The sequence below is a fragment of the Rubrivivax rivuli genome (assembly GCF_004016505.1).
In the GTDB taxonomy this organism is placed as follows: Bacteria; Pseudomonadota; Gammaproteobacteria; order Burkholderiales; family Burkholderiaceae_C; genus Rubrivivax; species Rubrivivax rivuli.
In genome coordinates, this window is record NZ_SACR01000008.1 from 1 (window position 1) to 56,691 (window position 56,691).

Below are 56,691 nucleotides of genomic sequence, written 5' to 3' on the forward strand. Positions count from 1 at the left end.
GCAGGTTCACACCTGCATGTTCATGATGTCGTGCCTCACCCGGCAGCGACGCTCATGCCCCTGCAGGTTCACACCTGCATGTTCATGATGTCGCTGTAGGCCTGTGCCAGCCGGTTGCGCACCTGCAGCGTGGCCTGGAAGCCGATCTGCGCTTTCTGCATCGCCATCACGGTGTCTTCCAGGCTCACCGTGGGGTTGCCCAGGGTCAGCTCGCGCTGCAGGCGCTGGGCCTCGAACTGCGAGGCGCTCACTTCCTGGAGCGCCGTGTTCATCGCGGCCTTGAAGCCGCCCGGCGCGGCACCGGTGGCGTCGGTGCGCGGGGTGCCGTCCGGGCGCAGGCCGGCCTTGGCCACGGCGGCGGCGAAGTCGAAGGGCTTGATGCGCAGGTCGGACATGGCAGGGGGCGGTTGCGAGGAAGGGCCGAGAGCCCATTTCACACCTGCACTGTAGGCGCGGCGGCCCCGTTGCCAAGGCGCGATCAGGCGCGTCTTCCCGCCTCTTCTCACGCTTAAGCGGCGGCACCCCCCGGCGAACAATGACGCTGCAACGGCCCCTTCCGGGCCCGCCTACGCACCGCCCGCCGCATCCATGGACAACGCTGTCGCCACCGCCAACCCAACCCCGCTGATCCCGGCCGCCCCGGGCCTCGCCGGCCGTTGGCAGGCCCTGCCCATCCGCACCCAGCTCAGCGCCATGTTCGGCGTGGCCGCGCTGCTGGCCGTGCTGGCCGTGATGGCCTTCACCGCCAGCGGCAGCGACTACCGGCCCCTGTACGCCGAGATCAGCGAGAAGGAAGGCGGCGAGATCATCCAGCGCCTGACGCAGATGAACGTGCCCTACAAGGTGGCCGAAGGCGGCACCGTGGTGATGGTGCCCAGCGGCCAGGTGGCGGCGCTGCGCATGAAGCTCTCGGCCGCGGGCCTGAACGTGGGCCGCAACGCCAGCGCCGGCTACGAGCTGCTGGACAAGGACAGCTTCGGCCAGACCCAGGGCCAGGAGCGCATGAAGTTCAAGCGCGCCATCGAGGGCGAGCTCGTCACCAGCATCCAGAGCCTGGAATCGGTGAAGTCGGCCCGCGTGATGCTGGCCCTGCCGCAGCAGAACGGCTTCTTCCGCGAGCAGCAGAAGCCCAGCGCCAGCGTGACGCTCACCTTGCACCCGGGCCGCACGCTCGACCGCAACCAGGTGGCCGGCATCGTCAGCCTGGTCAGCAACAGCGTGCCCGAGCTCAACCCCAAGGCCGTGAGCGTGATCGACAGCGCCAGCGGCCTGCTCTCCGGTGCCCACGACGACGACAACGCCGCCGGGCTCGATTCGCAGCAGCTGCAATACCGCCGCGAGCTGGAGGCCGGACTCACCAAGCGCGTGATGGCGCTGCTGGAGCCGGTGGTGGGCGGCGACAACGTGCGCGTCAGCGTCACCGGCGACATCGACTTCAGCCAGGTCCTGCAGACCGCCGAGGCCTACCGCCCCAACCAGGGCGAAGGCGCCAACCCGGCCATCCGCGAGCAGCGCAGCGAAGAGAGCACGCAGCCCGGCTCGGCCACGCCCGCCGGCGTGCCCGGCGCGCAGACCAACCAGCCGCCGCCCCAGCCCGCGGCGCCCATCAACGGCCAGGCGCAAGCCATGCAGGGTGCGCAGGGCGCCGGCGCGGCCGGTGCCAGCACGCGCCGCGAAGCCGCCACGCGCTACGAGGTGGACAAGACCGTCACCGTCACGCGCAACGCCGTGGGCACGGTGCGCCGCCTCAGCGCCGCCGTGGTGGTGAACCACCGCAGCGGCACCGACCCCAAGGGCAAGCCCACCAGCACGCCCTTGAGCGACAAGGAGATCGAGCAGCTCACCGCACTGGTGCAGCAGGGCATCGGCTTCAATGCCGAGCGCGGCGACGTGGTGAAGGTCGTCAACGCGCCCTTCCGCACCGAGGTGCCGCCGCCGGTGGACGAGCTGCCGCTGTGGCAGCAGCCCTGGCTGCTCGACCTGCTGAAGACCGCCGCCGCGCCAGGCGCGCTGGCCCTCGTGGCGCTGTTGATCGTGACCATGCTGATCCGCCCGGCGCTCACCGCCATGCTGGCCCCGCCGCCGCCGCCCGAGAAGGGCAGCCAGCTCGACGAGGTGGTGGCCGAAGAGCCGCCGCCGGCCCCGCCACCCACGCCGCTGCTGCCCGTGACGCAGAGCGAGCGCGTCGAGCAGGCCCGTGCCCTGGCCAAGAGCAACCCGGCCGCCGTGGCCAACATCGTGCGCGGCTGGGTGAGCGGCGAAACCGCCTGACGCCGCCCCCCTGCCCCACCGCACCCACCCGCAACAGGACACCCCATGGCCGCCGCCTCGATGGACGACGAAGGGCTCGAAAAAGCCGCCATCCTGCTCATGACCCTGGGCGAGGAAGAGGCCGCCGAGGTCTTCCGCCACCTCGCGCCCAAGGAAGTGCAGCGCCTGGGCGAGACCATCGCGCGCATGAAGGCCGTCACCCGCGAACGTGTGGACGAGGTGATGGACAGCTTCACCCAGCTGGCGGCCAACGAGCACATGCTGGTGGCCGACAACAACGAGTACGTGAAGGCCGTGCTGCGCAAGGCGCTGGGGGAGGACAAGGCCAACCTGCTGATCGACCGCATCCTGCAGGGCAGCGACGTCACCGGCATCGAGAGCCTGAAGTGGATGGACCCCACCTCGGTGGCCGAGCTGCTGCGCAACGAGCACCCGCAGATCGTCGCGGCCATCCTCGTGCACCTGGAGTTCGACCAGGCCGCCGAGATCCTGAAGCTCTTCAGCGAGCGCCAGCGCAACGAGGTGATGGTGCGCATCGCCACGCTGGACGGCATCCAGCCCACTGCACTGCGCGACCTCAACGAGGTGATGAGCAAGGTGCTGGCCGGCGGTGACCGCAGCCGCAAGAGCAGCCTGGGCGGCGTGAAGACCGCCGCCGAGATCCTGAACATGCTGGGCACCGCGGTGGAGACCAGCGTGCTCGACTTCGTGCGCGAGGCCGACAACGACCTGGCGCAGAAGATCATGGACAACATGTTCACCTTCGACGACGTCGAGAAGATCGACGACAAGGGCATCCAGGCCCTGATGAAGGAAGTGCAGAGCGACAGCCTCGTGATCGCGCTGAAGGGCGCCACGCCGGCCCTGCGCGAGAAGATCTTCAAGAACATGAGCAGCCGCGCGGCCGAGACGCTGAAGGAAGACCTGGAGTCGCGCGGCCCTGTGCGGCTGTCGGAGGTGGAGGCCGAGCAGAAGGAAATGCTGAAGATCGTGCGCCGCCTGGTCGACGAGGGCCAGATCGTGCTGGCCGGTGGTGGCGACGAGCAGTTTGTCTAAATGAGCAACCAACCGAAGTTCGGCGGCTTCCCCAACGTGCCGCCCCCCCAGGGCAGCAAGGCCGGCACGGCCTACCAGCGCTTCATTCCGCGCGAGGAACTCGGCGACTTCGCGAGCTGGCGCCCGGGCACTTTCGGCGGCGGCCCCGCCGCAGCGCCGGCCGCCCCGCCCGAGCCCACCACGGCCGATTGGGAAGCGCGCATCGCCGCGGCCCGCCAGGCCGGCTACCAGGACGGCTACCGCGACGGCATGGCCGCGCTGGAGAACTTCAAGCAGAGCTTCGCGCAGCAGGCCACGGCGCAGATCGGTGCGCTGCTGCAGAGCTTCGACGAACAGCTCACGGCGCTGGACGGCGAAATCTCGCGCACGCTGGCGGCCACCGCCGTGCAGCTGGCGCGCCAGGTGCTGCGCACCGAACTGCAGCAGCGCCCCGAGGTCGTGGCCCAGGTGGCCGCCGAGGCCGTGGGCGCGGTGATGCTCAGCGCCCGCCACATCGCCGTGCACGTGCACCCGCACGACCTGCCGCTGGTGGCCGAAGGCGCCGCCGAGGCGCTGCAGGCCCGCGGCGCACGCCTGCACGCCGATGCCGGCGTGCCGCGTGGCGGCGTGATGGTGGAAAGCGATGTCGGCGCCGTGGACGCCCGCATCGCGCAGCGCTGGGCGCAGGCCGCTGCGGCGCTGGGCTCGACGCTGCCGCTCGACGACGAGAAAACCGCAGAGCCGGGAGACCGCGCATGAAATCGAGTCTCTACGAGCACGAAGAACTGGCCGCGGCCGAAACCGCACCCGGCACCCGGGCCGCCCTGCCCCCGCAGGCCCAGGCGGCGTTGCAGGCCCGCGCCCAGCGCTGGGGCCGCTACCTGCACGACCTGCAGGACTACGCCGCCGTGGCGCAGCCGCTGGAGACCGTGGGCACCCTGCTGCGCGTGACGGGCCTCGTGCTGGAAGCCGCTGGCGTGCGCGTGCCCGTGGGCAGCGTGTGCGAGGTGCAGTGCCCCGGCCAGCCGGCCGTGCTGGCCGAGGTGGTGGGCTTCAGCGGCGACCGCGCCTACCTTATGCCCATGGGCGAGCTGCACGGCCTGGCCAGCGGCGCGCGCGTGGTGCCGCGCCCGGCGCCGGTGAGCCCGCCGCGCTTCGGCGCCGAGAACCACCCCTGGCGCCGCAGCGAAGACCGCGGCCTGCACCTGCCCATGGGCGCCGGCCTGCTGGGCCGCGTGGTCGATTCGCATGGCCACCCCATCGACCGCCTGGGCCCGCTGCAGGACGTGCACACCGAGCCCCTGGTGCGCCGCCCCATCAACGCGATGGACCGCGACCCCGTGCGCAAGCCGCTGGACACCGGCGTGCGCGCCATCAACGCCCTGCTCACCGTGGGCCGCGGCCAGCGCATCGGTCTGTTCGCCGGCACCGGCGTGGGCAAGTCGGTGCTGCTGGGCATGATGGCGCGCTACACGCAGGCCGACGTCATCGTCGTGGGCCTGATCGGTGAACGCGGCCGCGAGGTGAAGGAGTTCATCGAAGACATCCTGGAAGAGGAAGGCCGCGCGCGCAGCGTGGTGGTGGCCGCCCCGGCCGATGCGCCGCCGCTGCTGCGCATGCAGGGCGCGGGCTACGCCACGGCCATTGCCGAGCACTTCAGAGACCAGGGCCTGCACGTGCTGCTGCTGATGGACAGCCTGACGCGCTACGCGATGGCGCAGCGCGAGATCGCGCTGGCCATCGGCGAGCCGCCGGCCACCAAGGGCTACCCCCCGAGCTGCTTCGCCAAGCTGCCGCAGCTGGTGGAACGCAGCGGCAACGGCCTGGCGGGCCAGGGCAGCATCACCGCCTTCTACACGGTGCTCAGCGAAGGCGACGACCAGCAAGACCCGATCGCTGACGCCGCGCGCGGCATCCTGGATGGCCACATCGTGCTGAGCCGCGAGCTGGCCGAGAGCGGCCACTTCCCGGCCATCGACGTGGAAAAGAGCATCTCGCGCGTGATGACGGCCGTGGCGCCGAAGGAGCACCTGCTCGCCGCCCGCCGCATGCGCCAGCTGATGGCCAAGGTGAACAAGGCGCGCGATCTCATCCAGCTGGGCGCCTACCAGCCCGGCCACGACGCCGAACTCGACACCGCCGTGAAGCTGCAGCCGCAGATGACCTCGCTGCTGCAGCAGGACATGCACGAACGCGCCGCGCTGGACATGAGCCGCGCGCAGCTGTGCCGCCTGATGCAGCACTGACAGCCCCGCCCTGCCCCCTGACCCCAACGAAAGACGCCCATGACCGCCGCCCTGCACACCCTGCTGGAACATGCCGAACGTGAGCGCGACGAGGCCGTCTCGGCCTTGCTGCAGGCCGAGGAGCACCACCGCCGCCTGCTGGCACAGCAGGAGCAGCTGCTCGCCTACCGCGAAGACTACCGCGCACGCCACCCCGCGCAAGGCGGGCGCAGCGCCAGCATCGAGCTCATCCGCTGCCACCAGGGCTTCATGCAGCGGCTCGACCAGGCGCTGCAGCAACAGCAGCACGCCTTGCTGCAGACCGAAGCGCGCGTGGGCGAGTTGCGCCAGGCGCTGGTGGCGCAAGAGACCCGCGTGGCCTCGGTGCGCAAGCTGCTCGAGCGCCGCGGCACCCAGGCGCGCCACCTGGCCGAAAGGCAGGACCAGCGCCGCAGCGACGAAACCGCGATGCACCAGCACCGCCGCCGCAACGAAGACGGCGGTGCCGGCGGCTGGCGCCTGGGTTTCGAAGCCGCCCCCCTGCCGCACTGAACGCCGCCCGACCGGAGACCACCGCCCATGCAGACCGCCGCCCTGTCGCCCGCCGCCAACCCGGCCTACCCGACCTCCATCACGCCCGGCCTCGCGCCCGCGGCCCTGGCCGGCGGCCTGCCCGGTGCCACGGCCGGCGGTGCCGACAGCTTCTCGCGCCTGCTCGAGGCCGCCGACGCGCGCCGCCAGAACGAACAGGCCGACAGCCCCACGCCGACCGCCACACCGGCCCCGCCCGCGCGGGCCGCCGCGCCAGCGCCGCAGCGCGCGACGGCCCAGCCCGCGCCGCCGGCCCGCCCCTCGCAACCCACCGAAGACGCTCCCGAGCAGGCCACCGCCGGCCAGGCCACCGCGGCCGCGCCGGAAGAAGCGGCCGCCGAAGCCGGCAGCGAGGCCACCGCCCCGGCCGATGCTGCTGCCCTGCTGGCCAGCCTGGGCTGGACGATGGGCCCCCAGGCCGCCCTGGCCACCGCCCGTGGCCGAGCGCCCGCCACCGGTGAGGCGCGCGAAGGCGGCCTCGGCCTGGCCGACGGCGGCGGCGACCTGCCGGCCACCGCCGGCCCCACCACCACCGGCCGACGCCTGGGCGGTGCACCCATCGCGCCGGGCGACGAGGGCCACCGCGCCGGGCCGGCCTTCGCCGGGCTGCTGGCGCAGGCCGCCAGCCCCGAAGCCGACACCGCCAAGGCGGCCTGGGCCGCCAGCCCCCAGGTGCTGGCCGCGCCCGCCACGCTCGGCGCCGACCTGCGCCCCGCCGACAACGGCGCGCTGCTCATGGCCGCCGCCAGCCCCATCGGCCCCACGGCGCTGCCGGGCAGCAGCCCGGCCAACCCGGCCGAGGCGCGCCTGAGCCACGCACCCGGCAACCCCGCCTTTGCCGAGGAACTGGGCACCCAGATCACCACCTTCGTGCGCGAGGGCGTGCAGCACGCCAAGCTGCAGCTGAACCCCCTGGAACTCGGCCCGGTGACGGTGCAGATCCAGCTGGATGGCGGCAGCGCGCACATGAGCTTCGCTGCGGAACACGCGGCCACGCGGCAGGCGCTGGAACAGGCCCTGCCCACGCTGGCGGGCAGCCTGCGTGAGGCCGGGCTCACGCTCAGCGGCGGCGGCGTCTTCGAGCAGCCGCGCCAGCAGGCCCAGGCCGAGCCTGGCAGCGGCGGCAACGGCCGCAGCGGCACCGGCGGAGGCACAGGCGAAAGCGGCAGCGACACCGCGCCCGGTGCCGCTGCCGCCACCGGCAACGGCATGGCGGGCGCCCGCCGCCGCGGCGTGGTCGACCTGGTGGCCTGAGCGGGCCTGACCCCGGTCACGGTGCCGGTCCCGGTCCCGGGCGCGGCCGCGGGCACAGGGCCCACGGGCCGGGGGCGGCCCGGCCACGAAAAGGCAGTTTCAACGCCGCTTATTGGCGCTTAGGGGCGAGGTGGGGCCCTCAACAATGTCTGCAACGGGTCGAAGGGTGCCGCCATCGCGACACGCAACGCCCCCACCGCAGGAGAGCCCCGCATGTCCACCGCCACCGCCACCGACGCTGCCCCCCCCGCCAAGGGCAAGAAGAAGCTCATCATCATGGCCGGGGGCGGCGTGCTGGTGGTCGTGCTCGCGCTCGTGGCCTTCCTGATGATGGGCAAGAAGCCGCCCGCCGAAGAGGAGGGCGCTGCCGACGCGCACGCCAAGCCCGCCGCCCCCGCCGCGCCCAAGTTCGACCCCAAGGCGGTGCCCATCTTCGTGCCGCTGGACCCCTTCACGGTCAACCTGGCCGACCGCGATGCCGAACGCTATGCGCAGGTGGGCATCACGCTGGAGATCAGCGACGCGCAGCTCAACGAGCGCATCAAGGTCTACATGCCGGCCATCCGCAACAACATCCTGATGGCCATCGCCGACAAGACCGCGGCCGACCTGGCCACGCGCGAAGGCAAGGCCGCGCTGGCCGAGAAGGTCAAGCGCGAGACCTCCAAGGCCCTGGGCTTCGAGGTCGAGGAAGAGGAAGAGCCGGAAGAAGAAGCCAGCACGACCAAGAAAAAGAAGAAGAAGCGCGCACCCCCCCCGCTCCCGATCAACAACGTCCACTTCTCCAACTTCATCATTCAATGAGCCTGCCTGCGGGGCGAGCATGAACCAGCAGATCCTTTCGCAAGACGAAGTCGATGCGCTGCTGCAGGGCATCACCGGCGAGAGCCAGAAGCTCGAGCAGGAAGAGGTCCAGCAGACCGGCGTGCGCGACTACGACCTGGCGAGCCAGGAGCGCATCGTCCGCGGCCGCATGCCGACGATGGAGGTCATCAACGAGCGCTTCGCCCGCAACATCCGCATCGGCCTGTTCAACTTCATCCGCAAGAGCCCCGAGGTCGCCATCGGCGGCATCAAGGTGCAGAAGTTCAGCGCCTTCCTGCGCGAGATCGTGGTGCCCACCAACTTCAACATCGTCAACGTGAAACCGCTGCGCGGCAGCGGGCTCATCGTCTGCGACCCGAGCCTGGTTTTCGCGGTGATCGATTCGCTCTACGGCGGCATCGGCAAGTACCACACGCGCATCGAAGGCCGCGACTTCAGCCCCACCGAGCTGCGCGTGATCCTGCGCCTGGTGGAGGTGATCACGGCCGAGTACAAGAAGGCCTGGACCGGCATCTACCCGGTGGAGCTGGAGTACCAGCGCAGCGAGATGCAGCCGCAGTTCGCGAGCATCGCCACGCCCAGCGAGATCGTCGTGGCCACCAGCTTCACGCTGGAGATCGGCGAGACCAGCGGCACGGTGCACTTCTGCGTGCCCTACAGCACGCTGGAGCCCATCCGCGACACGCTCTACAGCACCATCCAGGGCGACAGCACCGAGCCCGACCGGCGCTGGGTGAACCTGATGAAGAACCAGATCCAGGCCGCCGAGGTGGAACTGGTCGCCGAACTGGCGCAGGCCCCGGCCACCGTGGAACAGCTGCTGAGCTTCAAGCCGGGCGATTTCATCGAGCTCGACCTCGACCCGCTGATCAAGGTCAAGGTCTCGGGCGTGCCGGTGTTCGACGCGCACTACGGCACCAGCAACAACAAGTACGCCATCAAGATCGACCAGCTCTTGACGGGTTCGAACATGACCTGGATCGGGGAACACTGAGATGTCCGAAGCCGAATCGCAGATGTCCGAAGAGGACAAGATGGCCGCCGAATGGGCGGCCGCGCTGGCCGAGGCCAAGCCGGCCGGCAACGAGGTCGCCAACGAGGTGACCGCGCCGAGCGAGTCCGTGGCCCCGGCGCAGTTCGCGAACTTCCAGTCGGTGCAGGCCCAGAACACGGGCACGAGCAACGACATCAACATGATCCTGGACATCCCCGTCCAGCTGACCGTGGAACTGGGCCGCACGCGCATCCCCATCAAGCACATCCTGCAGCTGGCGCAAGGCTCCGTGGTGGAACTGGAAACCCTGGCCGGCGAACCGATGGACGTGCTGGTCAATGGCTACCTCATCGCCCAGGGCGAGGTGGTGGTGGTGAACGACAAGTTCGGTATCCGCCTCACCGACATCGTCACGCCCTCCGAGCGCATGCGCCGCCTCTCACGCACCTGATGGGCAGGCCCTGACATGCCCTTGAACATCACCTCGCTGCTGTGGTTCATGGCCATCGTGGCCCTGATCCCGGTGACGCTGTGGCTGCTGAAACGCACGCCCATGGGCGGCGCCGGCGGCCGGCCCGGCGCACCGCGCACGGTGGCGGTGCTGCCGCTGTCGGCACAGCAGAAGATCGTCACCGTGGAAGTGGGCCAGGGCGAAGAGCGCCTGTGGCTGGTGCTGGGCGTCAGTGCCCAGGGCGTGCGCACGTTGCACACGATGTCGGCACAGGCCGACAACACCGAGGCCGCCGCCACCGTGCCGGCGCCACCGGCCGCCACCTTCGCGCAGTTGCTCACGCGGCTGAAGGGCCAGCCACCCGGGGGCGATGACCGTGCGCGCTGATCCCATCATCCACCGCACACTTTCGGCGCTAGGCCGCCGCCAGCTGCCGCTGGCCGGCGCCCTGCTGCTGGCCGCTGGCGGCGCGCTGGCGCAAGGCAGCAGCCCGGGCGGCACGCTGCCGCTGGTCATCGGCCAGGGCCCCGGCGGCAACAGCTACTCGGTGCCCATCCAGACGCTGCTCTTCTTCAGCGCGCTCAGCTTCCTGCCGGCGGTGCTGCTGCTGATGACGGCCTTCACGCGCATCGTCATCGTGCTGAGCCTCTTGCGCCAGGCGCTGGGCACGCAGGCCGCGCCGCCCAACCAGGTGATCGTGGGCCTGAGCCTCTTCCTCACCTTCTTCGTGATGGCACCCACCTTCGACAAGGTCTACGAGAAGGCCTACGCGCCCTACGCCGCCGGCCAGATGGCGGTGGACCAGGCCCTGAGGGAAGGCGTGGTGCCCATCCGCGAATGGATGCTGAAGCAGACGCGCCAGAGCGACGTGATGCTGTTCTCGCGCCTGGCCAAGCTGCCGGCCGACGTGAAGGGCGAAGACGTGCCGCTCAGCGTGCTGGTGCCGGCCTTCGTGACGAGCGAGCTGAAAAGCGCCTTCCAGATCGGCTTCATGATCTTCATCCCTTTCCTCGTCATCGACATGATCGTGGCGAGCATGCTGATGAGCCTGGGCATGATGATGTTGAGCCCGGTGCTGGTGGCCCTGCCCTTCAAGCTGATGCTCTTCGTGCTGGCCGACGGCTGGAACCTCTTGCTGGGTTCGCTGGCCGCTTCATTTGCCACCTAGGACCGAACGATGGAAGCCCAACAAGTTCTCACCACGGGCCAGCACGGCCTGTGGATGCTGCTTATCGTGAGTGCGCCGGTGCTGCTGGTGGTGCTGATCGTGGGCCTGGTGGTGAGCATCTTCCAGGCCGCCACGCAGATCAACGAGGCCACGCTGAGCTTCGTGCCCAAGGTCATCGCCGCCGTGGCCGTGCTGGCCATCGCCGGGCCGTGGATGCTGACGACGCTGGTGGAGTTCATCCAGGCCACGCTGCAGGCCATACCGTCCGCGGTGGGCTGAGGCCGCGGCGCCCGGTGCCTGGCAAGCGCCCATGATCACCTTCACCGAAGCGCAGATCGTCGCCTGGCTGACGCCGCTGCTCTGGCCCTTCCTGCGCGCGCTGGCGCTCTTCCAGGCGCTGCCGGTGCTGGGCACGCGCGCGGTGCCGCTGCGCGTGCGCATCGGCCTGGCGGCCTTCATCGCGCTGGCCTCGCAAGGCAGCCTGCCGCCGCTGCCGCCCGAGCTTGCCACCTTGCCGCTGGACGCGCCGCCCATGCTGCTGCTGATCACGCAGCAGGTGGTCATCGGCCTGAGCCTGGGTTTCGCGGTGCGCATCGTCTTCGCCGCGGTGGAGTTCGCCGGCGAGATCATCGGCCTGCAGATGGGCCTGAACTTCGCAGGTTTCTTCGACCCCATCTCGGCCAGCACGGCCACCGCCACCAGCCGCTTCTTCGGCACCATGGTGGCCTGGCTCTTCATCGTGATGAACGGCCACCTGCTCGTCATCGGCGCGCTGGTGCAGAGCTTCAACGCCTTCCCGGTGGGGCCCGAGCCTTTCGCCTTCCTGCGCCAGATGCAGCCCCAGCAATGGGGCGCCGAGATCTTCAGCACCGGGCTGTGGATCGCCCTGCCCCTGGTGACCATGCTGCTCTTCGTGAACCTGGTGCTGGGCACGATCTCGCGCGTGGCGCCGCAGATCAACATCTTCGCGATCGGCTTCCCCGTCACGCTGGGCGTGGGCCTGCTCGGCCTGCTGGCCACGCTGCCGCTGATGCAGCAGCCCTTCACGCTGGCGCTGGAACGGCTGCTGCGGCACTTCCAGTAGCGGCACCGGTGCAGGCCCCGGCGCGGCCGCGGCGCTTCAGCGCGCCGGGCCCACCTGCAGGCGCCGGCCCTGCAGCAGCACTGCGTGCGGCACGGCGGTGGCCGGCAGGCGTCGGCCATCCAGCCACACACCCGGGCGCTGTCCCGGTTCGATCAGCAGCCGCGTGCCATCGGCACGCGTCAGCCAGGCGCGGCGCACCAGCGTGGCACCGGCCACGTACTCGCCCGAGGCCGGCACCACAGGGTAGAAGCCCAGCGTGGAGAGCACCAGCCAGGCGCTCATCTGCCCGCAGTCGTCGTTGCCGGTGATGCCGTCGGGCCCGCTGCCGTAGAAGCTGCGCGCGATGCGACGGATCAGCGCCGGGCCTTTCTCGGGCGCCGGCGTCCAGGCGTAGAGGTAGGCGATGTGGTGGCTGGGCTCGTTGCCGTGCGCGTACTGGCCGATCAGCGCTTCCTGCCCCAGGTGCTTGTTGGCGCCGGGCGCCTGCACGCTGAAGAAGCGGTCGAGCCAGGCCTCGAAGGCCGCCGGCCCGCCCATCTGCGCCACCAGGCCCGCCGGGTCGTGCAGCGCGGGCGTCAGGGTGTACTGCCAGGCGTTGGCCTCGGTGTAGTCACCCGGGTTGTTCATGGGGCTGGTGGGCACCAGCGGGTCGAAAGGCTCGCGCCAGTGGCCGGCGCTGTCTTTGCCACGCATCATCATCGTCTGCGCATCCCACAGCTGGCGCCAGCCCTGGGCGCGCCGTGCGAAGCGTTCGGCCACCGCGGGCTGGCCTGCCGCCCGCGCCACGCGGGCCACGGCGTCGTCGCCGATGCCGAGTTCCAGCGTCTTGCTCACCGACTCGTTGCCGATCCTGTCCAGCGGGATGAAGCCGAACTGTTCGTAGGCGCTCCAGTCGCGCTGGGCCCACGCGGGCGCGTTCGGCCGCGGCAGCGTGGAGGTCTCCACCATCGCCTGCAGGGCGGCGTTCAGGTCGAAACCGGTGCCCTGCCGGTGGAAGCCCTTGGCCACCGCGTCGGCCATCACCGGCAGCGCCGGGTTGCCGATCATCGTGTGCGTCTCGCGGCCCCAGGCCGTCCACAGCGGCAGGTAGCCCTGTGCGCGGTGGTGCGCCAGCATCGTCTGCACGAAGCCGGGCACACGTTCGGGCACCAGCAGCGTGAAGAGCGGGTGCACGCCGCGGAAGGTGTCCCACAGGCTCAGGGTGCTGTAGTACACGCCGCCGGGAGCGGCCATCACCTGGCCCGTGGGGCCGCGCACACGGCCGTCGGCGTCGGCGATGTCGCTGGGGTGCAGCAGCGTGCGGTAGAGCGCCGAGTAGAAGATCTTCTTGAAGCGCGCATTGGCGTCGATCTCGATGCGCGAGAGCAGCCGCTGCCACTGCGCATCGGCCGCGGCGCGCACGGTGTCGAAAGGCCTGGCCTCGTCGACGGCCAGGTTGCGGCGCGCGCCGTCCACGTCCACCGTGGACAGGGCCACGCGCGCGTGCAGCACGCGGCCGGTACCCAGGTCGAACTCCAGCACGTAGCGGGCGGCGCGCTCGCCTTCGCGTGGCGGCAGCGTCGTCACCTGCGCGATGGGCCGGTCGAAGCGCACGATGAACGAAGCCTCGCGCTCGACCCAGTTCTTCGCGTGCGTGGTGCCGGTGAGCTCGCCCCGCGCGGCGTCCACGCTGGAGGTGGCCTGCGTGACCCGTGGCCCCTCTCCGAAGAGCAGCCCGTGCTGCAGGTCCACCAGCACCTGCACGCTGCCGGCCTGCGTGAAGGTGTAGCGGTGCACGGCCACGCGCTGCGTGGCGGTGAGTTCCACACGCACGCCATGGCCCGGCAGCGTGACACGGTAGACGCCGGGGCGGGCGCTCTCGGTCTTCTTGTCGGGCACGGCCGAGAAGTCGGTGCTCTGCGCATCCCAGCGTGTGCCGGCCGCGGGCATCAGCAGCACGTCGCCGAGTTCCGGGATGCCGGCGCCACTGATGTGCGTGTTGGAGAAGCCCAGCACACGCGGCGCCCGGAACTGGTAGCCGCTGCTGTAGCTCCAGCCGCGGTCGGCGTTGTCGGGGCCGGGCGCCACCATGCCGAAGGGCACCATCGCCGCCGGCGTCACATGCCCCGTGCCGTCGGTGCCGATGAAGGGGTCGACGTGGCGCGTGAGGTCGCCGCGGCCGGCAGCCGCCGCGGACGCAGCGCCGACCAGGATCAGCAGGCAGCCCACCCAGAGGCGGGACCAGTTCGCGCGGCTCATGTCACTGCCGTCCGGCTGGGTGTCACGCTGCCCAGGTTGCGCGTGTGGCGCAGCAGGAACTCCAGGGGCACGTGTACACGCGCTGCCCAGTCGCGTTCGTTGTGGCCAGCGCCTTCGAACACGCGGCTCACCACCTGCGGCGGCGCCAGGCCGCGCTCGCGCAGCAGGGCATCGACCTGGCCCTGCGCGTGCGCGTACTGGGCATCGGTGTCGAGCGTGCCGCGGTCCAGGTACAGACGAAGGGTATCTGCCGGCCTGGGCAGGGCGTCGCGCAGCCAGGCCAGCGCGGCGTCGGAGATGTCGTCGTTGCGCTCCAGCAGACCGATCCAGTGCGTGCTCAACGAGGCCGCTGCGCCGAACACCTGCGGGTAGGACAGCAGCGCGTGGACCGAGATGAGCCCGCCCATGCTCGAACCCATCACCAGCGTGTCGTCCCGGCCGGGCCGGGTGGCGAAACGTGCATCGACCAGGGGCTTGAGTTCCTCGGCCAGGAACTTCAGGTAGGCCTCGGAACGCGATCGCCCCTCCTTCACCAGTTCGCCTGCGAAAGGCCGCATCGTCAGCGGCAGCTTCTCCCAGATGCGTTCGCGCGCGGCGCGTGGCAGGCGGTCCAGCATGGGCTGCGGGAAGTACTCCAGGTGCCGCTGAGTCGGGTGGTTCCAGACCGCCACCACCATCGGCGCCGGGGACCGGTGCTGCACGGCCCAGGTGCTGGCGCTGCGGTCCATGCGCCAGCCCACCTTGGCCATGGAACTGGCGCCGTCGAAGACCGCCTGGCCGTCGTGCATGTACAGCACCGGGTGGCGGGTGCGGCCGTCGTAGCCCTCGGGCAGCCAGACATCGACGTGGCGGGCGTCGACATGGCGCGAAGCCAGCGCGGACAGGCGTTCGATGCGACCGGCCGACAGCCGGGGCAAAGGGTCGCCCTGCAGGCTGCAGGCAGCCAGAGGCCAGGCGGCGCCAACGGCCAGGGCCTGCAGGGCGTGGCGGCGGTTCGGGGGCCCGGAGGCAGGCCAGTGTGTCGGCAGAGGCAGGGGCATCGGCTTGGGCATGGTGGTCAGGGGCGTTCGGCGGGGGCTTGGGGGCGCAGGATTTGCGTGGCACCAGTCTGCGGATGCAAGGCGGTGAGCGCTGCAGGCACTTCATGCCGCTCGACCCAGCGTTCGAGCACGTCCACCCAATCCACCTGCCACGGGCCGGCGCCACCCCCGCAGTGGTTCATGCCGGGCACCAGGAACAGCCGGTAGAAGTCGTCCGGCTCGTTCCCCAGGCGGGCGGCCACGCGCTGCCGGTAATCGATGCTCATCTGCGGCGGGATGGCCCCATCGTTCCAGCCGTGGTAGTGCAGCAGCTTGCCGCCTCGGGCGCGGAACGCGCGCAGGTCGGGATCGGTGGCATCCAGGTCGCGGCTCCAGCGCTGGCGTGCCTTCAGCACGTCCTCATCGCGCAGGTCGCCCAGCTGGAAGGCCGCGTCTTCGCGCACCAGGTAACGGAAGAAGCTCTCGCTGATGCTGGTGGGCGGTGGCGTACCCGGCGCGGCGGCTTCGCCACTGAGCGGGTTGCTGGGCCGGCGCAGCAGCCAGAAGTCCCAGTTTCCGGGCGAAGCCTCGCCGCCCATCGACTGACCCGGTATGCGGGTGCCGCTGGCGTCGGTGACGCCGCCGTACACCTTGCGCACGGTGGCGAGTTGCGCGTCGGTCAGACATGCGTCGGTTTCAGCGCCTGTGCAACGCAGCACTGCGGGATCGAAGCGGCATTGCTGAGGCCGCACGACATAGCTCTGGCCCTCGCCGCAGGCTGCCAAGGCCGCGGCCTGCAGCGCGGGCAGCTTGGCAGGCGGCAGCCCTGCACCGGGCTGAGTGAGTTCGCGTTGCAGCATCGCGCCGCCGATCATCAAACCCAGCCAGTCCATCGCCGGCGCCCCGGCCACGATGCCGTCCCACTCCTTCGGAAAGCGCTGCGCTGCGATCATGGCGTCGCGCCCGCCGTTGGAGCAGCCAACGAAGTACGACTTCCGCGGCGCGCGTGCGTAGGCTGCGGCGATGACGCGTCGCGCGACCTGGCTGGTCTGCTGCACGGCGCGCCAGCCAAAGTCCACCACGCGGGTGGGCTGCTGCCAGGCCCAGCCGTAGTCCAACCCGTCGGGCCACTCGTGCCCGCCGTCTGTCGCTGCGGCCGCGTAGCCGCGCCGCACACCGTCCATCAGCGAGCCTAGCGGCACCGAGCCTGCCGTGCCGCCGTTCCCGGCCTGCATGAATTTGCCGTTCCAGCGCGCACGCTCGGGCAACCAGACCTCAAAACCAATGCGCGAGCCGGGCACCGGCATGGCGACGCCGCGCACGCGGCAGAAGGCCTGCGGCATCGGAACCGGCGAACCGCCGCGCCATACCGCGAGCTTCTCGCCCTGGGCCACGGCCACTGCCAGGTCGATGACAGCCTGCGGCAGGCGCAGCCCGGCCAGGGCGGCGCAGTCGGGAGCCGCGGCGGCAAGCAGCGGCAGCGCCAGCAGCGTGGCGGCGATGGACTTGAGAATCACGATGGCTGTCTCCGCGTTTCGAGAGCCGCGCCGAAGAAGCGCAGCGTGTCTTCGAGGTGCCGGGACCAGTAACCCCAGCCGTGGCTGCCGTCATGCTCGGCGTATTCGTGCGAGATACCGGCGGCCTGCAGGTCGGTGTGCAGCTGGCGGTTGGCGCCGATGAAGGGATCGTCGCGGCCGCAGTCGAAGCGCAGCGCCGGCAACGGCCCGCGCGCACTGCGCAAAGCGTCGATCACGCGGCGGTCGACAGGCTCGGACGACCAGCCGGTGCGCGCCTCTTCGATCAGTCGGTCGAACTGCATGGCCTCGGTGACCGACGAATGCCCGGCCGCCGCCAGGAAACGCTGCGGGTAACGGCCGGCCAGGCGCAGCGCGCCGAAGCCGCCCATGCTCAGCCCGGCAACGAAAAGCGGCGATGCCGCGCTGCACGCGCCGCAGACCTGGCACGCGGCGGCCGGCACTTCGTCGACGATCCAGCGCTCGAAGTCCTGCCCGGCATGGGGCACGTAGCCTGAGCCGTCGCCCCACAGGCCGTCGCTGGGCATGGCCAGCACCATCGGCGGGATGGCGCCCGCGTCGATCAGCCGCTGGGCGGTGAGGTGCGCCCCACCCTTGAAGGCCCAGGCCCAGTGCGAGCCGTACACGCCGTGCAGCAGCAGCACGAGCGGCACGTCTTGCAGCGCGGCGGCCTGTGGCGGCACGAAGAGCAGCAGGTCGGCACGCTGGCCCAGCGCCGCGCTCTTGACGGTGACGAAATGCAGGCCCGCGGGCGCCAGGGCCGGGTCGGAGATCTCGAGGGTGCGGAACATCGGGGTGCGCTCGTGTTGCTGCTCAATCGAAGAGGATCACACCCTTGGCGCTGCGGCCGGCGAGCATGTCGTCCAGCGCCTGGCCGAGTTCGTCCAGGCGGTAGGTGTGCGTGACCAGGCTTTCGAGTTGCAGCGCGCCGCGCGCGGCCCAGTCGAAGAGCCGCGGGAAGTCTCGTTCGGGCAGGCAGCCGCCGTACAGCGGCACGAGGTAGCGCTTGTCCCACCAGAACTGCGGCATCTCCACGCTCACCGGGCCGTGCGCGCCGCTGAGCTGCACCGCATTGCCGCCGTTGCGGCACAGCTTCAGCGGCAGGAAGGCCAGCGCGGCCACGCCCGTGGCCTCGAAGGCGTGGTCGGCACCGCGGCCCTCGGTCAGGGCGCGCACGGCGGCTGCGAGCTGATCGCCCTGCGCGTCTTCAGGTGGCGGTTCCAGCGTGTGCGTGGCGCCGAAGGCCACCGCGCGCTGCAGGGCCGTGGGCCGGCGGTCGATGGCGATGATGCGGCCGGCACCGGCCAGCCGCGCGCCCTGCACCACGCTCAGGCCGACGCCGCCGCAACCCACCACCGCCACCGTATCGCCAGGCTGCACCTGGGCCACGTTGAGGGCCGCGCCCACGCCCGTCATCACCCCGCAGCCCAGGATGCAGGCGTGCCGCGCCGGCAACTGCGCGGGCAGCGCGCTCAGCGCCTCGGCACGCACCACGGTGTACTCGGAGAAGGTGCCCAGCCTGAACGATCGCTCCACCGGCTGCCCACGCCACAGCGTGTGGCCCGGGGCCGGCGCGCTGCTGCCCAGCGTGGCGTCCACACCGTGCGTGCGCTCGCACAGCGAGCCCCGCCCGCGCTGGCACTGCGGGCAACGGCCGCAGGGGATGGCCCAGTTCAACAGCACCGGTGCGCCGGGCTCGAGGTGGGTGACCCCTGGGCCCACGCTTTCCACGACACCCGCGCCCTCGTGCCCCAGCACCAGCGGGCCGGGCCAGTGCAGCGAGGCGTGGTCGGTGTGGCAGAGGCCGGCGGCCGTCAGGCGCACGCGCACTTCGCCGGCCGCGGGCGCGCGCACCACCACCGGCTCGATGGCGAAACCACCCCGCCCGTTACCGAGGGCAGCCAGGCCTTGAAGGTCGCGCACAGCCATGGGCTCGGTGTTCAGCGCGACCAGATCACCGGGTTCTTGCGCGTGGCGATGACCTCGCCTTCGCGCGCCCCGGGGCACCACTGGTCGCGGTCGTTGGCCTGGATGGCGTTGAGCGCGGGCACCAGGCGCATGTCGGCGTCCATGTAGATCACGGTCATCACCGAACGGGGTCGGTCGCTCACGTTCGCTCCGGCCTTGTGGAAGGTCCAGCCCAGGTGGAAGCTCACCTCGCCCAGCTCGAAAGGCCCCACCTCGAAGGGAAAGCCGTGGCGGGCCATGTTCTCGCTGATCTTGGCTTCGCTCTCGTCGCTGATGCCCAGGTCGCGGCCAAAGGCCACGCCCTGGCTGCCGGCGTAGAAGCCCAGCGGACCCATCTCGGCGGGCACGGCCTGCAGCGGGATCCACGCCGTGATGGTGCGGTCGCTGGCCAGCGGCCAGTAGTACTGGTCGGCGTGCGCCGGCGTGATGCCGCCGCCGGGTTCCTTGTAGAGGCTCTGGTCGTGGTACAGCCGCACGCCGCGCACCTGCAGCAGCTCGGCCGCGATGCGCGCCAGCCGCTGCCCCATCACGAAGCGCGCCACCAGCGCGCTCTGCTCCCACAGGTTCATGACCTGCAGGAAGGCGCGGTCGTACGTGCTGCGCTCTTCCAGCGGGCGGCTCTCGGTATTAAGGTCGATGGTGAGCTGCGTGATCTCGCGCCCGAAGTGGGCCAGTGTGGCCGGCGAGAGCACCTGCTGGAGCTTGATGCAGCCGTCGCGGCGGAAGGCTTCGATCTGCGCGGGCTGCAGCGCATAGGGGCTGTCGAGATCGGCCCAGAGCGTGGTGTCGGGGGCGGTGTCGTTCATCGGCGTGGTGGTGCTTGGCATGGCGAGATTCGTGTCAGGCAAATGGAGGAGAAACGGGGTTCAGGCCAGCGGCGCGAACAGCACCGCCCCCGGGGGCAGTTGCAGCTCCGCCCCGTGCAGCGCGGCGCCGCCGTGGGTGAACAAGGGCGCGCCGGCGCCGGGCAGCGGCACCGTCGCGGCGCTGGCGCCCAGGTTGAAGGCCAGCAGCAAGGTGTCGGTGCCGTCCGCGCCGGCGTGTTCGCGGCGCAGCACCAGCACGTCGCCTTCTGCCACCAGCGCCTGCAGGTCGCCCAGGCGCAGCGCCGGGTGCGCGCGCCGCAGCGCCAGCAGGCGCCGCGTGGCATGCAAGGTTGAGGCGGGGTCGGCCTGCTGCCGGTCGACGGCCAGCGGCGCGTGGGCCGGGTCCACCGGCAGCCAGGTGCGCGCCGCGGTGCTGAAGCCGAGCTGCGGCGCATCGGCCCGCCACGGAAATGGCGTCCGGCAGCCATCCCGCCCCGGGTTCAGCGGCCAATTCGCCAGGCCGTAGGGGTCACGGATGTCTTCATAGGCCAGTGAGCTCTGCGGCAGGCCCAGTTCCTCGCCCTGGTACAGAAAGACCGTGCCGCGCAAGGCCATCAGCAGCGCCAGCCAGGTGACGGGCGTGGCGCCGGCCGCGGCCGGCCCGGCATCGGCGCGGCCGCCGAAGGCGAAGGCCCCGGCCGCACCGGCGCCCCAGCGCGAGGCCACGCGCGGCGCGTCGTGGTTCGAGAAAGCCCAGCTCGGCCAGGCCTCGCGGCCCGCGCCTTCGGTCCACGGTGCCAGGTGGCGCAGCACCTGGGCGGCATCGGGCCGCTCGCCCAGAAAGGCGAAGGAGTAGGCCGTGTGCAGCCGCTGCGCACCCTGCGTGTAGGCCACCATCGTGGCCAGCGGCTCGGCACCGCCGATTTCCGCCACCGCCATCGGCGCGCCGTGAGCGTCCATCAAGCGGCGCAGCCGCTCGAAGAAGGCCGGCGCCTCCGGCTGGTCGGCGTTGTGCAGGTGCTGCTGCATCAGCACGGGGGCGTCGCCCCGCCTGCCCTCGGGCATGGGCGGGTTGTCCTGCAGGCCGCGGCTGTGGAAGTAGAGGTTGGCGGTGTCCAGGCGAAAGCCGTCCACGCCGCGTTCCAGCCAGTGTCGGGCGATGTCGAGCACCGCCTCCTGCACTGCGGGGCAGTGGAAGTTCAGGTCGGGCATCTGCGGCAGGAAGTTGTGCAGGTGGTACTGCTGGCGCCGAGGTTCCCAGCGCCAGGCGGGCCCGCCCATCCAGCTTTGCCAGTTGTTGGGCGGGCTGCCGTCGGGCTTGGCATCGGCCCACACGTACCAGTCGGCCTTGGCGTTGCTGCGGCTGGCGCGGCTCTCCTCGAACCAGGGGTGCTCGGCGGCGGTGTGGCTCCACACCTGGTCGATGATCACCTTCAGGCCCAGGCGGTGGGCTTCGGCGAGCAGCGCATCGAAGTCTTGACCGGTGCCGAAGATCGGGTCGACGCCGAGGTGGTCGGCCACGTCGTAACCGAAGTCGCGCATCGGGCTCGTGAAGAAGGGCGAGAGCCAGATGCCGTCCACCCCCAGCGCGGCCACGTAGGGCAGCCTGGCCGTCACGCCGGCGAGGTCGCCAATGCCGTCGCCGTTGGCGTCGGCAAAGCTGCGCGGGTAGATCTGGTAAAGGGTGGCACCGCGCCACCAGTCGCTGCTCATCGGCTGCAATCCTGGGCTGAACCCTGGGCTGAAAACCGTTAGTCTCGCGGGGTTCTCGCGCCTGATCAGCCTGTCCGCGCGTCTGAACTGACGGTTTTCAAACCCTCGGGCCCAGGGCTTGCCCTGAGCCCTGCCCAACCCGGCATGCACGATGCGGATCACCCGCGAAGCCATACCCCAGGCCGAAGAGTCCTTGCGCTGCCTGCACCTGGCACTGCCGTCCTTCGGCGGCAGCCTGCACCGCCACGGCCACTTCGAGCTGACGTGGATCGAGCGCGGGCAGGGGCTGCGCTGGGTGGGAGACAGCGTGGAGCCCTTCTTCGATGGCGACCTCGTGCTCGTGGGCAGCGAGACCCCGCACCTGTGGGCCACCCGGGGCGCGCCATCGCCCCTGGGCTGCGCGGCCACGGTGCTGCAGTTCCCGCCCGACTGGCTGCAGCGCTGCCGGCTGCCCGAACTGCAGGCGCTGGCGCCGCTGCTGGCACAGGCCGCGGCCGGCGTGGAGGTGCAGGGCCGCACGCGCGAGCAGGTGCAGCGCCTGCTCGCGCAGCTGCCCGGGGCCAGCGCCCCGCGCCGCGTGGCGGTGTTCATCGAAGTGCTGAGTTGCCTGCACGAAGGCCGCATCGACTTGCGCGCCCTCTCGGGCTCCATGCCCGCGCCGCCGCCGGCGGAGGCCACGGCCGGGGGCGGCATGCGCCGCATCGACCGCGTGCTGAACTGGGTAGAGGCGAACCTCGGCCAGACGCTGTGCATCGACGATGCGGCGGCCGTGGCCCACGTGAGCCCGGCCGCTTTTGCGCGCTTTTTCAGGCGCGAGGTGGGCAAGTCGTTCACGGCGTACGTCAACGACGCACGCTGCGGCTGGGCGGCACTGCAGCTGGTGCAGGGCCGCGAGCCGGTGGCGCAGGTGGCGCAGGCCTGCGGCTTTCCGACGCTGTCGAACTTCGGCGAGCAGTTCCGGCGGCGCTACGGCGTGCCGCCGCGCGAGTTCCGCGCCAGCGCGGGGCGGCAGGCGGGGCGTCCTGCGGAGCGCCCCGCGCAGCCTCAGAAGGGGTAGTGCCGCTCGGTCGTCTGCACGGTGATCCAGCGCAGCTCGGTGAACTCGTGCACGCCGGCCTTGCCACCGAAGCGGCCCAGGCCCGAGCCCTTCACGCCGCCGAAGGGCATCTGCGCCTCGTCGTGCACCGTGGGGCCGTTGACGTGGCAGATGCCGCTCTCGATGCGGCGCGCCACGTTCATGGCACGCGCGATGTCCTTGCCGAAGACGGCGGCCGAGAGGCCGTACTCGTTGTCGTTGGCGCAGTCCACCGCGGCGTCCACGCCGTCCACGCGCACCACGCACTTCACGGGGCCGAAGGTTTCCTCGTGGTAGATGCGCATCTTGCGCGTCACGTGGTCGAGGATGGTGGCCGGCATCAGCGTGTCGGTCGCCTTGCCGCCGCACACCAGCTTGGCGCCCTTGGCGAGGGCGTCGTCGATCAGCGCGTTGCAGTGCTCCACCGTGCCCATGCCGATGACGCTGCCCAGCACCACGGGCTCGGGCTTGCGCGGGTCGCCCAGCGGCAGGCCCTTGGCCTTCTTCGCGAACTTGGCGACGAAGTCGTCGGCGATCTTGCCGTCGACGATGAAGCGCTCGGTGCTCATGCAGATCTGGCCGCTGTTGGCGAACGCCCCGAAGGCGGCGGCGTTGACGGCAGCATCGAGGTCGGCGTCGTCCAGCACCACCATCGGTGCCTTGCCGCCGAGTTCCAGCACCACGGGCTTGAGGTACTTCGCGCAGGTCATCGCAATCAGCTTGCCCACGCGCGTGCTGCCGGTGAAGTTCACGCGCCGCACGGCGGGGTGGGCCACCATGGCTTCCACCACCTTGCCGGCGTCGGCCGGTGCGTTGGTGATGTAGTTCACCACGCCGGCCGGGAAGCCGGCGTCCTGGAAGGCCTCGACGATGAGCTGGTGCGTGCGCGGGCAGTTTTCGCTGCCCTTGAGCACCACGGTGTTGCCGCAGGCCAGCGGCACGCAGATGGCGCGCACACCCAGGATGATGGGCGCGTTCCAGGGCGCGATGCCCAGCACCACGCCCGCGGGCTGGCGCACGCCCATGGCCAGCGAGCCGGGCACGTCGCTGGGGATGATCTCGCCGGCGATCTGCGTGGTGAGCGCCGCCGCTTCGCGGATCATGCCGGCGGCGAGCATCACGTTGAAGCCGGCCCACATGCCCGTGGCGCCGGTCTCGGCGGGCACGGCCTCGACGAACTTCGGCGTCTTGGCTTCCAGCGCGTCGGCGGCCTTCAGCAGCAGCATGCGGCGCTCGGTGGGGCCGGTCTGGCTCCAGGTCTTGAAGGCCTCTGCGGCGGACTCGACCGCGGCCACGGCATCGGCCTCGCTGGCGGCCGGGGCGCGCGTGGCGATGCTGCCGTCCAGCGGGTTGCGGCGCTCGAAGGTGGCGCCGCCTTCGGCGGACACGGCCAAGCCGTTGATGAGCATGCTGAGGTCGGACATGGGGGTCTCCTTGGCGTTCGTGGAAGTCTTGGATGCGGTGGCGGGCGTGGCGGCCTTGCCGAGGTAGGCCTGGCGGATGACGCTGCTGCGCGCGAGCAGGAAGGCCGGGCCGCTGGCGACCAGCCGGCCGCGCTCCAGCACGTAGCCGCGGTCGGCGATGGCGAGGGCCTTGCGCACGTTCTGCTCGACCATCAGCACCGTGGTGCCGGCATCGGCGATGCGGCGCGCGATGGCGAGCAACTCGTCCACCATGCGCGGCGCCAGGCCCAGGCTGGGCTCGTCCAGCATCAGCAGGCGCGGCGCGCTCATCATCGCGCGGGCCACGGCCACCATCTGCTGTTCACCGCCGCTCATGGTGCCGGCCAGCTGCTGCGCGCGTTCGGCGAGTTTCGGGAAATCCTTGAAGGCCGTGGCCATGCGTGCGGCGCGTTCGGCCGGCTTCACCAGCCAGCCGCCGAGTTCGAGGTTCTCGGCCACCGTCATCTGCGGAAAGAGCTGCCGGCCCTCGGGCACCAGCGCCAGCCCGCGCTGCACGATCTCGCTGGCCTTGGCGTCGGTGGGAATCTCGTCGCCGTTGAGCTTCAGCTTGCCGCCGCGCGGGATGAGCCCCGCGATGGCCTTCAGCAGCGTGGTCTTGCCCGCGCCGTTGGGGCCGAGGATGACGGTGACGCCCGGCCGGGCTTCCAGCGCCAGATCACGCAGCACGAGGAAAGGGCCGTAGCCCGCCGACAAGCCTTCGATCTTCAGGTGCGCCAGCGGCCGGTCGAGCGCGAGTTCGATGTCGTTTTTCATGCGGGCTCCACCATCTCATCGCCGAGATAGGCCTCGATCACTTCCGCGTTGCGCACCACCTCGGCCGGCGTGCCGTCGGCGATCTTGCGGCCCTGGTGCAGCACGATCACGCGCTCCACGTAGCGCAGCAGCGTGGTCACGGCGTGTTCGATCCAGATCACGGTGAGGTCGAGTTCGTCGCGCAGGCGGCGGATGAGCTGGGCCATCGCGTCCACCTCGCTTTCGGTCAGGCCCGCGGCCACCTCGTCCAGCAGCAGCAGCTTGGGCCGCGTGGCCAGCGCCATGCCGATTTCCAGCAGCCGCTGCTGGCTGGGCGTGATGGCCGCGGCCGGCAAATCGGCCTGGGCCTGCAGGCCTATGAGGTTGAGGATGCTGGCTTCGTCTTTCAGCAGCCAGGAAGCCGTGCGGTGGCGGCCGGCGAACTGCAGGCCGAAATCGATGTTCGCGGCCACGCTGAGTTCGGCAAACACCCGCGGCGTCTGGAATGTGCGCGCCACGCCGTGCTGGGCGTAGCGGTGCGGCTTGGCGCCCGTGAGGCGCTGGCCGCCGGCGTAGAGCTCGCCACCGGTGGGCTCCACCACGCCCGAGAGCGCGTTGAAGAAGGTCGTCTTGCCCGCGCCGTTGGGGCCGATGATGCCCACCAGTTCACCGGGCGCAAAAGCAGCACTTACCTGGTCGACGGCGACCAGGCCGCCGAAACGCACCGAGACCTCGCGCGCTTCCAGCAAGGGGTGGCCGTTCATCGTGCGGCCTCCTGCTTCTTGGTGCTGAACAGGTCGCGCCAGGCCTGGCGGATGTCGTCACGCCAGCCCGTGAAGGTGGCCCAGCGCAGCGAGGCCAGCCCGCCCGGCAGGTAGAGCACGCACAGGATGAGCAGCAGGCCCAACGACATCATGTAGACCTGCGGCGCCCGCAGCCGAAGGGTCTCGGCCAGCAGGCTGAACACCACCGCGGCGATCAGCGGGCCCCAGAGCGTGGCGGCGCCGCCGATCAGCGCGATGAGCACGGTCTGGAAGCCGATGAAGGGGTTGAAGACGGTACCCGGGTCGATGTAGGTCCAGCGCACGCTCATCGCCGCGCCCACCGCACCCGCGAAGGCGGCTGTCATCGCAAAACCGGCGATCTTGATGAGCCGCGTGTTCACGCCGAGCGTCTGCGCACGCTGCTCGTCCGCGCCGATGCCCGCCATGGCCAGGCCGAAGCGGTTGCGGCGCACCACGATGCTCGTCAGGATGGCCAGCACCGCCAGGCCCAGCACCGTGAGGTAGATGGTGTCGCGCTCGGGCACCACCACCAGCACGCGGCCCACGGTGCCGGTGACCTGCTTCTCCCAGTAGGTGATGGCGTGGCGGATGAGCTCCGTCATGCCGAAGGTCAGCACCGCGAAATAGGTGCCGCGCAGGTGCAGCACGGCCGCGCCCATCACCACCGCCACCAGCGCCGCGATGCCGGCGCCCAGGGCGATGGCGCCCCACCAACCCGTCTGCTCCATCCAGATGGCGCTGGCGTAGGCGCCGATGCCGAAGAAGGCCGCGGTGGCCAGGCTGAGGTAGCGCGTGGTGCCGCAGAAGAGGCTCCAGCTGCTGGCCAGCGCCGCATACATCAGGCAGGTGAGCGCCATGGAGACCATGAACTCGCTGCCGTAGTAGGGCACGCTCAGCGCCCAGCCGGCCAGCGCGAACAGCACCAGCAGGTCGCGCCGGGTCTGCGGCCCGATCTCGAAGGACTTCATCTCGAACTTCATGGCGACAGCCTTACTTGCGGGTGAAGAGGCCGTTGGGCCGCCACAGCAGCACGGCGATGAAGATGCCGTAGCTCAGCAGCGACTTGAGGGAGGGGTTGGTGAAGTGCATGCCCACGGCCTCGATCACGCCCAAAGCGAGGCCGCCCACCAGCGCCCCGGCCATGCTGCCGAAGCCGCCCAGCGTGATGACGATGAGCGCCGTGACGGTGTAGGGCTCGCCCATGCTGGGGCTGATGGTGTAAGTCATGCTCAGCAGGCAGCCGGCCACGCCCGAGAGGCCCATGCCGATGCCGAACATCAACGGGTGCAGCCGCGCGGTGTCGATGCCCACCAGCTGCGCGCCGGTGGGGCTTTGCATCAGCGCGCGCACGCCTTTGCCGTAGAGCGTTTTCTTCAGCACGATGATCAAAGCCGCGCTGAAGGCCAGGGCCAGCGCCAGCAGCAGCAGCTTGTTGGCGCTGAACTGCGCACCGCCGATGGCCACCGGGTCGGCCATGAAGTCGTAGCCGCGCAGGTCACCGCCCCACACGAGTTGCGCGAAGTTCTGCACCAGGAACATCAGGCCGAAACTCACCATCAGGCCGCGCGCCTCGAAGACATCGAGGTTGGGGCTGGTGCGCGTCAAGCGCCGGAAGGTGAGCCGGTGCACGGCAATGCCCAGCGCCATCAGCAGCGCGAAGGAGATCGGCACCATCAGCAGCGGCGAGATGCCGAGGGTGACGTGCGCCGTCCACGTGAGGAAGGCGCCCACCATCAGGAACTCGCCGTGCGCGATGTTCAGCACGCGCATCAGGCCGTACTGCAGATTCAGGCCCAGGGCGACGAGCGCGTAGACACCGCCGGTAATCAGACCGGAGGCGATGAGTTCTAGCCAGGAGCCGAAGGACATGGTTGCTGCTTGAGATGGTCTTGGTGAGCGTGTCGGCTTGCCGTTGTGTTGCCTTGCGGGCCACGGGCGCGGGGTGGCCCCTTGCGCTCATGTCCCCCGGGCCGGGCTGCGCCCGACCCTCCTCCTTTACTTCGCTCCAGGGGCCACCCCGCACCCGCGGCCAGCTGCAGCGCAGGTGCGTGACGGTGGCGCACCACCCTGTCAGCGGCTCGGGTGGGTGGGGTGCCCTGCGGAGCGAAGTAAAGGGGGAGCCCTGGGCCGCAGGCCCGGGGCGGAGGACATGAGCGCAGCAGGGCACCCCGCACGCCCGAGCCTGCACACCAGCAGGCCCGCGTGCCCGGCAGTCCTTACACCCAGTTCGGCTTGACGGGAACCAAAGGCGCCGTCGCATTCGCCTTCGGCCACACCACCTCGAACTCACCCTTCTGCCACTGCCCCACCGTTCCCGGCGTGCCTACGTTCTCGCTGCCCGCGAACTTGATCTTGCCGATGATGGTGTTGTGCTCGGTACCGGCCACGTAGTCGCGGATGGCCTTCTTGTCCAGGCCCGCCTTGGCCACCGCCGCGGTGAGGATCTCCAGCCCTGCCCAGGTGGCGCCGCTGGCCCAGCGGTCGGGTTCCTTCGCGGCGCCGAACTTCTTCACGTGGGCGTCGAAGTAGGCCTTGGCCGCAGGGCTGGTCTTGCTGTTCCAGCTGCCCATACCCAGCACGCCCTCGGCACCGGCCTGCATCACGTTGCGATAGAGCTGGAAAGCCGTGCCCACAGACGCATAGAAGAACTTCGGGTTGAAGCCGATCTCCTTGCTCTGGCGGCTGGCGAGGATGGTGTCGGGCGGGTAGGTCAGGCCGACGAAGGCGTCGGGCGCCTTGTCCTTGATGCTGCGCAGCACCGGGCTGAGGTCCTTCACGCCCAGCGGGTAGCTCTTGTCCTCGACTATGCGGATGCCGCTGCCGCCCAGGGCCACCTTCAGCGCGGCGTAGTTCTCCAGGCCGAAAAGGTCGTCCACGTAGATGGTGGCCACGGTCTTCACGCCGTTGGCCTTCAGCATGTCCACCAGCGCGTCCATCATCGGCTTGGGCTGCTGCAGCAACAGGAAGAAGTACGGCAGCTTCATCTCGGCCAGCCGGCGGCTCAGCGCCGTGGGCGCCAGGAAGGGGTAGCCGAAGCGGTTGGCCAGCGGTGCCACGGCGAAGTTCGCGTTGCTGCCCCAGGGCGGCAGGATGAGGTCGACCTTGTCGCTGCCCATGAGCTTTTCATAGGTGCGCACGCAGGTTTCGATGTTGCTCTGGTCGTCGCTGCTGATGAGCTCGATGGGGCGCTTGGTGCCCTTCACGTTCAGGCCGCCTGCGGCGTTCTGCTGCTCGGCCCAGAGCAGGTAGTTCGGCTCCTGGCTCACCTGGGCGCCCGTGGTCCACGGACCGGTGCGCGCGATGGCGTAGCCCACGCGCACCGGCGCGGCCTGGGCGCGGGCCAGCGAGGGCAGGGCCAGGGCGGCCGGGGCAGCAGCCACGGCGGCGGCGGCTTGAACCAGCGTGCGGCGCTTCAGGCCAGGGATGTCTGCGCGGTCGGTCATGGCTTGTCTCCTGCAACGGGTGAACGGGGCGGCTCTGTGGGCCTGGCGGCGGCCAGCCCGGCCGGTGCGGCATTGTGGGCAGCCGGCCCGGGCGCCGCTTGTCCGCGCGTGCAGCGGCACTTGCTCATCTGTGCAGCCGCCCTGGGACTTTCCCGGAGCCCCCGCCCCCACACCTGCCACGGCCGGCCCGATTGACTGACACTCCCGCGCCATGCCGCTGCGCCCTGACCTCACCACCGAAACCGACGCCGTCGCGCCGGCCGAGCGCAGCGGTTTCTGGGCCGATTGCATCGCACGCGTCTTCCATGGCCTGAAGAGCGATGTGTATGGCGATGCCGACTTCGACGGCCGCATGAGCACCCTGCACGCCGGCGACGTGGTGCTCACGCGCCTGGAAGCCAACCGCCACCGCGTGATGCGCAACGCCACGCTGGCGCGCCAGAACGAGGCCGCCTACCTGAAGATCGTGGCGCCCTACGTGGGCTGTGCCGGCGTGGAGCAGAAAGGCCGCGAGGCCTGGGTCACGCCCGACCAGTGGAGCGTGTACGACACCACCGACACCTACGCCGTGGCCAACCCGGTGCGCGTGGAACACCTCATCGTGATGATCCCCAAGCAGCGCCTGGTGGAGCGCGGCCTGGCCATCGACCCGCTGATGGCCCGCCGCCTGGGCGGCAGCGGCGGCGTCTCGCGCATGGCGCTGGAAACCATGCGCTCGGCCTGGCGCGAACTGCCGACGATGAGCGATGCCGCCGCGGCCGGCGTTGGCGACGCCATCACGCAGTTCGTGCACCTGTCGATGCTGGAACTGGCCGGCCACACCACCGCCGTCACGCAGCGCGAGGCGCTGCGCGAGCGCATCAAGCAGCACGTGGCCGAGCGCCTGGGCGACCCGGCACTCAGCGTCGACGGCCTGGCCCTGGCACTGAACTGCAGCCGCCGCCAGCTCTACAACGCCTTCTCCGAAGAGCCCGACGGCGTGGCCGGCTACATCCTGCGCCGCCGCATCGAGGCCTGCCGCGCGGCGCTGAGCGACCGCGCGCAGGAGCGCCGCAGCATCACCGACATCGCGCTGGCCTACGGCTTCCAGAGCATGGCCCACTTCAGCCGCGTCTTCCGCGCCCACCTGGGCGTGCCACCCAGCGATTACCGGCGGGCCATCCAAGCCGGTTGAACCCGAAAGGCGGCCTATCAAGTTTCCCGCCGCGGAACCGGCTTTGCCGGGCCGCTGGCGGACGGCCCCCTCGGGGGGTAGCGAGCGCCAGCGAGCTTGGGGGCACCAATCAGTCAGCAGTGATTCTTCGTTCCTTCACGATCACGGCGTAGCGGTCCAGATCGGCCTTGATCACCGCCCCGAACTGCGCCGGGCTCATGGGCGTGGGCGCAGCGCCCAGCGCCTCGATGGCCTTGGCGACGGCGGGCATCTGCAGCGCCTTGTTGATCTCGGCGTTCACGCGGTCGACGATGGGTTGCGGCGTCCCGGCCGGCGCCCAGAAGCCGTGCGTGGTGCCGGTGTCGAAGCCCTTCAATCCCAGTTCGGCCAGCGTGGGCGTCTGCGGGTACAGCGGCGAGCGTTGCGCGCTGCCCATGGCCAGCAGGCGCAGCTTGCCGCTCTTGATGTGCTGGAAGGCGATGCCGGGGTCGAAGGTGTAGTCGATCTGCCCGCCCAGCAGGTCTTGCAGCACCTGGCCCGAACCGCGGTAGGGGATGTGCACGCTGAAGAAGCCGGCTTGCGACTTCAGCATCTCGCCGGCGATGTGCGGGCTGGTGCCGTTGCCCGGCGAACCGTAGGTCAGCTTGCCCGGGTTGGCCTTGACGAACTTGACGAAGTCGGCGTAGTTCGTGAAAGGCAGGTCGGCGCGGGCCACCAGGAAAAGCTCCAGCCGTGCGCCCGCAGCCACGGGCACGAGGTCCTTCTTCGGGTCGAAAGGCATCTTGGGCGTGATCAGCGGCACGATGGACATCGCGCTGCCCGAGGACAGCAGGAAGGTGTAGCCATCCGGCGCGGCCTTGGCCACCGCGTCGGCGCCCACGATGCCGCCTGCACCGGCGCGGTTCTCCACCACCACGGGCACGCCCAGTGCCGCTGAGAGCGGCGTGGCCACCGCACGCGCCACCGTGTCGGGCGAACCGCCGGCGGGGAAGTTCACGACCAGCTTGATCGGCTTGTTGGGCCAGGGGCCCGCGCCCTGGGCCGAGGCCGTGAGCGGCAGGCCCAGGGCCGAGGTGGCCAGCAGCGTGGCCGCGGCCTTCAGGAAGTGTTGTCGTTGCATCGTCTTGTCTCCAGTCTTGGGTTCGAGAAAGAAAGAGGAATCCAGATGCGATGGCGGGGCCTCAGGCCACCTCCACCTCCAGCAGCACCGCGCGGGGGCCTGCCAGGGCAGCCGACAGCGCCGGCTGCAGTTCTTCGGCGCGCGCCACGCGCACACCCGCGCAGCCGTGGCCCTGCGCCAGCGCCACGAAATCGAGCTCGGGCAGATCGCAACCCTGCAGCGGCGCGCCGGGTGCAAAGCCGAAGGTCGGCGCGAACTCCTGCAGCGCGGCGTAGCGCCGGTTCTTGAGGATCACGAAGGTGATGGGCAACTGCAGTTGCACCGCGCTCCACAGCGCCTGGATGCAGTACATGGCCGAACCATCGCCGATGAGCGCAATCACGCGCCGGCCCGTGCCGCGCTGCTGCTCGGCCAGCGCCACGCCCACGGCCGCGGGCAGGCTGTGGCCCAGGCCGCCGCTGCACATCGTGTAGAAGGTTTCGGGCTCGAGGATGGGCAGGTGCTGGTGCATCACCGGCCGTGCGCTGGGCGCTTCTTCCACCACGATGCTGTCGCGCGGGCGCAGGGCGGCCAGGGTCTGCAGCACCCAGGCCACGCCCAGGCGCTCACCCTCGCGCGGCGGCTCGGCGCGCGGCACCGGCGCGCGTGGCGCAGGCTGTTCACGCGCCAGCACGGCCGCGGGCACCGGCCGCGCCAGCAGGTCTTGCAGGCCGCTGCGCACGCTGGCCACCACCGCGGTGCCGGTGGGCGCCCAGGCGGCCGTCTGCGGGTCTTCGGTCAGCTGCAGCAGCGTGGCGCCCTCGGGCAGGTGCGGGCCGAAGCCTTCCACGTGGTAGGTGAAAGCCGCCGCGCCCACGGCGAACACCACATCGTGCCCGGCCAGGCGCTGCACGATGCGCTCGCGCATCGCCGGCAGGAAGCCGGCAAACAGCGGGTGGTCTTCCGGAAAGCCGCAGCGCCCCGACATCGGCGCCACGAACACGCGCGCCCGGTGGCGCTCGGCCAGGGCCACGGCCTCGTGCCACGCGCCGTCGCGGTCGACCGCAGCGCCGATGACGAAGGCCGGGCGCTGCGCCGCGTCCAGCGCCTCGCCGAGATGCGCCAGCAGTGCGGGCTGGGCACGCAGTTCCGTGCTCACTGCGCGCGGGGCTACTGGCTGAGTTGGCACCGCCCAATCGTCGGCCGGTATGGACACCAGCACCGGCCCGCGCGGCGGCAGCATGGCGATGTAGTAGGCCCGGGCGATGGCCAGCGGCACGTCTTCGGCGCGCGCCGGCTCCACGCTCCACTTCACGTAGGGCTTGGGCAGTTCGGCGGCCTGCGCCGAATGCAGGAAGGGGTCGAAGGGCAGGATGCTGCGCGCCTGCTGGCCGGCCGTGATGACCATGGGCGTGCGGTTCTTGAAGGCCGTGAAGATGTTGCCCATGGCGTGGCCCACGCCCGCGGCCGAGTGCAGGTTCACGAAACTCGCGTTGCGCGTGGCCTGCGCGAAGCCGTCGGCCATGCCCACCACCACGCCTTCCTGCAAACCCAGCACGTAGTGGAAGTCGGGCGGGAAATCGAGGAACAGAGGCAGTTCGGTCGAACCCGGGTTGCCGAAGATGTGGCGGATGCCGAACCCGCGCAGCAGCGCAAGCACGGCTTCGCGCACGGTGACGGTGGTGCTGGGGTTCGAGGGCAAAAGGTGCTCCGGGGTCTTGGGCGGCGCCGCAGTATCGCCAGCCGCCCCAACGCCGTACTCAGGGGAAGCCTTCAGCGCGACCGCCCCCAAGATGGTTAAGATGCCGAACCATTTCCACGCCGCCGGGACACAGCGCATGAAGGCCGACGATCTCATCGCCATCGACATCCACACGCACGCCGAGGTGTCTTGCTGGAACCCCTTCGACAACTACGGCGAAGAGTACGACCGCGCCGCCGACAAGTACTTCGGCAGCAACCGCCGGCCCACCATCGCCGAGACGGTGGCCTACTACCGCGAGCGCAAGATCGGCCTGGTGATGTTCACGGTGGACAGCGAGAGCCAGCTCGGCCGCCGCCGCATCCCCAACGAAGAGATCGCCGAGGCCGCGCAGGCCAACAGCGACATGATGATCGCCTTCGGCAGCATCGACCCGCACAAAGGCAAGATGGGTGCGCGCGAGGCGCGCCGCCTGATCGCCGAGCATGGCATCAAGGGCTTCAAGTTCCACCCCACGGTGCAGGGCTTCCTGCCCTACGACAAGATGGCCTGGCCGCTGTACGAGGTGATTGCCGAGCACAAGCTGCCGGCCATCTTCCACAGCGGGCATTCGGGCATCGGCAGCGGCATGCGCTGCGGCGGCGGCCTGCGGCTGCAGAACAGCAACCCCATGCTGCTGGAAGACGTGGCCATCGACTTCCCCGACATGCAGATCGTCATCGCCCACCCCAGCTGGCCCTGGCAGGACGAGGCGCTGAGCCTGGCGCTGCACAAGCCCAACGTGTGGATCGACCTGAGCGGTTGGAGCCCGAAGTACTTTCCGCCCCAGCTCGTGCAGTACGCCAACACGCTGCTGAAGGACCGCATGCTCTTCGGCAGCGACTACCCCCTCATCACGCCCGAGCGCTGGATGAAGGATTTCGACGAAGCCGGCTTCAAGGACAAGGTCAAGCCGCTGATCCTGAAAGACAACGCGCGCCGCTTGCTGGGGGTCTGACACACTCGGGCCATGGCCCGACACCTCGCCCTCACCACGCTGCTGCTGCCCGCGCACGAAGAGGCTTACGACGAAGCCATCGCCTGGTTCACGCAGGCGCTGCGCTTCGAGCTGCTGCAAGACACGCCGCTGGCCCCGGGCAAACGCTGGGTGGTGGTGGCGCCCTCTCGCGAAGGCGGGGGCCGCTTGCTGCTGGCCCGCGCCAACACGCCCGAACAGCAAGCGCTGGTGGGCCGCCAGATGGGCGGCCGGGTGGGCTTCTTCCTGCACACCGATGATTTCGCGGCCGAGCTGGCGCACTTCGCCCAGCACGGCGTGTGCCTGCGCGAAGCGCCACGCCAAGAGGCCTACGGCCGCGTGGTGGTCTTCGAAGACCGCTGGGGCAACCCCTGGGACCTGATCGAGCCGGCTTCCCCGGCGCTGGCCCCATGAGGCTGCTGCTGGCCGGCGCCACCGGGCTCATCGGCCAAGCCGTGATGGCGCAGTGGGCAGCCGCGGTGCCCGGGGGCACGCTGCACGCGCTGGTGCGCCGGCCGCTGGCGGCACCGCCCGCCGGCGTGCAGCCGCTGGTGGTGGACTTCAGCGCCCTGCCCGCCCTGCCCGCGGCCGATGCCGCGCTCTGCGCGCTGGGCACGACGATCAAGACCGCGGGCTCGCAGGCCGCCTTCCGCGCGGTGGATTTCGACGCCGTGCTGGCCTTCGCGCGCGCCGCGCAGGCCAGCGGCGTGCGGCGCTTCGCGGTGGTGTCGGCGCTGGGCGCCAGCGCCCGCAGCGGCGGCTTCTACAACCGCGTGAAGGGCGAGATGGAAGCCGCCGTCACGGCCCTGGGCTTCGAGACGCTGCTGATCGCGCGCCCCTCTCTGCTCACCGGTGATCGCAGCGCCTTGGGCCAGCCGCCGCGCCGCGCCGAAGCGCTGGCGCAGACGCTGATGGCACCACTGGGAAGCCTGCTGCCCGCGGCCTGGCGGCCCATCGCCGGCGAGACCGTGGCCCGCGCGCTGCTGCACGCACTGCACACCGCCCCGGCCGGCGTGCAGGTGCTGGACAACGGCCGCCTGCATCACGCAGGGTCTCAGGAGGGCAAGCGCCCATGAAGCTGCATTTTCTCGGCGCCGCCGACGGCGTCACCGGCTCGCGCCACCTGGTGGAAACTGGCGACCGCCGCATCCTGCTGGACTGCGGCCTCTTCCAGGGTTTCAAGCTGCACCGCGAACGCAACTGGGTGATGCCGCCGCAGTTGCCGGGTGTGGACGCCGTGGTGCTGAGCCATGCCCACCTCGACCACAGCGGCTGGCTGCCGGCCTTGGTGAAACACGGCTTCCGCGGCCCGGTCTACGCCAGCCCCGCAACCTGCGAGCTGCTGAAGGTGCTGCTGCTCGACAGCGCCCACCTGCAGGAAGAAGACGCGCGCCGCGCCAACCGCCACGGCTACAGCCGCCACGAGAAAGCGCTGCCGCTCTACACCCGCGCCGATGCGCAGCGCGCGTTGGCGCAGCTGGTGCCGCTGCCGCCTGGGCGTGCGCTGAAGATCGGCAGCGCCAGCGTGCGCCTCACGCCCGTGGGGCACCTGCTCGGCGCCTGCGCCGTGAACGTGGACGACGGCCACACGGTGCTGGGTTTCTCGGGCGACGTGGGCCGCGCCACCGACCTGCTGATGCCGCCGCCGCAGCCGCCGCAGCAGGCCGACGTGCTGCTGGTCGAATCGACCTACGGCAACCGCGTGCACCCGCCCGAAGACAGCCCGCTGCGCCTGGGCGAGATCGTCACGCGCACCGTGCAGCGCGGCGGCACGGTGCTGATCCCCAGCTTCGCGGTGGGCCGCGCGCAGGCGCTGCTGCTGGTGCTGCAGCGGCTCAAGCGCAGCGGCGCGATACCGCCGCAACTGCCCATCTTCCTCGACAGCCCCATGGCCATCGAGGCGACCGCGCTGTACCGCCGTTTCGGCCCCCTGCTGCGCCTGAGCCGGCGCGAGGTGCAGTCGCTGTGCGACGGCGTGCGCACGGTGACGACGGCCCAGCAGTCGATGCGGCTGGCCGGCGCGCGCTACCCGGCGGTGATCATCGCCTCCAGCGGCATGGCCACGGGCGGGCGCGTGCTGCACCACCTGAAGGCCCTGGCGCCCGACGCACGCCACAGCATCGTGCTGGCCGGCCACCAGGCCGGCGGCACACGCGGCGCCAAGCTGGTGGCCGGCGAGCGTGAACTGAAGATCCACGGCGAGCTCGTGCCCGTGCGCGCCGAGGTGCAGCAGCTCGAAGGGTTCTCCGGCCATGCCGACCGCGCCGAGCTGCTGGCCTGGTTGCAGCAGATGCCGCGCCCGCCCCGCCAGACCTGGGTGGTGCACGGCGAGCCCGAGGCCGCCGACAGCCTGCGCTTCACCGTGCAAGAGCAACTGGGCTGGCGCGCCGAGGTGCCCGAGCTGGGCGCCTGCGTGGCGCTGTGAGGCGCAGCCCCGGCCGGGCGCCATGAACAGCACCGAGCTTGCGGCGGTGGCTGGCAGCACGGCCGGCACCGCCACCGGCCTGGCGGCGGCGCTGGGCGCCGGCCTGCTGATCGGGCTGGAGCGTGAACGGCGCAAGGGCCGCGGCGCCGCACGCGCGGCCGCCGGCATCCGCAGTTTCACGCTGGCCGCGGTGGGCGGCGGCATCGCCATGGCGTTGGGCCAGCCGCTGCTGGTGGCGCTGGGGGGCTTGCTGGTGGTGCTGCTCTCGGCCGTGGCCTACTGGAAGAGCCGAGAGGCCCCGCCCGGCCAGCCCGCGCCCGACCCCGGCCTCACCACCGAGCTGGCGCTCTTCATCACCTACCTGGTGGGCGTGCTGGGGGTGCAGCAGCCGGCCCTGGGCGCCGGAGCGGCGGTGGTGGTGGCCGCGCTGCTGGCGGCACGCGAGAAGCTGCACCGCTTCGCCACCGAGCTGCTGAGCCAGGCCGAACTGCACGACGCGCTGCTGCTCGCCGCGCTGGCCCTGGTGCTGCTGCCGCTGGTGCCGGCCGCGCCCTTGCCCTGGCTGGGCGGCGTGGCGCCACGCACGCTGATGCTGACGGTGGTGCTCATCCTCGCGCTGCAGGCCGCCGGCCACGTGGCCTGGCGGCTGCTGGGGCCGCGCGCGGGGCTGGCCTTGTCGGGGCTGTTCTCGGGTTTCGTCTCCAGCACGGCCACCATCGCCTCGATGGGCGCCCGCGCGCGCACCGAGCCGGCGCAGGCCCGCGCCTGCCTGGCCGGGGCCTTGTTCAGCACGGCCGCCACCTGGGTGCAGGTGGCGCTGCTGTGCACGGCGCTGGCCCCGGCCGCGCTGGCCACGGTGGCGCCCAGCGCCGCGGCAGGCGTGCTGCTGGCCGCTGGCACGGCGGCCTGGGCCGCCTGGGCCGGCGGCGCCTTGCCGCAGGCGGCCGCCGCCAGCAGCGCCAACGAGCACGGCCCCTTGCGCCTGCGCGAGGCGCTGGCCGTGGCCGCGCTGCTCGGCGCCGTGGCCGTGGGCGTGGCCTGGGCGCAGCGCCAGTTCGGCAACACCGGGCTGCTGCTGGGCACCGCGCTGGCGGCGCTGGCCGATGCACACGCCCCCGTGGCCGCTGCCGCAGCACGCCACGGCAGCGGCGCGGTGGACGCCGCCGCCCTGCAGCAGGTGGCGCTGGTGGCGGTGGGCATGAACGCCCTGACCCGCACGCTCACGGCCTTCGTGGCCGGCGGGCGTCGCTACGGGCTGGGGGTCGGGGCCTCGCTCGCGCTGTCCACCGGCGCAGCGCTGGCCGTGGCGTTGATCACGCGCTGATCAGGCCTTCAGACGAACACGCCCTCGCGCAGCCACTTGGTGGCGACCCACTTCTCGCCGGCCGTGACCGGCGCGCCACCGTGCAGCGTCTTGGTGCTGACGTGCGGCCGGTCGTAGCTGAAGAAGACGGCGTTGCCGCGCACCGGGGCCACTTCCAGCCCCACGTCGGGGAAGGTGGTGGCGCCGCCGCCCTCGGGCGTGTTGAGGTAGACCACCAGCGTGCCCACACGCTGACCGCCGCGCTCCAGGATGCGCGGCGTGCCCGAGTGCACCGGGTCGAAGTAGTCGTGGTGCGGCTTGTACTCGGCGCCCGGGCGGTAGCGCAGCACCTGCAGGCCTTCGCCGTGGTCCAGCGGCCAGTGCAGCAGCTCGGCGATGCGCTTCTCCACGCGGTCGATCAGGGGCGTTTCACCGCGCTCGAAGAACATGCCGTCGCTGGTGCGTGAATCGTTGACCTCGCTGCCGCCGGTTTCGTTCTGCACCGTCTCCGAACGCAGCAGGCGCGGCTTGGCCTGCGACATCAAGGTCTCGCACTCGGCATCGGTCAGCAGGCCGCCGAAGACCACCACGCGCGGGTGCTTCATCGTCGTCAGCACGCGCACGCGGTGGCCGTCCTTCAGGCTCAGCACCGTGCGGCCTTCCAGGCGCGGCTCGGGCAAGGGCTTCCCGGGCTGCACCGGCAGCAGCGGGTCGGGCGGGCGCGGGTGCAGCTCGTCCAGGCGCTGGCGCAGCGTGATCTCCATGGCCTCGATGGCCACGTCTTCGTCCCAGCCGCTGGCCTTCATGGCCGCCAGCACGTCGTCGGGGCGGCAGCCGGCTTCGGCCTGCGCCACGATCCACTGGCGCAGCTCGGGGGTGATGGTCTGGGGGGCGGTGCTCGACATCCGGCTATTTTTGCTCAGGCCCGGCGCTGCCTGAAGGGGCACGGGCTCAGGCGCTGCGGCGGAACACCAGCCGGTCGGCAGAGGACGCAGCCTTGTCGAAAGCGTAGCCCTCGGCGTCGAAGGCCTGCAGCGCCTTCACGCTGCGCACGCGCTGCTCGATGGCGTAACGCGCCATCAGGCCGCGCGCCTTCTTCGCGAAGAAGCTGATGATGCGCGGCTCACCGTCGCGCACCTCTTCGAACACGCACTCCACCACACGCGCGCGCAGCGCCGGGCGCAGGGCCGCGCGCGCGTACTCCTGCGAGGCCAGGTTCACGACGACCGGCTTGTCTTCATCGGCCTGCAGCGCGTTGAGGTGCTCGGCCACGGTGTCGCCCCAATACCCATAGAGGTCTTTCGCGACGGCGGTCTTCAGCGCCGTGCCCATCTCCAGCCGGTAGGGCTGCAGCAGGTCCAGCGGGCGCAGCGCGCCGTACAGGCCCGAGAGGATGACCAGGTGCTGCTGCGCCCAGGTGAGGTCGGCCGTGCCCAAGGTGCCGGCCTGCAGCCCGTCGTACACGTCACCGGCAAAGGCCAGCACCGCGGGCTTGCTGTTGGCCGGCGTGGCCTGCGGCTGCCAGGCGGCGTAGCGCTCCACGTTCAGCGCGGCGAGCTTGTCCGAGAGGTCCATCAGCGCCGCCACCTGCGTGGCACTCTGGCCGCGCAGCACCTCGATCAGCCCCGCGGCCTGCGCGGTGAAAAGCGGCTCGGTGGCGCGGCGGCGCAGCGGTGCGGGCACCGGGGTGTCGTAGTCCAGGGTCTTGGCGGGGGAGAGCAGGAAGAGCATGGAAGCAGGCCGTGCACCCGGCGGCGCGGGCGGGAGAGGGAGAGTTCAGCGCGCGTCGTCGTCAGGCGTCAGGCGCAGCGGCCGCCGCACCCATCGCCGCGCGCCAGGTGCGCTGCGGGATGTGGCTGCGCAGGCGGTGCAGCGCGCAGTCGATCAGCGCGGGGTGCAGCACGTGGCCCACGCCCTGGGCGATGTCGAGCGTGGCGTCGCCGTCCAGCTTTGCCAGATGCCCCAGCGCCTGGCGCGAGCCTTCGGCGGGGATGGCCTCGTCGTCGGCGCCGTGGAAGAGGTGCAGCGTGGTGAGCCGCGGTGCGGCCGCGGGCACGCGCGTGAGGCAGCCGCAGAAGGCCAGCACGCGGCCGGCGAGGCCGTCGTGCCGCATCGCCAGCGCCAGCGCCAGCACCGCGCCCTGCGAGAAGCCGCCCAGCGCCGTGGCTTCGGGCGAGACGCCCAGGCGCTGCTGCTGCGCGCGCACCCAATCGTGCAGGCCGGGCAGGGCTGCGTCCACGCGCTGCGGCCAGTTCTCGGGCGTGAGGCCGGCCACCGCGTACCACTGGCGCGCGGTGGCGGTGCCGGGGCTGCCATCGGCCGCCTCATGCGGCAACGGGGCATCGGGCGCCAGACCGGCCGATTGCGGGAAGGCCGCGCGCAGGGCCTGCGCCAGCGGCGCCATGTCGGCCCCGTTGCCGCCCCAACCGTGCAGCAGCAAAAGCAGTTGTGCGGGCTGCCCTTCGGAGGGCAGCCATTCCAGGGTGTGTTGCATGCCACGCATTGTCGCCGCGCACCGGGGCGCGCCAGGGGCGCGGGGTCTCGGGGCCGCGGGCGCTCCGACACAATCTGCCGGTCATGCGCGCCCCGCCTCCCTGCCCCGCCTTCCCGCGCCTGCTGCAGCGCCGCAGCGTGCAGGCGGGCGTCCGCTCGCTGGGGCGTGCGCTGGCCCTGCTGGGCCTGTGGGGCGCGCTGACAGCGCTGGCACAACCCACCGCCGCGGCCCAGGCCCCCCAGGCTGCAGCCCCGGCCGCCCCGCCTTCGGAACGCTGGCAGCCCTGGGCCGCCGACGGCTTCAAGCACCTGGGGCCGGGTGACGGCCTGCCCAACGACGTGAGCATCGCGCTGGCCGAGGACGCGCTGGGCTTCCTCTGGGTCGGCACGATGGGCGGCGTGGCGCGCTGGGACGGCTACCAGTTCACCAGCCACGTCTACCGTCCCGGCAGCCCGGGGCTGCTGCCGGACAACGTCGTGCAGACCCTCTTCCGCGACGCCAGCGGCCGCCTCTGGGCCGGCACCAACGCCGCCGGCCTGGTGGGCTTGCCCGACCCGCGGCTCAGGGCAGCGCAGCCGCTGCGCATCGGTGTCGGACCGCAGGGCCTGGTCCACGGCAGCGTGCGGGCGCTGTCCGATGACGGCCGCGGAGGCCTGTGGGTGGCCACCGACGGCGGGCTGGACCATCTCCACATCGCCAGCGGCCGCGTGCAGCGCGTGCCCATGGGCCCGACAGCGGCCAACGGCCTGCGTGGCGACGGCGCCGTGACGCTGCTGCGCGATCGCCGCAACCGCCTGTGGGTGGGCACGACGCAAGGGCTCTTCGTGCAGGACGGCGACGAGGCCCCCTTCCGCGAGGTGGCACTGCCCGATGCGCTGGCGGCGCCCGGCACCCCGCGCGAACAGACCCAGCCGCCACGGCCCGAGAGCCTGCTGCAGGACAGCGCAGGCCGCCTGTGGGTGGGCACCAACCGGCACGGCGTCTTCGTGATGGAAGCCGACGGCCAGGCCTTCCGGCCCCTGATGGAAACCCAGCGCGACGCCGACGGCCGCGGGCTGGCGACGCGCCGCGTCGTCACGCTGATCGAGGCGCGGCCCGGCGAGATCTGGGCCGGCACGCTGGGCCAGGGCGTGGTGGTCATCCACGCCGACAGCGGCCGCACGCGGCGTCTGGTGCACCGGCCGCTGCTGCCCTCCAGCCTGCCCGACGACCACGTGCGCGCCCTGCTGCGCGACAGTTCAGGGCTGGTGTGGGCGGCCACCTACAGCGGCCTGGGTCGCCTGGACCCGAACAGCGACGCCGTGCTGAACGTGACACCGCGCGTGACGCTGGCCGAACCTCAGGCGGGCCGCGCTGACTACGCCGCGCTGATGGCGCACAGCGACGGCAGCCTCTGGCTGGGCACCTTGTCGCAGGGCGTGGAGGTGGTCGAACCCGACACCGGCCGCATGCGCGTGCTGCGCCCCGACGCACGCCGCCCCGAGGACGCGCTGCCGCTGGACGCCACCGTGAGCCTGGTGGAAGCCGCCGACGGCAGCGTCTACATCGGCAACTACCGCGGCCTGTACCGCGCCCGGCCGCGCGCCGGCCAGGTGCCCGATCTGCAGCGCATCCGCTGGCCGGGCCGCCCGGCCGACGCCGGCATCGGCCCGCTGGTGCGGCAGGGCCAGCGGCTGTGGATAGGCGGGCTCAGCGACGGCCTTTGGGCGATGGACCTGGCCAGCGGCCGTGTGGAACACGTGCTGAAGCAGCCCCAGCAGCAGCTCACCGACCACCGCATCAGCGCACTGGCCGTGGGCCCGAAGGGCGCGTTGTGGATCGGCACGCGCAACGGTCTGAACCGCTACGACCCGGGCACCGGCGAGGTGCAGCGCATCGCGGCCAGCGCGGCCGCTGCCGGTGCCGCCGAGGGCCTGGCTGGCGGCTTCGTGGCCGCCCTGCACACCGACCGCCGCGGCCGGCTCTGGGTGGCCACCTACGGCGCCGGCCTGCACCTGCTGACGGAAGGTGGCGATGGCCAGGCGCCAGCCCGCTTCCGCCGCTGGGGCATGGCCCAGGGCCTGCCCGACGACAACACCAACGCCTTGCTGGAAGACGACGCGGGGCGGCTTTGGGTCAGCACCGACAGCGGCCTGGCGGTGGTCGACCCGGAGACCGGTGCCGTGCGCGCCTTGCGCCGTGCCGAGGGCGTGGCCTACGGCGTTTTCTGGACCAATGCCGCGACGCGCACGGCCGCCGGGGAACTGCTTTTCGGCGCGTCGGGCGGCTTGTCGGTGGTGCGGCCGAACCTGCTGCAGGCCTGGCGGCACCGCCCCGCGGTGGTGGTGAGCGAACTGCGCGTGGACGGCCGGCCTCAGCCCCTGCCGCCCCCCGGCGAGCCGCTGGTGCTGTTGCCGCCCGCACGCAGCCTGGAGGTGGCCTACGCGGCGCTGGATTACTCGGCACCCGAACGCAACCGCTATGCCCACCGCCTGGTGGGCCTGGACAAGGACTGGGTGGAGACCGACGCCCGCCGCCGCCTGGCCAGCTACAGCAACCTGCCCCCGGGCGAGTACCGACTGCAGATGCGCGGCAGCAACCGCGACGGCGTCTTCAGCGAGCAGCCCGCCACGCTGCTGCTGCGCGTGGAACCGGCCTGGCACCAGACCTTGTGGTTCCGGCTGCTGGCGGGGCTGGCATTGCTGGGCCTGGTCTACGGCCTGGTGCATGCGCGCACCCGGCTGCTGCAGACGCGGCGTGTGCAGTTGCAGCACCTGGTGCACGAACGCACGCTGGAACTGCAGGCCCTGTCGCAGGCGCTCAGCGAGAAGAGCAGGGCCTTGGAGGAGAAATCGCGCGTGCTCGAGCGCGCGAGCATCAGCGATCCGCTGACGGGCCTGCACAACCGCCGCTTCCTCACCGAGCACATCGAGGCGGCGCTGGCCGCCAGCCTGCGCCGCGCCCAGACCCATGTGGGCGAGGACCGCACGGCCCCCGACACCGACACGCTGTTCCTCCTGATCGACGTCGACCACTTCAAGGCCGTGAACGATGAACACGGCCACGCGGCCGGCGACGCCGTGCTGGTGCAGCTGGCGCAGCGCCTGCGGGTGGTGATGCGCGAGAGCGACGAGCTCGTGCGCTGGGGCGGCGAGGAGTTCCTGGCGGTGGCGCGCGACACCGACCGCGCCCGCGCCGACGAACTGGCCGAGCGCATCCGCGCCGGCGTGGCGGAGGCGCCCTTCCGCCTGCCCGATGGCCGCGCGCTGCGCCTGAGCGTCTCGATCGGCCACGCCTGCTGGCCCTTCATCGCCGAGCACCCGCAGGCGCTGGACTGGAACGGCGTCGTCAACGTGGCCGACATGGGCCTGCTGGCAGCCAAGCGCCTGGGCCGCAACGCCTGGGTGGGCCTGCAGGCCAGCCCCGACACGCCCCACACCACGCTGGCCGCACTGGTGCGCGCGATGCCGCAGCAGGCCGTGCAGCAGGGCCGGCTGCGGCTGAGCAGCAGCCACGACACCGCCGCCGCCGCCCGTGCGTTGAGCCAGCCCTAGCGGAAGTTGCGGCTGTGCGTGGCCAGGCCTTGCAGCAGCGGGGTGTGGTCGAGCAGGGTCTTGGCCACCAGATGGCGCACCTCGTGCCCGGGCTCGCCCTGGCACTGCCAGATGCCGAAGACGGTAAGCAGGCTGGCCCCCAGCAGGGCGCGGCGCTGCTGCTCGGCCACCTGCGGCCAGACGATGACGTTGAGGCTGCCGGTGTCGTCTTCCAGCGTCACGAAGACGACACCGCGCGCGGTTTCGGGCCGCTGGCGGTGCGTGACGATGCCGCTGGCCCGCGCCAGCCGGCCGTGCGGAAAGTGTTGCAGCACCTCAGCCGGCAGCACCTTGAAAGCCGCCAGCTGCGGCCGCAGCAGCGCCACCGGGTGCTGCGTGAGGCTCAGGCCCAGTCGGCGGTAGTCGCTGAGCACGGTGGTGGCGAGGTCGGGCGCGGCGAGCGTGGCTGCCGCCTCCTGCGTGCGCGTCTCGCGCAGCAGCGGCGTGGCGCGCGTGTCCACGCCGGCCACGGCCCAGGCGGCCTCGAAACGATGGCCGGCCAGGCCCCGCAAGGCATCGGCCTCGGCCAGCAGCGCGAGCTGGTGGGCGTCGAGCTGGGCGCGGCGCGCCAGGTCTTCGGCGCTGGCGAAGGCGCCCTCGCCGCGCGCCGCCACCAGGCGGGCTGCCGCGGCTTCTTCGAACCCGCTGATGCGGTTCAGCCCCAGGCGCACCGGCCGCAGCAGCGGGCCGCCGCCGTGCGCGCCGGGGGCTTCGGGCGAGGGGGCCTCGGGCTCCAGGCCGCTGGCCCAGGCGCTGTGGCGCACGTCCACCGGCAGCACGCGCACGCCGTGCTCGCGCGCGTCGCGCACCAGCTGCGCCGGGGCGTAGAAGCCCATGGGCTGGCTGTTGAGCAAGGCGGCGAGAAAGGCATCGGGGTGGTGGCATTTCAGCCAGGCGCTGGCGTAGACCAGCAGCGCGAAGCTCGCGGCGTGGCTCTCGGGGAAGCCGTACTCGCCGAAGCCCTCGATCTGCTTGAAGATGCGCTCGGCATAGGCCAGCTCGTAGCCCTTCTCGACCATGCGGCCCACCAGCCGTTCATGAAAAGGCCCGAGGCCGCCCTTGCGCTTCCACGCGGCCATGGCGCGGCGCAACTGGTCGGCCTCGCCGGGCGTGAAATCGGCCGCCAGGATGGCCAGCTGCATCACCTGTTCCTGGAAGATGGGCACGCCCAGGGTGCGTTTCAGCGCCTTCTCCACCTCGGCGCTCGGGTAGTCGACCGGCTCTTCGCCGTTGCGCCGCCGCAGGTAGGGGTGGACCATGCCGCCCTGGATGGGCCCGGGCCGCACGATGGCGACCTCGATGACGAGGTCGTAGAACGCCTTGGGGCGCAGCCGCGGCAGCATGGCCATCTGCGCGCGGCTCTCCACCTGGAAGGTGCCCAGGCTGTCGCCGCGGCTGAGCATGTCGTAAGTCGCCTTGTCTTCCTTCGGGATCTCGTGCAGCGCCAGCGGCCGGCCCTGCTTGGCGCCCACGAGATCGAGCGCGCGGCGGATGGCGCTGAGCATGCCCAAGGCGAGGATGTCGACCTTGATCAGGCGCAGTGCATCCAGGTCGTCCTTGTCCCACTGGATGACGCTACGGCCGGGCATGCTGGCGTTCTCCACCGGCACCAGTTCCGACAGCGTGTCGCGCGCGATGACGAAACCGCCCGGGTGCTGCGAGAGGTGGCGCGGAAAACCGATGAGCTGCTGCGTCAGCGCCATCCACAGCCGGCACACGGGCGATTCGGGGTCGAAGCCGTTCTCGCGCAGGCGCTCGGGCGCGATGCCGCGGCCGTCGAACCAGTGCTGGCTTTTCGAGACGGCCTCGATGCGCTCGAGATCGATGCCCAAAGCGCGGCCCACATCGCGCAGCGCGCTGCGCGGGCGGTAGCTGATGATCACGCCCGTCAGCGCGGCGCGCTCGCGGCCGTACTTCTTGTAGATGTACTGGATGACCTCTTCGCGGCGCTGGTGCTCGAAATCGATGTCGATGTCGGGCGGCTCACCGCGTTCGGCGCTGATGAAGCGCTCGAAGAGCAGCATCGTGTGCACCTCGGGGTCGACCGCCGTCACGCCCAGGCAGTAGCAGACGGCCGAGTTCGCGGCGCTGCCGCGCCCCTGGCACAGGATGCCCTGGCCACGCGCCCACTGCACGATGTCGGCCACGGTGAGGAAGTAGGCCTCGTACCGCAGCTGCCCGATGAGCGCGAGCTCGTGCTCGAGCATGCCGCGCACCGCCGGCGGCACGCCGTTCGGATAGCGGCTGGCGGCGCCCTGCTCCGTCAAGGCACGCAACCAGGTGGTGGGCGTGTGCCCGCTGGGCACGATCTCGCGCGGGTATTCGTACTTGAGTTCACCCAAGGAAAACGCACAGCGCCCCGCCAGCGCCAGCGTGTTGTGCAGCCACTCGGCCGGGTACAGGCGCGCCAGGCGCGCGCGCGACCGCAGGTGGGCTTCGGCATTGGCCGCCAGGCCCAGGCCGGCCTGGGCCACGGTGCGGCGCAGCCGCGTGGCCTGCAGCACATCCAGCAGCGGCTTGCGCGAACGCGCGTGCATGCGCACGTCGCCCACCGCCACCACCGGCAGGCCGGTGAGTGAGGCCACGCGCTGCGTGACATCGACGAGCAGCGCGTCGTGCGGCTGCAGCAGCAGCGGTACCGCCAGCGCGGCGCGGTCGCCGAACCAGGTCTTGAGCCACAGGGCCTGGGCGAAGAGAGTCTGGAAAGGGTCGGCCGCTGGTGATGCGCTCTCGGCGGCCGGCTGCGGCAGTGCGCCCGTGACCACCAGCAGCGCCAGGCAGCCGGGCAGCCCGGCCAGCATGGGCGCGGCTGGCGCGCGGCCTTCCAGATCGCCCATCTCGGCGCGGTACTGGCCCTTGGGCGCGCGGCGCCGGCACAGCGTGATCCAGTGTGAGAGGTTGGCGTAACCGCGGCGCGACATCGCCAGCATCACCAGGCGCGGGCCAGCCGGGTGCTCGGGCGGGGAGGCGAGCAACGGGTCGTCGGGATCGCCGTCTTGATCGGTGGAGGTGGCGGTGGCGGGCGCCGCCGTTGAGGTTCGCGTGGGTGTTGGTGTTGGCGTTGGTGTTGGCGGGCGGCCCTGGGGCTGCAGCCGGATGTCGCTGCCGATGATCAGCGGCTGACCCAGGCGCTCGGCCTCCAGGTGGGCGCGCACCGCGCCAGCCAGCGAGCATTCGTCGGTGATCGCCAGTGCCGTGTAGCGCAACGCCTGAGCGCGTGCCACCAGTTCCTCGGGGTGCGAAGCCCCACCGAGGAAGCTGAAGTTGCTGCGACACAGCAGTTCGGCGTAGCCGGGCAGGCTCAAGCCGGCCAGAGGGCTGCGGCGGGGCGTGCGGGGGCTGGGCTCAGGGCTTGAAGACACGGCAGGGCGTAGAAGGGCTCGGGCTCGCGCGCCCGCGGGGGCGCAGGCTGCGGCGATGCCGGCGCGGGGCTGAAAACCGTGGGCGCCAAATGATCCAGCGGGCTGCGCACTGCGCCGCCGCCCAGGCGCAGCACGTGCGTGTAGATCATGGTCGTGCTGACGTCGGCGTGACCCAGCAGTTCCTGCACGGTGCGGATGTCGTAGCCCGCCTGCAGCAGGTGGGTGGCGAAGGAGTGGCGCAGCGTGTGCGGCGAGGCCGGCTTGTCGATGCCGGCCTGATCCAGCGCGCGGCGGAACACGCGCTGGAAGCTCTGGTCGTGCACATGGTGACGGCGCTCGCCGGCGCCGCGGGGGTCTTGCGAAGGCTGCGCGCCCGGGAAGACCCAGAACCAAGACCAAGACAAGCCGGCGCGCGGGTACTTGCGATCCAGCGCGTAGGGCAGTTGCACCGGGGCGGCGCCGGCGGCGCGGTCGGCCTGCCAGAGTGCGCGCACGCGGTCGAGTTGCTCGCGCAGCGGCGCTTCCAGCGCGGCGGGCAGCATCACGAGGCGGTCGTGCGCGCCCTTGCCTTCGCGCACGATGATGGCGCGCTGGCGGAAATCGATGTCCTTCACGCGCAGACGCAGCCCTTCCATCAGGCGCATGCCGGTGCCGTAGAGCAGCCGGCCGAAGAGACCGTGCGCGGCGTAGAAGGCGGGGCCGCCGGAAGGCGCGGCGTGCTGCATCTCGTCAAGCACCGCCAGCACACGCAGCACCTCGTCCTGCGCCAGCACCACGGGCAGACGGCGCTGCTGCTGCGGCCGGCCGATGTCGTCCATCCACGGCACGGGCGTGTTGAGCACCTTCTGGTACAGGAAAAGCAATGCCGAGAGCGCCTGCCGGTGCGTGGAGGGCGAGACGTTGCGCTCGGTGGCGAGCCAGCCGAGGAAAGCCTCGATCTCGGGTTGGGCCAGTTCCAGCGGGTGGCGCATCTCGTGGAAACGCACGAAAGAGCGGACCCAGCGCACGTAGACCTCTTCGGTGCGCAGGCTGTAGTGGCGGTAGCGCACCTGGGCGCGCACGGCGTCGAGCAGGCGGGGGGGTTGCTCGGCTTGGAAGCCGGGGGGCCAGGCCAGGGGAGGCTGCGGCCGTGCGGGCGGCCGCGAAGCCGGCATGGCCGCCGCGGGCGGTGCCGGCTGGAGCGATGCGGTGTGCCTGGCGGGCCCTGGCATCCCGCCGTCGTGGGCCCGGTTGCGGGAAGACTTGGACAGGGGCTGGGGCATGGGCATGGGCATCTCCGTGGCGGTGGCCAAACCAGGCGGGCGCCTGGAACCTTGGCGTGCAGAGGAAAAAAGGGAGCGGTGAAGAGCGGAGGGGGACAGCGGGAGGGGCCGTCTGCGCCGCGAGCCCTGGCCTTCATCGGCAGCAAGCTGTATATTTATACAGCTTTTGTGGGCAGCGGTGGGACTGTGTTGCGCAGTTCCTGGGTTCACGCGCGGTGTGGCGTGCGCTTGGAGCGCTGTACCTCAGGCGCGCGAACTCGGCCACGGCCGGCAGCGCCCCACGGCCACTGCGCCAGTGGGCCTTGGCTTGAGATCTGGGCCTTCGGCGGTGGCCGTTGGGGGTGGTGGTGGGGGTGGGGGTGGCCGCGACATCGCGCGGCGCGCAGCGCACGCCATTGCCGGGCGGCTAGACAGGGAGGAACGAGCGGATGAAACCGGTGCCCGGCACAGAAGCCGCGTCGATGCGCGTGCTCAAGAAATTGCCCGTGACCGCCCGCGGTGCGCTGCGCCTGGCTGCACAGTTCGGCGACGCTTTGGTTTGCGTGCGGCACCGCATTGATGACACTGGCAGCTTTCGCTACACCACGGTGGAATTGCTGATCAGCAAGACGCCGGTTCAAGCGAGACAGGAGCGCCGGGTGTATGTGCGCATAGGCGCCAGAGAATTCGCCTTGCAAGATCTCGCACGCCGCGTGGGCGCAGAGTGGGATGCCCGGCAACGGCTGTGGCTGATGCCCAAAAGGCTGGCGAATCTGCTGAAACTGCAAGCACGCATCGTGGCAAAGTAGATACATGCGTTCAACGCATCCATCTACCTCGGTCCACCGCTGCACACATGTGTATGCCGGTGGGGACTTGGGGGTGGGGTGGAAAACACGTTAGGCCTCACCAGCCCAAATGCAATCACGGCCCCATCTGCGCGCTTCGGCTGCACTTCAGCGCTCGGGCAATCGCCCACGACCTCCACACCAACACACGCACGGCGCTGCGCTTCGCTTCGCCAAGCAAGCTCCAGCAGCTTCTTGCAACAATGCGCCGCACGAAGCAGCGGCCTGGAGGCCGCAATAACCGAACTCCCACGCTCTTCCGCTGTGCCCAGGCGCACGACTTCAAGTCACAGGGCTCGCACGGCGTCAGAGCCTGCGCACCGTACCCGCGCCAAGGGCTCCCTCAAGTCGGCTCGCCACCACCCGTGCAACTCGTGTGAGGCCTAACCCCTCGCTCAGCGCCGACCCGCTACGGCGGGCCAGCTTGCCCGTGCGGCGCCTTGGTTTATGCTGCACCGCACGGGCAAGCCGTCCCACCTCCGCGGTCGGCGTTAGCTCGAACGTTAGGCCGCACACAGCGGGCGTGAGCAGTCGAACCACCTCTGAGTTCCGAGATGCCCGCCGCGTTTAAATCCCGGCATCGGCTTATACGCGCTCCGACCAGCGGTCAACGCACGAAGCTTACGCAAGCCAACGCCACCAAGCGCTCCGCGGCGAGCGCCCAAGAACTCCGCTGTTCATGTCAGCGCTGCGCGGGATTCGCCCTCTTGCTGCCTCGCCCTCGCGTCAGCCAGTTCGTCGTCTCGCCGCCGGGAAGCAAACTGTGCCGCCCACGAAAGGCTTCAGCGGCGGCGAAGAAGGCCTTACACATCGCAGCTACACCGCGCTGAGGGTTCAGCCAAGGTCACGGTTCGCCGCCATCGCAGCGTCCGGCGTGCGGCCTAACCCTTCGCTCAGCCGCGACCCCACACGGCAAGCCGCTTGGGCGTCGTGCCGCCTTGGTCTATGCTGCGCCACGCCGCCCAAGCGCCTTGCCGCGCGGGTCGCGGTTAGCTCAAACGTTAGGCAGCACCAAAGAGATGTCTCCTGCGCTCACCGTTGAACCCCTCGCCAGACATCGCGCGCTTGTTCCGCTTCTGGCCGAGTGGTTCGCCTCAGAGTGGCCGGCGTGGTACGGAAGCGCTGGCCAAGGCAACATTGACCAAGATCTCCGAGCCTTCGCTACCTCAGAAACTACACTTCCGATCGGCTTCGTCGCATTCCTTGCCGGAAAGCCCGTCGGAGCTTGCGCCTTAAAAGCGGAGTCCATTCCGAGCCATGCGCACCTGTCACCCTGGGCCTCAGCCGGATTCGTGGCTCCAAAACTCAGAGGCAAAGGCATCGGCGCTGGTCTGCTCGCTGCAATGCTCACGCATGCACATCGCCTCGGGTATCCGCATGTCTACTGCGGCACCAGCACTGCGGAGTCTTTGTTGCAAAGGTCAGGCTGGCATGCAATCGAGGTAACTCAACATGCCGGTAAGCGTCTCACGGTGTATCGCAGTGCTGCCTAACCCCTCGCTCAGCCCCCGACCCGCTACGGCAGGCGTCGTAAGCCCGGCGCCCGCCGTTCGTAGCATCATCGGTCACCGGGCTTACGCCGCCTGCCTCCGCGGTCGGGGTTAGCTCGAACGTTAGGCCTCGCATGAACCATCACATGACCGCCGCCTTCGCTTCGGTTGGCCGCGCAGTCTGGCTGTGCCAAGTTTTCGAGGCCTCGCTCGCGCCCATCTACGAGTTCTTCAAGATGAACGTACAACCCGGGTACTTTCAGAAAACCGGAGGCTATGTGGCCGGTGGGGCGTACAAGAACCCGCTCAAAAACATCGTGAAAGAACTGTCGGCAAGAGGCAACATCGATCCGACCGTCGAGTCGAGGCTCGAAAAGTACATCGAGGATCGCCACCTACTCGTTCACAGATGGTTCATCCAAAACGGTTGGCCGAAGGATGAATCTGTCGAAGCATGGAAGGCACTTGAAAGTCACGCGACCGCCGTCGGCGACGAGGCTCAAGACCTGATGCACTACTTCACCGGCTACATCGTCAAGCATGCTGAACCAGGCAGAGCGCAGGCGAACCCGGACGAGTACTCCGCAAGAATCTCAAGTCTCTTCCGTGAGCCCCCGCAAGAGTGAGCGGGCCGCAAGCCTACCCCGAGCGAGGCCTAACCCCTCGCTCAGCCCCCGACCCGCTACGGCAGGCGTTGTAAGCCCGGTCCGTGCCAGCGGTAGCATCGTCACGCACCAGGCTTACAACACCTGCCTACGCGGTCGGGGTTAGCTCGAACGTTAGGCCTCACCAGCCCAAATGCAATCACGGCCCCATCTGCGCGCTTCGGCTGCAGTTCAGCGCTCGGGCAATCGCCCACGACCTGCACACCAACACACGCATGACGCTGCGCTTCGCCAAGCAAGCTACAGCGGCTTCTCGCAGCACTGCGGCGCACGAAGCAGCGGCCAGGAGGCCGCAATAACCGAACTCCCACGCTCTTCGGCTGTGCCCAGGCGCACGACTTCAAGTCACAGGGCTCGCACGGCGTCAGAGCCTGCGCACCTTACCCGCGCCAAGGGCTCCCTCAAGTCGGCTCGCCACCGCCCGTGCAACTCGTGTGAGGCCTAACCCCTCGCTCAGCGCCGACCCGCTACGGCGGGCCAGCTTGCCCGTGCGGCGCCTTGGTTTATGCTGCACCGCACGGGCAAGCCGTCCCACCTCCGCGGTCGGCGTTAGCTCGAACGTTAGGCAGCACGAGCAAGGTCGTTGGTTGGCCTCCACCTCGCCCTGCGGCTGTCGCCGCAAAGACACGCGCTCCGGCTGCTCCTCTGCGGCTTCTCCGGCCTGCACCGTGGCACACCTGGGCTCCTCTCCGCTACCCGTCATCGCGGCCCGTCTAAGGCCGGGCCGCTCTGGAAATGCCGCGGCGCTCTTCAACCTCTGGCCCCGGTCCCAGCCGGCGCTAAGGCGCCGGGGAACAGAAGTCACTCGCCCCGAGCCTTTGGCGTCTTCCTCAGCGTGCTGCCTAACCCTTCGCTCAGCCGCGACCCCACACGGCAAGCCACTTGGGCGGCGCGGCGCCTTGGCTTATGCTGCACCGCGCCGCCCAAGCGCCTTGCCGCGCGGGTCGCGGTTAGCTCAAACGTTAGGCCTCGCAACCGAACCCGCACCATCCAGAACGCAGCAAGTTCCCATGGCCGAGCACCGCATCTTCGCCACTCCGTTCGCCGCGGTCTACCCAATGTACGTTCAGAAGGCCGAACGCAAGGGGCGTACGAGGCAAGAAGTCGACGAGATCATCTGCTGGCTTACGGGGTACAACCGAGAGTCTCTCCAGCAGCAGATTGACAACAAAGTCAGCTTCACTGACTTCTTCGCGCAAGCTCCCGCCATGCATCCGAAGACCGACCTGATCACTGGCGTAGTGTGTGGGGTACGTGTGGAGCAGGTGCCGGATCCTTTGATGAAGAAGATTCGCCAGTTGGACAAACTCGTTGATGAGTTGGCCAAGGGAAGGGAGATGGAGAAGATCCTGCGCCAATGAACCAGGAGGTCTTGTCGGCTGCAGCGAGGCCTAACCCCTCGGTAGAGGCGAGGCCCAACGGCAAGGCGCCCTGGCCGCGAGGCGTCCAGGGCTATCATCCGCCTCGCGGCCAGGGCGCCTTGCCGTCGGCCCCGCCTCACCTCGAACGTTAGGCAGCACACTCAAGGGGACCGCCAATGAGGCTTTGCGCAAACGGCTTCCGACCTTCAGACCCAATACCGAGGAAGATTCTCTGACGCGCCTTAGTTCACCGAATGACCACTACTTGGAGATCAGCGTTGAAGGCACTTCTGATTGTGGCCCTGGCTATGTTCCTGACGAGCTGCGAGGCACCGCGGGTTACGCGCGGATATCCGCAGACATCGACACAGCAACCCCAGCGGGTCACGGCCCAGCCCATTCCACCAAAGCCGCCCAGCGCCCCACTCTCTGCTCAAGAGGAAGAGTACCTCGCCAGTATGACGTTCTTTGGGATAACAATGCATGCACCGCTCAAGGTTCCAACATGCCCTTCATCGTTTCAGAACGTGCGAGCATGCTCTCCTAGCGGTCTCTCTTGCTGGACTGAACGGAGAATGGTGGAGGAGTTTGGCCCAGTCTGCTACTTCCAAGATAGACAGCAGATTAGGTACTCCCGCCAGGCCCAGCCGAGTTGGGCGCGCGGACCGATCGATATTGGTCTGGACGCGAAAGGGCGGATTGTGCGGATGGAGTTTCAAGCAACTAACGGAACCGCCGTCCTGGAAGAGCTGTATAAGCGCTTCGGTATGCCAACTGGCACAACAGCACAAACAGAGTCACAACGTGAGATAGTCGGATGCATAAGCCGACCCGGTCAGTTAGATGACTGCGCAGTCGTGCGGCGCGCGAGTGAGACCACATCCTATACACAGGTTTGGCGCCGAAACGGCCTAGAAGTCCGGTTCAATCAAGCCAATAACGTAGTCACGTTTCGCTAGTGCAAACGGACAGCGGCGCCGTGCTGCCTAACCCCTCGCTCAACCCCCCGACCCGCTACGGCAGGCGCAGTAAGCCCGGTCCGCGTCAGCAGTAGCATCATGCGCACCGGGCTTACAGCGCCTGCCTCCGCGGTCGGGGTTAGCTCGAACGTTAGGCGGCACCGAAAGCCAGTTTCCTCAGTTCAACCATCTTCTCAATGCGCTTACGCCTACCGCTTCTGCCTCTTTTCTCTAGCGTCCTCATATTGCAGGGCTGCGCGTATCCGAAAGTGGTCAAGTACTACGACGAAGAGTGCCAAATCATGGCCAAGCGCATGGAACTGGACGTCACCAATGTCCGAGTAGCTCAGTCGTGCGACAACGACTCGTGCCTTCTGAGCCTTGCTACTGGTCTTGCCTTCTCCGCAACAAGCATCGTCATCTCAGGCTCAGTCGTCCAGGTTGGGAACGCGCTTTACTGGAAGGAGCGCAACCGCAAGTGCAAGCGAGGAGAGCCCTACGCACCGGGCGACTCGCCGGCGCCCTCACCTGCAACCAGTTCTGCTGCCTGAGTGAACCGGTCATCACGCGAGGCGAAGAGAGTGCCGCCTAACCCCTCGCTCAGCCCCCGACCCGCTACGGCAGGCGTCGTAAGCCCGGCGCCCGCCGTTCGTAGCATCATCGGTCACCGGGCTTACGCCGCCTGCCTCCGCGGTCGGGGTTAGCTCGAACGTTAGGCCTCACGAGCCCAAATGCCAATACGGCGCCATCCACGCGCTACGGCTGCGCTCTAGCGATAGGGCGGTCGCGCAACGCATCGGCATCGGCGCATGTAAAGCTCTGCGTTCTTCCAAGCAAACCACCTCGGCCCTCCCGCGACTCTGCGGGGCACGAAGCAGCGGCCAGGAGGCCGCAATAACCGAAGTCTCACGCTCTACGGCTGCGTCCAGGTTCACGACTTCAAGTCAAAGGGTTCCCACGGCTTCAACGCCTCCGCACCGTACGCGCGCCACGTGCTCCCTCAAGTCGGCTCGCCACCGCCCGTGTAACTCGTGTGAGGCCTAACCCCTCGCTCAGCGCCGACCCGCTACGGCGGGCCGTCTTGCCCGTGCGGCGCCTTGGTTTATCCTGCACCGCACGGGCAAGCCGTCCCACCTCCGCGGTCGGCGTTAGCTCGAACGTTAGGCCTCACGAATACAACTCTTGACACGCATCGCACTACTCGCCATCCGCCTTTACCAGCGATGGATTTCTCCGACCAAAGGCTTCTCCTGCGCGTACCGTGTTCATACAGGGCGCAGCGGTTGTTCTGAGCTGGGCTACAGAGCTATCCGCAGGTATGGCCTGCTCGGCGGCGCGGATGTCCTCAACGTAAGGCTGGCCCTCTGTTCCGACTGCCACGCCGAACGGAAGGCCATATCGTCCAAGAGGAGAGCGCAGCTTGGCTCATGCGATCCTCCATGCGACATACCCTGCGACGGGAAGGACGCTCGTTGCCTTGATGGGCTCTGCGACTGCCTGGACTGTGTGGACTGCGACTGGAAGAAGAAGACAAACGACCGCCCAACCCGCCAGCAACGTCGAGACCACCGTCAACAAGTCCGCGAGCAGCGAACCCGCGAGAAACAACGTGAGGCCTAACCCCTCGCTCAGCCCCCGACCCGCTACGGCAGCCGTTGTAAGCCCGGTCCGTGCCATTCGTAGCATCATCACGAACCGGGCTTACAACACCTGCCTCCGCGGTCGGGGTTAGCTCGAACGTTAGGCCTCAAAGACAGAACACTCCGCATGCGCAGCCTTGTCCTCCGAGTACTAGCAATCCTCCTCGCCTCGCTCACCGCATTAGCCGGCACGTTGTACGTTGCATTTGCTGTCACTTGGTTGAAAGCACCCGCTCCAAAAGTAGCCCTTGTGACACTGCTCCTTTGTGCTCTTCCAGCGGCGGTGTCATGGGGCCTACTACGCGTAGCCACACGCATGCAAACAAGAGCGCGGGAAAAGACCTGAGTCCCGCTCAAGTACTTCTCCTGATGCAGCCGACTCCCTCAATCAATCGCGCTACCTTCGTCGAGAGCACTGGATCAGAAGGTTCTCCACTTCTGCCGGCATCGGTTCAGGTCTCCTGCAAACAGGACCCGCAGTTTCAGCAGTACCCATTCATCTCGCGCCCGGCTACATTGAGGCCTAACCCCTCGCTCAGCCCCCGACCCGCTACGGCAGGCCACGCCCGCCGCGAAGCGGGCTTGTTTATGCTCCACTCCGCGGCGGGCGCGCCCTGCCTCCGCGGTCGGGGTTAGCTCGAACGTTAGGCAGCACGAGTAAGGTCGTTGGTTCGCCTACACCTCGCCTTGCGGCGGTCGCCGCACAGACACGCGCTCCGGCTGCTTCTTCGCAGGCCTCTTCGGCCTGCACCACCGCCCGCCTGGGCTCCGCGCCGCGGCCCGTCATCGCGGCCTGTCTAAGGCCAGGCCGCTCAGGAACTGCCACGGCGCTCATCAACCTCTGCCCTCTGTCCCAGCCGGCGCTAAGGCGCCGGGGAACAGAGGTCACTCGCCCCTGGCCCTTGGCATCTACCTCAGCGTGCTGCCTAACCCTTCGCTCGGCACCGACCCGCTACGGCAGGCCGCCTTGCCCGCGCGGCGCCTTGGTTTATGCTGCGCCGCACGGGCAAGCCGTCCTGCCTCCGCGGTCGGTGTCAGCTCAAACGTTAGGCAGCACGAGCCAAGCCGTTGGCTTGCCTCCACCTCGCCTTGCGGCGGTCGCCGCAAAGACACGCGCTCCGGCTGCTTCTTCGCGGCCTCTTCGGCCTACACCACCGCGCGCCTGGGCTCCGCGCCACAGCCTGTCATCGCGGCCTGTCTAAGGCCAGGCCGCTCTGGGAAGACCATGGGGCTCATCAACCTCTGGCCCCCGTCCCAGCCGGCGCTAAGGCGCCGGGGAACGGAAGTCACTCGCCCCAAACCGTCGGCTTACACCGCAGCGTGCTGCCTAACCCCTCGCTGAACACCCCGACCCGCTACGGCAGGCCGCCTTGCCCGCGCGGTGCCTGGGTTATCCTGCACCGCACGGGCAAGCCGTCCTGCCGTAGCGGTCGGGGTTAGCTCGAACGTTAGGCCGCAGAACCCACCTCCTCGGTTCTCAAATGTCCACCACTCAGCAGATTCCGCCCGAGGTCCACGCCGCCTGGGATCGTGGCGACAAGATTGACGCCATCCGTGCGCTTCGCGAGGCAACGGGCCTCGGATTAAAGGAGGCCAAGGAAGCCCTGGAGTCTGGCGCCTACTCTGTCCGAGTGCCCGGCATCCCACAACCCTTGGCACCACCCTCAGCAGAAGTGGCGGCCGCGCT

General features: G+C 70.2%; 47 protein-coding genes and 1 pseudogene (1 of these 48 only partly in view). 27 read left to right on the forward strand and 21 right to left on the reverse strand.

What is annotated here, in order from left to right; genetic code table 11:
• Positions 1-68 precede the first annotated feature (68 nt).
• Positions 69-395 carry a flagellar hook-basal body complex protein FliE gene (gene fliE / locus EOE66_RS21210; RefSeq protein WP_128230755.1) on the reverse strand — a complete coding sequence of 109 codons (327 nt, stop codon included), beginning with the start codon at positions 393-395 and terminating at the stop codon, positions 69-71.
• A 193-nt stretch (positions 396-588) separates the two neighbouring features.
• On the opposite strand from fliE, the gene fliF reads away from it, so the two are divergent.
• The 13 genes from fliF (at position 589) to fliR (ending at position 11,898) form a co-directional block, all read left to right on the forward strand.
• Positions 589-2,271, forward strand: coding sequence for a flagellar basal-body MS-ring/collar protein FliF (fliF, locus tag EOE66_RS21215; RefSeq protein ID WP_128230756.1), 1,683 nt, complete (start codon positions 589-591; stop codon positions 2,269-2,271).
• A 60-nt stretch (positions 2,272-2,331) separates the two neighbouring features.
• Positions 2,332-3,327: a flagellar motor switch protein FliG gene (gene fliG / locus EOE66_RS21220; protein ID WP_128230798.1), complete on the forward strand. Its 996-nt coding sequence runs from the start codon at positions 2,332-2,334 to the stop codon at positions 3,325-3,327.
• On the forward strand, positions 3,328-4,065 hold the full coding sequence (locus EOE66_RS21225; protein ID WP_128230757.1) for a FliH/SctL family protein: 738 nt from the start codon (positions 3,328-3,330) through the stop codon (positions 4,063-4,065).
• Positions 4,062-5,552, forward strand: coding sequence for a flagellar protein export ATPase FliI (fliI, locus tag EOE66_RS21230; protein WP_205702786.1), 1,491 nt, complete (start codon positions 4,062-4,064; stop codon positions 5,550-5,552). Before EOE66_RS21225 ends, fliI begins: the two co-directional genes overlap by 4 nt.
• Positions 5,553-5,591: 39 nt before the next feature.
• Positions 5,592-6,083: a flagellar export protein FliJ gene (gene fliJ / locus EOE66_RS21235; protein ID WP_128230758.1), complete on the forward strand. Its 492-nt coding sequence runs from the start codon at positions 5,592-5,594 to the stop codon at positions 6,081-6,083.
• 27 nt (positions 6,084-6,110) lie between these two features.
• On the forward strand, positions 6,111-7,376 hold the full coding sequence (locus tag EOE66_RS21240) for a flagellar hook-length control protein FliK (protein ID WP_128230759.1): 1,266 nt from the start codon (positions 6,111-6,113) through the stop codon (positions 7,374-7,376).
• A 213-nt stretch (positions 7,377-7,589) separates the two neighbouring features.
• Positions 7,590-8,180: a flagellar basal body-associated FliL family protein gene (locus EOE66_RS21245; RefSeq protein ID WP_128230760.1), complete on the forward strand. Its 591-nt coding sequence runs from the start codon at positions 7,590-7,592 to the stop codon at positions 8,178-8,180.
• 19 nt (positions 8,181-8,199) lie between these two features.
• Positions 8,200-9,195 carry a flagellar motor switch protein FliM gene (gene fliM, locus EOE66_RS21250; protein ID WP_128230761.1) on the forward strand — a complete coding sequence of 332 codons (996 nt, stop codon included), beginning with the start codon at positions 8,200-8,202 and terminating at the stop codon, positions 9,193-9,195.
• A gap of 1 nt (position 9,196) precedes the next feature.
• Entirely contained in the window at positions 9,197-9,646 is a 450-nt protein-coding gene (gene fliN / locus EOE66_RS21255) for a flagellar motor switch protein FliN (protein WP_128230762.1), read from the forward strand.
• A gap of 15 nt (positions 9,647-9,661) precedes the next feature.
• The gene (locus tag EOE66_RS21260) at positions 9,662-10,033 is read left to right on the forward strand and encodes a FliO/MopB family protein (RefSeq protein WP_128230763.1); all 372 of its coding nucleotides are present in this window, start codon (positions 9,662-9,664) and stop codon (positions 10,031-10,033) included.
• The gene (fliP, locus tag EOE66_RS21265) at positions 10,017-10,814 is read left to right on the forward strand and encodes a flagellar type III secretion system pore protein FliP (protein ID WP_128230764.1); all 798 of its coding nucleotides are present in this window, start codon (positions 10,017-10,019) and stop codon (positions 10,812-10,814) included. The genes EOE66_RS21260 and fliP overlap by 17 nt, the downstream gene beginning before the upstream one ends.
• A 9-nt stretch (positions 10,815-10,823) precedes the next feature.
• Positions 10,824-11,093 carry a flagellar biosynthesis protein FliQ gene (gene fliQ / locus EOE66_RS21270; RefSeq protein WP_128230765.1) on the forward strand — a complete coding sequence of 90 codons (270 nt, stop codon included), beginning with the start codon at positions 10,824-10,826 and terminating at the stop codon, positions 11,091-11,093.
• 31 nt (positions 11,094-11,124) lie between these two features.
• Positions 11,125-11,898: a flagellar biosynthetic protein FliR gene (gene fliR, locus EOE66_RS21275; protein ID WP_128230766.1), complete on the forward strand. Its 774-nt coding sequence runs from the start codon at positions 11,125-11,127 to the stop codon at positions 11,896-11,898.
• Between the two features lie 36 nt (positions 11,899-11,934).
• Here fliR and EOE66_RS21280 read toward each other — a convergent pair whose 3' ends face one another.
• Genes EOE66_RS21280 through EOE66_RS21310 form a run of 7 tightly spaced genes read right to left on the reverse strand, consistent with a single transcriptional unit; the run spans position 11,935 to position 21,177 of the window.
• Entirely contained in the window at positions 11,935-14,136 is a 2,202-nt protein-coding gene (locus tag EOE66_RS21280) for a GH92 family glycosyl hydrolase (protein WP_128230767.1), read from the reverse strand.
• Positions 14,133-15,188 carry an alpha/beta hydrolase gene (locus tag EOE66_RS21285; RefSeq protein ID WP_128230768.1) on the reverse strand — a complete coding sequence of 352 codons (1,056 nt, stop codon included), beginning with the start codon at positions 15,186-15,188 and terminating at the stop codon, positions 14,133-14,135. Before EOE66_RS21285 ends, EOE66_RS21280 begins: the two co-directional genes overlap by 4 nt.
• Before the next feature lie 5 nt (positions 15,189-15,193).
• Positions 15,194-16,672, reverse strand: a complete 1,479-nt coding sequence (locus tag EOE66_RS21290; protein WP_128230769.1) for a tannase/feruloyl esterase family alpha/beta hydrolase — start codon at positions 16,670-16,672, stop codon at positions 15,194-15,196.
• The gene (locus tag EOE66_RS21295; protein ID WP_128230770.1) at positions 16,669-17,481 is read right to left on the reverse strand and encodes an alpha/beta hydrolase; all 813 of its coding nucleotides are present in this window, start codon (positions 17,479-17,481) and stop codon (positions 16,669-16,671) included. The genes EOE66_RS21290 and EOE66_RS21295 overlap by 4 nt, the downstream gene beginning before the upstream one ends.
• A gap of 22 nt (positions 17,482-17,503) precedes the next feature.
• Entirely contained in the window at positions 17,504-18,619 is a 1,116-nt protein-coding gene (locus EOE66_RS21300) for an alcohol dehydrogenase catalytic domain-containing protein (protein ID WP_128230771.1), read from the reverse strand.
• An 11-nt stretch (positions 18,620-18,630) separates the two neighbouring features.
• A complete protein-coding gene (locus tag EOE66_RS21305; RefSeq protein WP_205702787.1) occupies positions 18,631-19,485 on the reverse strand; it encodes a phytanoyl-CoA dioxygenase family protein in 855 nt (284 codons plus the stop codon).
• Between the two features lie 39 nt (positions 19,486-19,524).
• Positions 19,525-21,177 carry an alpha-amylase family glycosyl hydrolase gene (locus EOE66_RS21310; protein WP_128230772.1) on the reverse strand — a complete coding sequence of 551 codons (1,653 nt, stop codon included), beginning with the start codon at positions 21,175-21,177 and terminating at the stop codon, positions 19,525-19,527.
• A 151-nt stretch (positions 21,178-21,328) separates the two neighbouring features.
• On the opposite strand from EOE66_RS21310, the gene EOE66_RS21315 reads away from it, so the two are divergent.
• Positions 21,329-22,234 carry a helix-turn-helix domain-containing protein gene (locus EOE66_RS21315; RefSeq protein ID WP_128230773.1) on the forward strand — a complete coding sequence of 302 codons (906 nt, stop codon included), beginning with the start codon at positions 21,329-21,331 and terminating at the stop codon, positions 22,232-22,234.
• Here EOE66_RS21315 and EOE66_RS22245 read toward each other — a convergent pair.
• The 6 genes and pseudogenes from EOE66_RS22245 to EOE66_RS21340 all read right to left on the reverse strand — a co-directional run bounded on the left by EOE66_RS22245 (position 22,222) and on the right by EOE66_RS21340 (position 28,675).
• Positions 22,222-23,676 (reverse strand): aldehyde dehydrogenase, encoded by a 1,455-nt coding sequence (locus EOE66_RS22245; protein WP_245479135.1) that lies wholly within the window; start codon positions 23,674-23,676, stop codon positions 22,222-22,224. The genes EOE66_RS21315 and EOE66_RS22245 overlap by 13 nt on opposite strands.
• Before the next feature lie 282 nt (positions 23,677-23,958).
• Positions 23,959-24,468, reverse strand: a pseudogene (locus EOE66_RS22250) (ABC transporter ATP-binding protein); the annotation flags it as partial.
• Positions 24,465-25,211 (reverse strand): ABC transporter ATP-binding protein, encoded by a 747-nt coding sequence (locus EOE66_RS21325; protein WP_128230775.1) that lies wholly within the window; start codon positions 25,209-25,211, stop codon positions 24,465-24,467. The pseudogene EOE66_RS22250 and the gene EOE66_RS21325, both read right to left, overlap by 4 nt.
• Complete coding sequence (locus tag EOE66_RS21330) at positions 25,208-26,212, reverse strand: branched-chain amino acid ABC transporter permease (protein ID WP_245479132.1); 1,005 nt, start codon at positions 26,210-26,212, stop codon at positions 25,208-25,210. The genes EOE66_RS21325 and EOE66_RS21330 overlap by 4 nt, the downstream gene beginning before the upstream one ends.
• Positions 26,213-26,222: 10 nt before the next feature.
• Positions 26,223-27,101 (reverse strand): branched-chain amino acid ABC transporter permease, encoded by an 879-nt coding sequence (locus EOE66_RS21335; protein ID WP_128230776.1) that lies wholly within the window; start codon positions 27,099-27,101, stop codon positions 26,223-26,225.
• A gap of 347 nt (positions 27,102-27,448) precedes the next feature.
• Entirely contained in the window at positions 27,449-28,675 is a 1,227-nt protein-coding gene (locus tag EOE66_RS21340; RefSeq protein ID WP_128230777.1) for an amino acid ABC transporter substrate-binding protein, read from the reverse strand.
• A gap of 211 nt (positions 28,676-28,886) precedes the next feature.
• Between EOE66_RS21340 and EOE66_RS21345 the strand changes: the two genes are divergently transcribed.
• Positions 28,887-29,849: an AraC-like ligand-binding domain-containing protein gene (locus tag EOE66_RS21345; protein WP_128230778.1), complete on the forward strand. Its 963-nt coding sequence runs from the start codon at positions 28,887-28,889 to the stop codon at positions 29,847-29,849.
• A gap of 109 nt (positions 29,850-29,958) precedes the next feature.
• Here EOE66_RS21345 and EOE66_RS21350 read toward each other — a convergent pair whose 3' ends face one another.
• Together EOE66_RS21350 and mdlC are read right to left on the reverse strand one after the other, a co-directional pair.
• Positions 29,959-30,948, reverse strand: coding sequence for a Bug family tripartite tricarboxylate transporter substrate binding protein (locus EOE66_RS21350; protein WP_128230779.1), 990 nt, complete (start codon positions 30,946-30,948; stop codon positions 29,959-29,961).
• A 61-nt stretch (positions 30,949-31,009) separates the two neighbouring features.
• A complete protein-coding gene (gene mdlC, locus EOE66_RS21355) occupies positions 31,010-32,629 on the reverse strand; it encodes a benzoylformate decarboxylase (RefSeq protein ID WP_245479133.1) in 1,620 nt (539 codons plus the stop codon).
• A gap of 136 nt (positions 32,630-32,765) precedes the next feature.
• Here mdlC and EOE66_RS21360 point away from each other — a divergent pair, with 136 nt between their 5' ends.
• Genes EOE66_RS21360 through EOE66_RS21380 form a run of 5 tightly spaced genes read left to right on the forward strand, consistent with a single transcriptional unit; the run spans position 32,766 to position 37,393 of the window.
• Positions 32,766-33,626, forward strand: coding sequence for an amidohydrolase family protein (locus tag EOE66_RS21360; RefSeq protein ID WP_128230781.1), 861 nt, complete (start codon positions 32,766-32,768; stop codon positions 33,624-33,626).
• A 12-nt stretch (positions 33,627-33,638) separates the two neighbouring features.
• On the forward strand, positions 33,639-34,058 hold the full coding sequence (locus EOE66_RS21365; RefSeq protein ID WP_128230782.1) for a VOC family protein: 420 nt from the start codon (positions 33,639-33,641) through the stop codon (positions 34,056-34,058).
• Positions 34,055-34,720 carry an NAD(P)H-binding protein gene (locus EOE66_RS21370; protein ID WP_128230783.1) on the forward strand — a complete coding sequence of 222 codons (666 nt, stop codon included), beginning with the start codon at positions 34,055-34,057 and terminating at the stop codon, positions 34,718-34,720. The genes EOE66_RS21365 and EOE66_RS21370 overlap by 4 nt, the downstream gene beginning before the upstream one ends.
• Entirely contained in the window at positions 34,717-36,069 is a 1,353-nt protein-coding gene (locus EOE66_RS21375; protein WP_128230784.1) for an MBL fold metallo-hydrolase RNA specificity domain-containing protein, read from the forward strand. Before EOE66_RS21370 ends, EOE66_RS21375 begins: the two co-directional genes overlap by 4 nt.
• A gap of 22 nt (positions 36,070-36,091) precedes the next feature.
• Positions 36,092-37,393, forward strand: a complete 1,302-nt coding sequence (locus EOE66_RS21380; RefSeq protein ID WP_128230785.1) for a DUF4010 domain-containing protein — start codon at positions 36,092-36,094, stop codon at positions 37,391-37,393.
• Between the two features lie 8 nt (positions 37,394-37,401).
• On the opposite strand, the gene EOE66_RS21385 is transcribed toward EOE66_RS21380, so the two are convergent.
• From EOE66_RS21385 to ypfH, 3 genes are all read right to left on the reverse strand, one after another.
• A complete protein-coding gene (locus EOE66_RS21385) occupies positions 37,402-38,277 on the reverse strand; it encodes a 2OG-Fe(II) oxygenase (protein WP_128230786.1) in 876 nt (291 codons plus the stop codon).
• A 46-nt stretch (positions 38,278-38,323) separates the two neighbouring features.
• The gene (gene yaaA / locus EOE66_RS21390; RefSeq protein ID WP_128230787.1) at positions 38,324-39,103 is read right to left on the reverse strand and encodes a peroxide stress protein YaaA; all 780 of its coding nucleotides are present in this window, start codon (positions 39,101-39,103) and stop codon (positions 38,324-38,326) included.
• Positions 39,104-39,164: 61 nt separating this feature from the next.
• The gene (gene ypfH / locus EOE66_RS21395) at positions 39,165-39,866 is read right to left on the reverse strand and encodes an esterase (protein WP_128230788.1); all 702 of its coding nucleotides are present in this window, start codon (positions 39,864-39,866) and stop codon (positions 39,165-39,167) included.
• 83 nt (positions 39,867-39,949) lie between these two features.
• Here ypfH and EOE66_RS21400 point away from each other — a divergent pair, with 83 nt between their 5' ends.
• A complete protein-coding gene (locus EOE66_RS21400) occupies positions 39,950-43,399 on the forward strand; it encodes a ligand-binding sensor domain-containing diguanylate cyclase (protein WP_128230789.1) in 3,450 nt (1,149 codons plus the stop codon).
• Here the strand turns inward: EOE66_RS21400 and EOE66_RS21405 are convergent.
• Positions 43,396-46,800: an error-prone DNA polymerase gene (locus tag EOE66_RS21405; protein ID WP_164885212.1), complete on the reverse strand. Its 3,405-nt coding sequence runs from the start codon at positions 46,798-46,800 to the stop codon at positions 43,396-43,398. The two genes, EOE66_RS21400 and EOE66_RS21405, sit on opposite strands and share 4 nt — an antisense overlap.
• On the reverse strand, positions 46,740-47,954 hold the full coding sequence (locus EOE66_RS21410) for an integron integrase (RefSeq protein ID WP_128230802.1): 1,215 nt from the start codon (positions 47,952-47,954) through the stop codon (positions 46,740-46,742). Before EOE66_RS21410 ends, EOE66_RS21405 begins: the two co-directional genes overlap by 61 nt.
• 536 nt (positions 47,955-48,490) lie before the next feature.
• Here EOE66_RS21410 and EOE66_RS21415 point away from each other — a divergent pair.
• The 6 genes from EOE66_RS21415 to EOE66_RS22315 form a co-directional block, all read left to right on the forward strand.
• Positions 48,491-48,850, forward strand: coding sequence for a hypothetical protein (locus tag EOE66_RS21415; RefSeq protein WP_128230791.1), 360 nt, complete (start codon positions 48,491-48,493; stop codon positions 48,848-48,850).
• Positions 48,851-49,908: 1,058 nt separating this feature from the next.
• Complete coding sequence (locus tag EOE66_RS22485) at positions 49,909-50,382, forward strand: GNAT family N-acetyltransferase (protein WP_128230792.1); 474 nt, start codon at positions 49,909-49,911, stop codon at positions 50,380-50,382.
• Positions 50,383-50,525: 143 nt separating this feature from the next.
• A complete protein-coding gene (locus EOE66_RS21425; protein ID WP_128230793.1) occupies positions 50,526-51,005 on the forward strand; it encodes a hypothetical protein in 480 nt (159 codons plus the stop codon).
• Between the two features lie 1,049 nt (positions 51,006-52,054).
• Positions 52,055-52,405: a DUF2200 domain-containing protein gene (locus tag EOE66_RS21430; RefSeq protein ID WP_128230794.1), complete on the forward strand. Its 351-nt coding sequence runs from the start codon at positions 52,055-52,057 to the stop codon at positions 52,403-52,405.
• 2,141 nt (positions 52,406-54,546) lie between these two features.
• Positions 54,547-54,984, forward strand: a complete 438-nt coding sequence (gene yidD, locus EOE66_RS22490; RefSeq protein WP_164885213.1) for a membrane protein insertion efficiency factor YidD — start codon at positions 54,547-54,549, stop codon at positions 54,982-54,984.
• Positions 54,985-56,485: 1,501 nt separating this feature from the next.
• A protein-coding gene (locus EOE66_RS22315; RefSeq protein ID WP_128230795.1) for a ribosomal protein L7/L12 crosses the window boundary here: on the forward strand, positions 56,486-56,691 show its 5' end (the start). The gene runs 244 nt beyond the window's last position; 206 of the gene's 450 nt are visible here — the first part of the coding sequence; its start codon is at positions 56,486-56,488; its stop codon lies off the right edge, out of view.

Excerpts from the sequence above, each read along its gene's own strand:
- EOE66_RS21365 (WP_128230782.1), top strand. The coding sequence starts at position 33,639 with ATGGCCCGACACCTCGCCCTCACCACGCTGCTGCTGCCCGCGCACGAA.
- EOE66_RS21410 (WP_128230802.1), bottom strand. The coding sequence starts at position 47,954 with ATGCCGGCTTCGCGGCCGCCCGCACGGCCGCAGCCTCCCCTGGCCTGG.
- EOE66_RS21315 (WP_128230773.1), top strand. The coding sequence starts at position 21,329 with ATGCGGATCACCCGCGAAGCCATACCCCAGGCCGAAGAGTCCTTGCGC.
- EOE66_RS21430 (WP_128230794.1), top strand. The coding sequence starts at position 52,055 with ATGGCCGAGCACCGCATCTTCGCCACTCCGTTCGCCGCGGTCTACCCA.
- fliE (WP_128230755.1), bottom strand. The coding sequence starts at position 395 with ATGTCCGACCTGCGCATCAAGCCCTTCGACTTCGCCGCCGCCGTGGCC.
- EOE66_RS21300 (WP_128230771.1), bottom strand. The coding sequence starts at position 18,619 with ATGGCTGTGCGCGACCTTCAAGGCCTGGCTGCCCTCGGTAACGGGCGG.
- EOE66_RS22485 (WP_128230792.1), top strand. The coding sequence starts at position 49,909 with ATGTCTCCTGCGCTCACCGTTGAACCCCTCGCCAGACATCGCGCGCTT.
- EOE66_RS21370 (WP_128230783.1), top strand. The coding sequence starts at position 34,055 with ATGAGGCTGCTGCTGGCCGGCGCCACCGGGCTCATCGGCCAAGCCGTG.
- EOE66_RS21375 (WP_128230784.1), top strand. The coding sequence starts at position 34,717 with ATGAAGCTGCATTTTCTCGGCGCCGCCGACGGCGTCACCGGCTCGCGC.
- EOE66_RS21305 (WP_205702787.1), bottom strand. The coding sequence starts at position 19,485 with ATGCCAAGCACCACCACGCCGATGAACGACACCGCCCCCGACACCACG.
- EOE66_RS21415 (WP_128230791.1), top strand. The coding sequence starts at position 48,491 with ATGAAACCGGTGCCCGGCACAGAAGCCGCGTCGATGCGCGTGCTCAAG.
- EOE66_RS21345 (WP_128230778.1), top strand. The coding sequence starts at position 28,887 with ATGCCGCTGCGCCCTGACCTCACCACCGAAACCGACGCCGTCGCGCCG.
- EOE66_RS21295 (WP_128230770.1), bottom strand. The coding sequence starts at position 17,481 with ATGTTCCGCACCCTCGAGATCTCCGACCCGGCCCTGGCGCCCGCGGGC.
- EOE66_RS21425 (WP_128230793.1), top strand. The coding sequence starts at position 50,526 with ATGACCGCCGCCTTCGCTTCGGTTGGCCGCGCAGTCTGGCTGTGCCAA.
- EOE66_RS21400 (WP_128230789.1), top strand. The coding sequence starts at position 39,950 with ATGCGCGCCCCGCCTCCCTGCCCCGCCTTCCCGCGCCTGCTGCAGCGC.
- fliF (WP_128230756.1), top strand. The coding sequence starts at position 589 with ATGGACAACGCTGTCGCCACCGCCAACCCAACCCCGCTGATCCCGGCC.
- EOE66_RS21330 (WP_245479132.1), bottom strand. The coding sequence starts at position 26,212 with ATGAAGTTCGAGATGAAGTCCTTCGAGATCGGGCCGCAGACCCGGCGC.
- EOE66_RS21310 (WP_128230772.1), bottom strand. The coding sequence starts at position 21,177 with ATGAGCAGCGACTGGTGGCGCGGTGCCACCCTTTACCAGATCTACCCG.
- fliG (WP_128230798.1), top strand. The coding sequence starts at position 2,332 with ATGGACGACGAAGGGCTCGAAAAAGCCGCCATCCTGCTCATGACCCTG.
- fliQ (WP_128230765.1), top strand. The coding sequence starts at position 10,824 with ATGGAAGCCCAACAAGTTCTCACCACGGGCCAGCACGGCCTGTGGATG.
- fliN (WP_128230762.1), top strand. The coding sequence starts at position 9,197 with ATGTCCGAAGCCGAATCGCAGATGTCCGAAGAGGACAAGATGGCCGCC.
- EOE66_RS21325 (WP_128230775.1), bottom strand. The coding sequence starts at position 25,211 with ATGAACGGCCACCCCTTGCTGGAAGCGCGCGAGGTCTCGGTGCGTTTC.
- fliI (WP_205702786.1), top strand. The coding sequence starts at position 4,062 with ATGAAATCGAGTCTCTACGAGCACGAAGAACTGGCCGCGGCCGAAACC.
- EOE66_RS21280 (WP_128230767.1), bottom strand. The coding sequence starts at position 14,136 with ATGAGCCGCGCGAACTGGTCCCGCCTCTGGGTGGGCTGCCTGCTGATC.
- EOE66_RS21340 (WP_128230777.1), bottom strand. The coding sequence starts at position 28,675 with ATGACCGACCGCGCAGACATCCCTGGCCTGAAGCGCCGCACGCTGGTT.
- EOE66_RS21335 (WP_128230776.1), bottom strand. The coding sequence starts at position 27,101 with ATGTCCTTCGGCTCCTGGCTAGAACTCATCGCCTCCGGTCTGATTACC.
- EOE66_RS21225 (WP_128230757.1), top strand. The coding sequence starts at position 3,328 with ATGAGCAACCAACCGAAGTTCGGCGGCTTCCCCAACGTGCCGCCCCCC.
- EOE66_RS21260 (WP_128230763.1), top strand. The coding sequence starts at position 9,662 with ATGCCCTTGAACATCACCTCGCTGCTGTGGTTCATGGCCATCGTGGCC.
- fliM (WP_128230761.1), top strand. The coding sequence starts at position 8,200 with ATGAACCAGCAGATCCTTTCGCAAGACGAAGTCGATGCGCTGCTGCAG.
- EOE66_RS21245 (WP_128230760.1), top strand. The coding sequence starts at position 7,590 with ATGTCCACCGCCACCGCCACCGACGCTGCCCCCCCCGCCAAGGGCAAG.
- EOE66_RS21380 (WP_128230785.1), top strand. The coding sequence starts at position 36,092 with ATGAACAGCACCGAGCTTGCGGCGGTGGCTGGCAGCACGGCCGGCACC.
- EOE66_RS21385 (WP_128230786.1), bottom strand. The coding sequence starts at position 38,277 with ATGTCGAGCACCGCCCCCCAGACCATCACCCCCGAGCTGCGCCAGTGG.
- EOE66_RS22245 (WP_245479135.1), bottom strand. The coding sequence starts at position 23,676 with ATGTCCGACCTCAGCATGCTCATCAACGGCTTGGCCGTGTCCGCCGAA.
- EOE66_RS21350 (WP_128230779.1), bottom strand. The coding sequence starts at position 30,948 with ATGCAACGACAACACTTCCTGAAGGCCGCGGCCACGCTGCTGGCCACC.
- ypfH (WP_128230788.1), bottom strand. The coding sequence starts at position 39,866 with ATGCAACACACCCTGGAATGGCTGCCCTCCGAAGGGCAGCCCGCACAA.
- fliJ (WP_128230758.1), top strand. The coding sequence starts at position 5,592 with ATGACCGCCGCCCTGCACACCCTGCTGGAACATGCCGAACGTGAGCGC.
- EOE66_RS21360 (WP_128230781.1), top strand. The coding sequence starts at position 32,766 with ATGAAGGCCGACGATCTCATCGCCATCGACATCCACACGCACGCCGAG.
- fliR (WP_128230766.1), top strand. The coding sequence starts at position 11,125 with ATGATCACCTTCACCGAAGCGCAGATCGTCGCCTGGCTGACGCCGCTG.
- EOE66_RS21285 (WP_128230768.1), bottom strand. The coding sequence starts at position 15,188 with ATGCCCAAGCCGATGCCCCTGCCTCTGCCGACACACTGGCCTGCCTCC.
- EOE66_RS21240 (WP_128230759.1), top strand. The coding sequence starts at position 6,111 with ATGCAGACCGCCGCCCTGTCGCCCGCCGCCAACCCGGCCTACCCGACC.
- fliP (WP_128230764.1), top strand. The coding sequence starts at position 10,017 with ATGACCGTGCGCGCTGATCCCATCATCCACCGCACACTTTCGGCGCTA.
- yaaA (WP_128230787.1), bottom strand. The coding sequence starts at position 39,103 with ATGCTCTTCCTGCTCTCCCCCGCCAAGACCCTGGACTACGACACCCCG.